Genomic DNA, 55532 nt, shown 5'->3' with positions numbered 1-55532 from the left:
CGGTGCTTGAGTGGCATAATGCATGTGATAGCCACGCTTGACGAAGGTCGGGAAGCGGTAGCCCAAGCCCTTGAGCCACTCGCCTGACCAGGGTCCCAGCGCCATTACGACATCGTCTGCGACCACCTCTCCATCACTGGTGGTCACACACCATTGTGCTTCACGCTGGGTGACCGACTGAACATCACTTTGCACAATCTGACCGCCATTGGCGACGAATGATGCCGCATACGCGGCCACTAACGCGCCAGGGTCAGCGACTGTCCAGGGATCAAGCCAGTGAATGGCCCCCATGATGTCATCGCCAAGGTCGGGCTGTTTGTCTAGCAACGCCTGTCGATCCAACACCTGAAATTGCACATCATAGAGGTCCCGCATTTCTTCGGCCTCTTTCGCGCGCTTGGCCAGCTTCTCAGGCGTTCGATATATCTCCAGCCAGCCTTGGCGACGCACCAGGTCCTCGGCACCCGCGGCCTCGATCATCGGTCCATGGGTTTTAAGACACAGCTGAATCAAGGAGGCATATTCCGGCACGATCTTGCGGTAGCGACGCGGCGAGGAATGATGCCAATAGCTCAATAACGGCGACGCCGCCTCCAGCATACCGCCAGTACGATAGCGAATATCCACGCGTCGATTGGGCAGCACGCTCAGGATGGTTTTAAAATCGCGAGGAAAGGGGTAGGGCTTTACCGCTTCACGCTGGATAATACCGGCATTGCCAAAGGAGGTTTCCCGGCCTGGCTGGCGTCGGTCCATCAAAGTGACCTGAATCCCCCGCTGCTGCAGATGCCATGCAATGCTGACACCTACCATACCTGCCCCTAACACCACCGCATGACGCGACATTGAAACACCCTCTCATCGACAAATTGCACGACACGCAGGTCAGTCACACCGCACGCCTAGTTACCTAAAAAATAGCACTGATAAAGAAGCATTAATACAGTCTAAAAAACTGTTTTTAATAAAAAAATCAGAAATTAATATCGCCAAAAACAAAAAAACCGAAAGCGTTCGGTATTACGGCACAGCAATTGCTTTGCCTTATTACCGCGAGGACCATCATTAGGGCAAAAGGCGCTAATTCAGCGCCGCCTTAACCACGCTTCGCCGTGCGCCATGCACCCAAATAGAGCTTGCAGCGCACCAAAAAAGAACAAGGATGCCACCATGCCACTTACCCCCATCATCGATACAGAACTGCTCGATACACTATGGGTATTATGGGCAGCCGCACTGGTCTTTGTCATGCAGGCGGGTTTTTTATGCCTGGAAGCGGGCACAACCCGCAGCAAAAACGCCATCAATGTCGCAATGAAAAATATTGCGGATTTTGCCATTGCACTGAGCGTCTTCTGGCTGGTGGGCTTCGGGTTGATGTTCGGCGTCTCGGAAAGCGGCTGGCTGGGCACAAGCCTGTTCGGGTGGCAACTCAACTCAGCATCCAGTTGGGTAATCACGCTATTCATCTTTCAGGCCATGTTCTGCGCTACCGCGGCGACCATTGTGGCAGGCGCCGTCGCCGAGAGAATGCCGTTTTTTGCCTACCTCTGGACCGCCCTCTGGATAGCGCTGCTCATCTACCCCGCATTCGGGCACTGGGCATGGGGCGGCCTACTGGGAGGGGAAAGCGGCTGGCTCGCTTCGCTGGGGTTTGTGGATTTTGCCGGTTCCACCGTCGTTCACAGCGTGGGGGGCTGGGTCGCGCTTGCGGCCGTTCTCGCCATCGGCCCTCGCCAGGGACGCTTCAACCAAAACCAACCCCCCACCGCCTTCCCGGCGGGCAACCTGCCCCTCGCCATGCTGGGGGCGCTGTTCATGATACTCGGCTGGTTTGGCTTCAACGGCGGCAGCACGCTGGCCATCAACGGCCAGGTACCTGGCATTCTCGCCAATACGGTCCTGGGCGCCGCCGGGGGCATTCTATCCGCCATGCTGATGGGCTGGCGAACCCGCCGCTATGCCGACGTCATGTATGCCATCAACGGCGCCATTGCCGGATTGGTCGCTGTTACCGCAGGAGCCCATGCAGTGTCGATGTCAGGGGCACTGGGCCTCGGGGCTGTCAGCGGCGTTCTGATGGTGGTCACCAGCGAATGGCTGCTCAACCACCGCATCGATGACGCCGTAGGCGCTATTCCGGCGCATTTGATTCCCGGCATTTGGGGCACGCTCGCTCTGCCCTGGATAGCCGACCCCGAGGCGCTGGGGACTGGGCTGGGCACGGTGGAACAGGCCGGTGTGCAGCTGCTGGGCGTCGTTATCTGCGGACTCTGGAGCTTTGGTATTGCGTGGCTGCTGTTTCGTATCTCCGGGCGCTATTTTCCGCTTCGGGTTAGCCCTGAAGATGAAAAAAAGGGCTTAAACCTCGCCGAACACGGCACCCATAACGAACTGACCCAATTGCTGGAACACATGCGCCGCCATGAACAACAGGGCGACATGCGCCAGCGCATCGAGGCAGACCCTTTTTCTGAAGTGGGCGAGATTGCCGCAGGCTACAACCGTGTCGCGGCGGCCCTGGAAAGCGCTATCGACCATACCCGGGTGATGCTTCACAACCTGCGTGACGGCGTGCTTACCTGGCAGGCCAACGGGATACTCACCAGCCTCAACCCGGGTGCGGAGCAGCTGTTTGGCGTTCAAGCCGAGCAGATGATAGGCACCCCTGTCAGCCGCTTACTGGAGCGCACCAACCTGGCGCCGGGTGAACGCCATGAAATCAAGCTGCGCTCCGCCACTCAGGAAGTCCGCTATCTGGAAGTCCAGATCAGCGAAGGAGCCAGCGGTTCGGACTCGGAACGTTCCGGCATGGTGCGCGACATTACCGAACGCAAGCGCCTGCAGGAACAGTTAAACCGCGAGCGGGATCTGGCCAGAACGACCCTGGCCTCGATTGGCGATGGCGTCATCACCTGCGATGCCAGCGGCCTGATCACCTTCATGAATAGCGAAGCCCAGCGGCTGACCGGCTGGCACCTTCGCGAGGCTCGTGAAAAACCGATCCAGTCGATTTATCGCCTCATTGACGACAAAACCGGCAGTCTACTCAGCAACCCGGCACGCCAGGTACTCACCCAGCATCGCGCCATTCATTCCACCGAGGACGGCTGGCTTGAGCACTGCGACGGACAGCGAACGCCCATTCAACACAGTGCCGCCCCGATTCGCTCGCGCAGCGGCATTACGTTGGGCGCAGTGGCGGTCTTCCAGGACGTCAGCATCACTCGCCAACTTGCCGACCAGCTTAACTACCAGGCCAGCCACGACAACCTGACAGGGCTAATCAACCGTCGAGCATTTGAAACAACGCTGAGCCAGTTGCTCGATGGCCAGGAAGGCAGTCACGTTTTATGCTATCTGGATCTTGACCAGTTCAAGATCGTCAACGATACCTGCGGCCACATCGCCGGTGATGAGCTTCTCCGCCAGGTGGCCACAAAACTGCAGGCTTATGTCCGCAGCAGCGATACCGTCGCCCGCCTTGGTGGCGACGAGTTTGCCCTGTTGCTACCCAACTGCCCCATGGATCAGGCCAGACAAATTGCCGATGCCATCCGCTGCGATATCGAAAACTATCGCTTTGCCTGGCAGGAGCACACCTTTGGTATTGGCGTCAGCATCGGGCTGGTCGTTCTGAGTGATGCCCACATGCAGTTAACCGATGCCCTGCACGCTGCCGATGCCGCCTGCTACACCGCCAAGGAGGCAGGACGCAACCGCCTACACTGTTACCAGGCCAATGACCATTCGGTACTCGAACGCGACGGTGAGCTTCGCTGGGTACAGCGCTTGCAGAACGCGCTCGACAATGATCATTTCCGACTCTTCTCGCAACCTATCGAAGCTGTCTGCGCCAAACGCCCCGCTTACCAGGAAATACTTTTACGCCTGGAGGAAGACGGCAACCTGATCACACCGGGCAGTTTTCTACCCGCTGCCGAGCGCTACCACTTTATGCCGCGCATTGACCGCTGGGTGGTCCGCAACACCCTTGCATGGCTGTCCGATATTACCCGCTCAGCCCCCGACACTGCCTGGGGCTGCTGGGGGGTCAACCTCTCGGGCGCGTCGCTGTCCGATGGCGAATTCTGCCGGGACCTGATCACCCAGGTGCAAAATGCCCGGTTGCCCAAGGGCAGCCTGTGCTTTGAAATCACCGAAAGCGCGGCCATTGCACAACTTTCCAGCGTGATCGAGCTCATCCACACGCTGAAACAACTGGGCTGCCGGTTTGCGCTGGATGATTTTGGCACGGGGCTGTCTTCCTTTAGCTACTTGAAACAGCTGCCCGTTGATTATTTAAAAATCGACGGGCATTTCATTCGCCATGTCCATGAAGACCCGATTGATCGAGCGATGGTGGAAGCCATTCACGCCGTGGGCAAAGCGCTCAGTATAGAAACCATTGCTGAATTCGTCGAAACGCAGCAAACCCTGGATACGCTAAAGGCCCTTGGCATTGACTATGCGCAAGGCTATTTACTCGGACACCCCGGCCCACTCACCCAGGTAGGCGGACAGCCCATCAAGGTGATGCCACGCTGACCAACAAGTGACGCCCTGAAAATTCCCGAATGGGAGAAGTCATTGGGAAGTTCAAAACGGAAGAGAAGATAAAGATGAATGAAGATAAGCGGGTAAAACAGAAAAGAGGTTAATGGGGTGGATGATGGGGATCGAACCCACGACCACCGGAGCCACAATCCGGGGCTCTACCACTGAGCTACATCCACCATAACCTGTAGAAGGGAACTGCTGATTGCTTTGCTGTCACTGGGGTGGATGATGGGGATCGAACCCACGACCACCGGAGCCACAATCCGGGGCTCTACCACTGAGCTACATCCACCATTGACAACTGCAACTGACGAGATTTCAAGGCTAATCGCTACTGGTACAAATGGCGCGCCCAGCAGGATTCGAACCTGCAACCTACGGCTTAGAAGGCCGTTGCTCTATCCGGTTGAGCTATGAGCGCACATGTAATATCTGTGAACAAAGACATTGATGAGCACTTGACCACAACCATCGCCTGGAAAAGCAAAACTACCTTTCGCGTTAGACGTGGTCGGGGTGGAGGGATTCGAACCCCCGACATCCTGCTCCCAAAGCAGGCGCGCTACCAGACTGCGCTACACCCCGATTTCATTGCCTAAACGCTGCCGCCTGGCCCGTCTCAAGCGAGGCATATATTACTGTTTTTAATTTTAAAGTCAACCATCAAGCTGACAACTTACCCTGGCACTTTGCCTGACTGCCCCATCATGCGAAAATTGGCAACGGCAGACCTTTGGTTAACACTCGTGTCTTTAGTTCGCCCTTCAACCTCTACGGGGATTTCTTTACATGACCGCCCAACTCATCGATGGCAAAGCTATCGCCGCCAATGTCCGTCAGCATGTTGCTCAACAGGTAGCTGCCCGCCAGCAGGCAGGTAAAAGAGCACCCGGACTTGCGGTTGTGGTGGTAGGAGACGACCCCGCCTCACAAGTCTATGTGAACAATAAGCACCGCGCCTGTGAACAGGCAGGCATTCTTTCCTTTCAGCACGCCCTGCCCAGCGATACTTCCCAGCAGACACTTGAAGCGCTGGTTGACCAGTTAAATGACGATCCTACCGTCGACGGCATTCTTGTCCAGCTCCCCTTGCCCGACGCGCTCGACGCCGAACCGATACTCGAACGGATTCGACCCGACAAGGACGTCGATGGCTTTCATCCCTTCAATATTGGCCGGCTGGCCCAGCGCATGCCGGCCCTTCGCCCCTGTACGCCAAAAGGCATCATGACGCTGCTCGAACAGAGTGGCGTCAAGGTCCGCGGTCTCGATGCCACCGTCGTCGGCGCCTCTAACATCGTCGGGCGGCCCATGGCACTGGAGCTGATGCTTGCCGGCGCCACCACCACGGTATGCCACCGGTTTACCAGGGATCTGGAAGCACATGTCCGACGTGCCGACCTTGTCGTGGTTGCCGTCGGCAAGCCCGGCATCGTGCAGGGTGACTGGATCAAACCCGGTGCCGTGGTGATTGACGTGGGGATCAATCGCCAGGAAGACGGCAAGCTGAAGGGGGATGTCGGCTTCACCGCTGCCGCCGAACGCGCCAGCCTGATCACCCCCGTCCCTGGCGGCGTAGGACCGATGACCGTCGCCACCCTGCTGGAAAACACCCTGGCGGCCGCTGAACAGCACGATCAATCTGACAGCTAACCGCGCTGTTTATCTTCTTCTGACGGACAGGAAACCAACATAGTGAAGCGTATCGGTATCATTGGCGCCATGGCGCAGGAAGTCAGCATCCTGGCGTCCCAGCTCGACAACCCGGAGCGTTATGAGCACGCGGGGTTTATCTTTCATCGTGGCACACGCCACGGCCTCGACGTGACCATCCTGCAATCGGGTATTGGCAAAGTGAACGCAGCGGTCGGCACGGCGCTACTGCTGGAGCGCCATCAACCTGACGCGGTGATCAACACCGGTTCAGCCGGCGGGTTCGCCAGCGACCTGCATATCGGCGATATCATCATTTCCGACGAAGTCCGCCACCATGACGTAGACGCCATGGTCTTCGGCTACGAAATGGGCCAGGTCCCCGGCATGCCCGCGGCTTACCTGGCCGATGCAGCGCTCCGCAAAGTGGCCCAGGGCGCCATCAAGACACTGGGCGAGGTCAAGGTGCGTGAAGGCTTGATCGCCACTGGCGATGCCTTCATGGCTGACCCGGCCAGGGTCGATGCCACCCGCGCCTTGTTCCCCGACATGCTGGCGGTGGAAATGGAAGCCGCCGCCATTGCCCAGACATGCCATTTGTACCAATGCCCCTTCGTGGTGATCCGCGCCCTATCCGACATCCCCGGCAACGGCGATAACCATCTGTCCTTTGAGCAATTTCTGGATATGGCTGCCGACCATTCCTCGCGCATGGTCGACCAGATGCTCCTCACCTTGAGCGCTAGCTGATCGACCAGTCGAGCGCTTCCCCCGCCAGCAGCGGAATGATCGCTTCCCCCTCGGCGTAGGGGTAGCTGGCGGGGACGTTTTGCGGGCGCCGAGACAGGGTAATCGTGTCGCCATTGGGCGGCAGGCCATAAAAGCGCGGCCCGTTGAGGCTGGCAAACCCCTCCAGCGCCGATAGCGCCCCGACTTCGTCAAACGCCGTCGCATAAAGCTCTATCGCCGTGGATGCCGTGTAGGCACCCGCACAGCCACAGCTGGACTCTTTGGCGGTTTGCGCATGGGGGGCGCTGTCGGTACCCAGGAAAAACTTCCCGCTGCCGCTGGTCGCCGCTTTCAGCAACGCCTGGCGGTGCCTTTCGCGCTTGAGAATGGGCAGGCAGTAATAGTGCGGCCGAATACCCCCGACCAGCATTTTATTGCGATTGAATAACAGGTGGTGCGCGGTAATCGTAGCGGCCACCGTATCGGGTGCCTGGGCAACGAACTCGGCGGCTTGCTGTGTCGTGATATGTTCGAACACCACTTTCAACCCTGGGTGGCGCGCTAAAAGCGGTGTCAGCACGCGCTCGATAAACACCGCCTCGCGATCAAAGATATCAATGGCCGCGTCGGTGACTTCACCATGCATCAACAACGGCATGCCTGCTTCGGCAAGCGCGGCAATGGTCGCATCGCAGCGCGTCAGATCCGTCACCCCGGAGGCAGAGTTGGTGGTCGCGCCCGCCGGGTAAAGCTTGACGGCGTGGACGATGCCGCTACTGGCCGCCCGCGCGATCTCTTCCGGCGGCGTGGTGTCTGTCAGGTACAATGTCATGAGCGGTTCAAAGCGACTACCGGCAGGCAGCGCATCCAGAATCCGCTCACGGTAAGCGACAGCTTGTTCGGTCGTGGTGATCGGCGGCGTCAAGTTCGGCATAATGATTGCGCGCCCCATCTGGGCCGCGGAATGGCCCACGACCGCTTTCAGTGCTTCGCCATCGCGCAGGTGGAGGTGCCAGTCGTCTGGCCGGGTCAAAGTAATAGCGTCCACGGAAGATCCTGTACGTCGTCAGTTATCGCAGTCAATGAAATGGGCGCCCAGCGCCTCGAACAGCAGTATACCGGATACGCCATCAGGTTGAATCGAGTGCCATTCATCCACAGCCGACTCGATGTGGCGTATGATAATGATCACTGGTTGGTCAAAGGATACACGTTATGCAGAAGGTCCGGCGAAACGCCGACATTATTGCCAGCCTCGAAGGCTTGCTGTGGCTCGCACTCGCGTGGTCGGTGTCGTTTTCTACGTATTACGGCAGTACCGAAGCGACCGTCACCATGCTGCTGATCATCGCCACACTGGCATTTTTCAGCTGGGCGCACCGGCCGCTTCGCTTCCTCCTGCGGCGTTATCACGTGCGCAAACGACGGACTGATATGTGGATTCACCTGCTGGCGCTGCCGGTGCTTATCGCGATGTTTTTCCACATCATGATTGAGGGCCTGCTGGGCAGCGCCTGGCTGCCCCCCAAGATGCTGGTATTCAATATTGTGGCCACGGCGGGATGGTTAACCTACGTCATGACGCTGTTTATTAAATTCCTGATCCATCGCTTTAAATCCACCGCCAGGTGAGCCAGATGCCAACCGAGCTCCCGCTACCGTTATCGACCCCGAACCGTAACCTGGTCCGATTGACCATAGTGCGAGGCATCACCTGGACGGGGTTTTTAATTGCCATCATCGTGGGCGTCAAGTTCCTCTCGTTTGAGCTGCCCGTGCCTGAGGTGATCAGCGTCGTTCTGGCGATGGGACTGCTCAACATTGCCACCTGGTGGCGGCTGGGACGGCCACGCGCCGTCCAGCACCTTGAGTACTTGCTACACCTGCTCGCCGATGTAGTGGGCTTGACGCTGCTGTTCTATTTTTCCGGGGGGTCCACCAATCCCTTTATCACCTATTACCTGGTACCGATTACCATTGCGGCCGCTACCCTGCCCTGGCGTCATGCCTGGATCATTGCCGGCTGCGCCATGGCCGCCTATAGCTTCTTGATGATTGACTACCATCCTATTCCCCAATTGGGGCATATCAACAGCAGCAGCCCGCTGAGCCTCCATGTCTTGGGCATGTGGGTGAATTTCGGCATGTCCGCAGGACTGGTCACTTTTTTCATCTATAAGATGGCCCATGCCTTGAGGCATCGTGACCAGGCGCTTTCGCGCACCCGCGAAGCGGCATTGCGCAACGAGCAAGTGCTGGCCGTTGCCACCCAGGCGGCAGGCACCGCGCATGAGTTGGGCACGCCGCTATCCACCATGGCGGTACTGCTCAAGGACATGCAGCAAGAAGCCAAGGATGACCCGGAGCGCCAGGAAGATATCGAATTGCTGCGTCAGCAGGTGGATATTTGCAAATCCCGCCTGCAGCACCTCGTCAGTCAGGCAGATCGGCGGCGCATGGCAGAACCGGAAGTGCTCGACGCCGAAACCTGGCTAGGCGGTGTTGTCCAACGCTGGCTGGTATTACGGCCCGATGTCAGTCACCGACTGGACATCGCTGGCCGCCGTGGACGGCCCTGGCTGGCCGTTGACGCCACCCTCGATCAGGCGCTCACCAATCTGCTGAATAACGCCGCGGATGCCAACCCCGAAGGCGTCGCCATTGGACTGGATTGGTACTCTGACCGCGTCGTGATCGATATTCGTGATCACGGCCCTGGCGTTGCCATGTCGATTGCCGATCAGTTGGGCGACACGTTCGTTTCCACAAAAAGCAAGGGAATGGGCATTGGCTTGTTTTTAACTCACGCCACTATCAATCGTTTTGGCGGGGGCGTGAGTCTTTATAACCATCCCGAAGGCGGCACCTTAACCGAAGTCACGCTACCTCGTGCAGATGCTGACTAGGCGCTGTGACGCCTCTCGTTACTGATTCATTGAGGTCATCATGCAAACACCCAACCAGCGATTATTGATTGTCGACGACGACGAGATGTTTTGCCATGTGCTAAGTCGCTCGCTCACCCGGCGTGGGCTTGAGGTCGTCGTGGCCAATGATGCGGACCAGGCCCTGGCGCTTGCGGCCCAACATATGCCCACCATGGCCACCCTCGACTTGAAGCTGGAAAATTCTTCGGGGCTCAAGTTATTGCCCGAACTGCTGGCGGTCGTTCCGCACTGTCATGTGGTCGTATTGACCGGCTACTCGAGTATTGCGACCGCCGTGGAAGCCATCAAGCTGGGAGCCGTCAATTATCTATGCAAACCGGTCGACGCTGACGATGTACTGACCGCGTTCGAACGGTCCCAGGGCGACCCCAATATTGAAGTGGCTGATAACCCACCTTCCATCAATCGCATTACCTGGGAACACATCCAGAAGGTCTTGCAGGAGCACGATGGCAATATCTCGGCCACTGCCAGGGCGCTCGGCATGCACCGCCGAACCCTGCAGCGCAAACTGCAAAAGCGCCCTGTGCGCCACTAACTCGCTGTCTGTCTACACCTGTGGGCTAATGCAGCGCGAATTAATGGGCGGTCCAGCCCAGGTCGATATTCCAGCTCGCCCCGGTCACCGCCCCTGCTGCATCCGAGGCCATGTAGGCGACCAGTTGCGCCACTTCACCCGGCTCGATCAGACGTTTTACAGCGGCATTCTTGAGCATGATATTTTCAATCACTTCCTGCTCGCCCATGCCATGCAGCTTGGCCTGATCCGCAATCTGGTTATCGACCAGCGGCGTCTTCACGTAGGCCGGGCATATCGCGTTCGCCGTAATCCCCTGTTCACCGCCTTCCAACGCGGCCGTTTTGGTCAGCCCGATCATGCCGTGCTTGGCACTGATATAAGCCGCCTTGCCCGGCGAAGCCACCTGGGCATGAATCGACGCAATATTGACGATCCGCCCCCAGCCCTTTTCACGCATGTACGGCCAGGCGGCCTGGGTCAGCAGGAAAGGGGCCGTCAGCATCAGGTCGATAATGTGACGCCATTTGGCTTCAGGAAAGTCTTCAATGGCCGCCACATGCTGAATCCCGGCATTGTTGACCAGGATATCCACGCCGCCGAAGCGTTTGACCGCCTCCGCAACGGCACCGCGACAGGCTTCCGGGTCGGTTAAATCCGCCTGGTAGAATGCAGCCCCTGCTGCCTCGGCAATCGCTCTGCCGTCGGGATTGAAATCCACCGCCAATACCTGATGGCCCAATTCACAAAAGTGTTTGACCACTGCCTCGCCAATACCGCTGCTGGTGCCGGTAACCAAGGCAACACGAGGGGTCACTGCTGTTGTCGTCATGGCAAATCCTGTTGATCAAGTGAATGTACTTACTGGGTCAGTCTAGCTGATTGCTTACCGTTTCACTGCTCCCCTTCGGTAGCAGACGCAGATGATAACGTGACTCAATAACCTTTTTAGCGTCCCCCTATTGGATAACGCTGGCCGGTTGATTCACAATGCGTCATCGTTCTAACACTGACACAAAGGAGTCATGTATGTTTGTGGTCATTTTTGGGCGCCTGTCCTGCCCGTTCTGTGTTCGCGCCAAGCAGCTTGCTGAGCAGTTGGAACAGGCGGGCAGTATCGAAGGCTACCGCTACGTCGACATGCCGTCTGAGGGCGTCAGTAAAGACGATATTGCCAAAACCGCAGGCAAGCCGATTCATACGGTGCCCCAGGTCTTTGTCGATCAGCAGCATGTCGGTGGCTTCAGCGAGTTCGACCAGTTCGTCCGCGACCGCCAGCTACTGAGCACCTCCTCGACTGCCTGACCCATCGTTAGCCTGCCGTTTAGCTGCGTTGAACTTATCGTTTGTCACTTGCCTATACTGGGGTCGATAGCAACCCATAAGTTAGTGGGCCGACACCCTGGCAAGGAAGGCAGCATGCATCGCGAGGAGTTCATCCAGCAGTTATGGCTGGATTATATTCATACCCATCCTGATATCGGGGCACTTCGCCTCTGGCCCCTTTCAACGCCAGCGGATTACCTCACGCTGGTAACGCTCAATCATGGTGGTTTTTCCTCACAGGCACTGTCACCAGCGCTTGCCCATATGGGGTATCGCCATATCGGGCATTATGCGATGGCCGACAAAGGGCTGCTCATCCACCTGTTGGCGCCAGCGGACAGCGGAAGCTGGCTGGTTCTCGCCGAATTACAGACGGGCACCCTGTCAAGACCCTCACGCGAAGCGCTACTCGGCCTCGTCCAGCAGGCACATCCGCAAGACAGCAAGGGCCAAAACCTGCTTTGCAGGGGGCGCCCCTGGCCAATGCCTACCTGGGCACTCTATCAGCAGCTTTACACCGAACACCCACTCGCCGCCTGGTTAGCCGTAATGGGGCCCAGGCTGCACCATGTCGGCTTTGACTGCGAACAGCTTGGCCTGTCAATGGAAACCATTGACCGGCAACTGACAGAAAGCGGCCTGCCCCACATGGAAGGCCAGCAGAATGGGGTGTTCAGCGTTTCCAATCTGCTCATCCACCGTTTCTATCCGACCACGCCGCAAAAAAAGATATTCGACCAGGGTGATGAACATCGCCTCTGCCTGGGCGGCCTGGCCATTGTCCAGAAGCACCTGGACAGCAATCACGAGCGGGTCGCCGAGCTGTTGCTGCCTCTTCATGCACGCTGCGAGATGGCGTAAGCGCGGCGACGCTTACGCCCTGACTTACAACAGGCACTCGCGGGTCGGCTAGCCTTCAACAAAGGTCATTTCGGGGACGTGGTCGGGTACCACCAGTTTACCAGCGGTCTTTTCGACGATTTCCTCAACACTCACGCCCGGCGCACGCTCTTTCAGAATGAAAGTGCCGTCCTTGATTTCCAGGTAAGCCAGGTCAGTCAATACACGGTTGATACAGCCTGCACCGGTCAGTGGTAGATTGCATTTTTCGAGCAGCTTGGATTCCCCGTGTTTCGACGCATGGGTCATGGTGCAAATGATATTTTCCGCACCGGCCACCAGATCCATGGCGCCCCCCATCCCCTTGATCAGCTTGCCGGGAATCATCCAGGAGGCAATATTGCCGTTCTGGTCGACCTCAAACGCCCCCAGAACCGTCAGGTCCACATGGCCGCCGCGAATCATTGCGAAGGACTCTGCCGATGAGAAAATCGCCGCGCCGGGCCTCGCCGTTACGGTTTGCTTGCCGGCGTTGATCATGTCGGGATCAACTTCTTCTTCCGTGGGATAACGGCCCATGCCCAGCAAACCATTTTCCGACTGAAGCATTACGTCCATATCCTCGGGGATATAGTTGGCCACCAGGGTCGGAATGCCAATTCCTAAATTAACGTAAAAGCCGTCTTCCAGTTCACGCGCCACGCGCTGAGCCATTTGTTCACGTGTCAATGCCATGGTCAGTTCCTCATAGTGAATCGATTAAAAGCCAAAAAACCGGGTGGTTCGATAACGCCGCACTCTTAGCTGTGCACCGTGCGTTTTTCGATGCGCTTCTCAAACGTGCCCTGAATGATTCGGTCTACATAGATGCCCGGTGTATGGATCTGACCGGGCTCCAGTTCGCCGGGCTCAACGATCTCTTCGACTTCAACGACGGTAATCCTGCCCGCCGTTGCGACCATGGGATTAAAGTTCTGCGCCGTATGGCGGTACATCACATTACCGTAGCGGTCGGCCTTCCAGCCCTTCACAATGGCAAAATCACCGGTAATGGCCTCTTCCAGAATATGCGGACGACCATTGAATTCACGGACTTCCTTGCCTTCGCCAATGGGGGTGCCGTAGCCGGTGGCGGTGTAAAACGCCGGGATACCGGCCCCGCCCGCGCGCATCTTTTCCGCGAGTGTCCCTTGGGGGGTGAGCACCACCTCGATCTCGTCATTGAGCATCTGCTGCTCAAAGAGCGCATTTTCGCCTACATAAGACGCCAGAATCTTGCGTATCTGACGATCTTCGAGCAAGAGGCCGAGGCCAAAACCATCGACGCCACAGTTGTTCGATACAACGGTCAGGTCCTTGACCCCACGCCGCTTTATTTCAGCAATCAAATTCTCAGGAATGCCGCACAGGCCAAAGCCACCGGCCAATACGGTCATGCCGCTTTCAATGCCTTCCATTGCTTCTTCGTAGGAAGCAACACGCTTATCGAATCCTGCCATTGTTATACCTCGCCTTGTTGTCGATGACGGTTGTCGATGACGGTTGTCAGTGATACCCCAATGTCGCTGAGCCCACGAGATGCAAGGTGTGACGGCTATCGCGACGCAGGCTTAGGGTTGCAGTGTTGTGCCAGACAATATATTTGTTAAGTTTGTTTTTCTTATCGATTTATTTTCATAACTTATAAAGAGACAGCCATGACCGTCAAACAGTTACGCGCCTTTCTGGCTGTTGCCCAGACCCTGAGCTTTACCCAGGCCTGCGAACGGCTGCATTTGTCCCAGCCCGCCCTTAGTCTAGCCATAAAAGGGCTCGAAGATGCGCTGGGCGGCAAATTATTGCTACGCAGCACTCGCAGCGTCCGCTTGACGCCCGAGGGCGAGTCGCTGCTACCGCTGGCCAAGCACTTGCTCGCCCAGTGGGACAATACGGAAGAACGCCTGCGTCAACGCTTTACCCTGCAGTTGGGACGCCTCAGCGTCGCGGCAATGCCCGCCTTTGCCTGCAACCTGCTGCCCAGGGCATTGGTTCGATTCCGTCAACAGTACCCCAAAATCAACGTGACCGTGCACGATGTCATCAACGAAGACGTTAACGACATGGTGCGTTCGCGTCAGGTGGAATTGGGCATTGCGTTCGCACCGGAGGGTACCGGCAGCCTGTCATTCACGCCCTTGTTCGAGGACCATTTTGTCGCGGTCGTTGCCAAAGGCTCACGGTTGGATCAGCGAGCATCGCTGTCATGGGAAGACTTGCTTGGCGAAGACTTTATCACCTTGCAGCGTCCCTCAATGGTTCGCAGACTGCTGGAACAGGCCCTTTCCCGACAGCAAATGGATTTGCCGGTCGCCTTCGAGAGCCATCAGTTATCGACCGTCGGCCGAATGGTGGCGGAAGGCCTGGGGGTCAGCGCCGTGCCGTCAATGTGCATTCCCCAGATGCAGGCGCTGGGCGCACACTACCTGCCACTGACCTCGCCAAGCATCGCCTGTCGCGTGGGGATCCTGACGCAACAGGAGCTATCAGTGGCCGCGCATGCACTTCGCACGGTCTTGCTGGAAACCGTTCAAGCGCCCTACTTACCCGAGCATGAGGCTGGGCAGGCTGGGTAATATCCTTTAGCATTCAACATTACGCACCAGTAAGGAAGCGCGGAATGCCGATGTTTAAAGGGGTGATTAGCGTCGTCTTGCTAGTCCTCAATACGCTTTTTTGGGGAATCCCCCTGACAGCGCTATCGCTGCTCAAACTGATAGCCCCCAATGGGCGCATTCAAAAGGCAGTACAGGCAGGTATTGGTCACGTCACCATGAACTGGATAGGCGTTAACCTGTGGTGGATGCGCCACTGGATACAACCTCGGCTGGAGGCGTCCGTTCCCGACAACCTGCGCCCGGATCAGTGGTGGCTGGTGATATCCAACCATCGTAGCTGGACCGATATCTTTATGCTGCTGATGGTTCTTCACCGGCGCATTCCCATGCCGCGTTTCTTTGTAAAGCGGCAGTTATTGTGGATACCGATCGTCGGTCTTGCCTTCTGGGCGCTCGATTTCCCTATCATGCGCCGCATTACACGAGAGCAAATTGCCCGCAATCCGGGCCTGGCAAAGCTGGACCGGGAGGCGACAGAACGCATGTGCGCTCGCGCCCGCCAGTCGCCCATTGCTATCTACAATTTTGTTGAAGGCACCCGCTTCACGCCGCATAAACATGCCTTGCAACAGAGCCCCTACCGCCATCTGCTTCGGCCCAAGGCGGGCGGGGTTGCTCAAGTCCTCCACTTGCTTGGCGACAAGCTCGACGGCATCCTTGACGTGACGCTGAGCTACACCAATCCGAATCCCACTTTTTGGGGCTTTCTTTGCGGCCAGGAAGCACCGATCACCCTGAAGGCACGCATCCTTGACGTGCCTGCATGGATGTTGACCGCTGACTATCACGCCGAATCGCAGCACAAGGAACATTTCCACTCATGGATCAATGCACTCTGGCAGGAAAAAGACTGTCAGCTGGATGGCCAGATCGATCACGCGTGAGCAAGTGGCTCGGGGCTCTCATGGTCGCCAGCACACTGGCCGGCTGCGCCAGCACGCCCTCTGCCCCTCAGCGAGTCGCCGCCCCGGCGGCGGCCCAGATCAGCGGTAGCTGGGTGGCAGTCAAACGTGGCGATACGCTGGGCCAGTTAGCCAAACGCGCCAACGTGCCGCTCGAAAGGCTGCAGCGCTTCAATCCGGGCGTCAGAGCACGCCACCTGGCCGTTGGTCAACGCTTGCTGATTCCCACGCAGCAGGAACGCGCGCCAGCCAGCGGCCCATACCGCTACCAAATCCGCCCGGGCGATACGTTTTCCAGCCTTGCTCGCCATTTCGGCACCACCCCATCGCGGCTGGAAAGTGCCAATACTGGCATCTCGGCGACCGAGTTGCGCGTTGGCCAAATGATCAATATTCCCGTCGGTTCGAGCAGTGGTACCTCGACCGCAAGCTCGACAACGTCAAGCCGCAGCCAACCGGCCGCGCAAACGTCCAGCCCGGGCAGCTCATCGCTCCCGGCGTCGGCCAAACGCTGGCCCTGGCCGCTGGATGATTACCGTGTGGTTCGCCGCTACGGCCCCGATAGCCGTGGCACGCTTCAGCCCATGCTGCTGGCCACCCAGGCCAATGCAAGTGCGAAGGCAGTCGCCAGGGGCGAGGTTCGTTTTGCGGGCAGTATGCGACAGCTTGAGAAGGTGGTGATTGTTCACCATGCGGATAACCTGCAAAGCGTCTATGCCCTGTGTGAGCAGTTAACCGTCGAAGAAGGTCAGCAGGTGGCCGCAGGTGACCCGCTTTGCCAGGTAGGCAAAAGTCGGGCCACAGGCCGTCATGATTTGTTGTTTGACTTACGTCAGGGCGGCAAACCGATCGACCCCCGGCGGGTGCTGAAATAAAACCGTCCCCGTGGCTGAAACCGGAGCGGGGGCGGTTTAACAGCCCTTAACCACGATAATAGTGGGCGGTGACAAAGGGTGTTTTGGTGACCGTCATGGGCAACCGTTTGCCGCGCACTTCGGCATAGACGGTCGTGCCCGGTGCTTCTAGGTCCCGGGAAACATAGCCCATTGCCACCGGCTTGCCCACACTGGGCCCGAATCCACCGGAGGTCACCGTCCCCACCTCACTGCCATTTTCATCTACCAGCGAGGCGCCCTCACGCACCGGCGCGCGCCCCTCGGCCACCAGCCCCACGCGTTTACGGGTATGGTCTTTGGCATCGACCTGGTGAAGGATCAAATCGGCACCGGGAAAGCCGCCAGGGCGGGCACCACCGTGGCGACGGGGCTTGCTGATCGCCCAGATCAAACCGGCTTCTACCGGCGTGGTCGTGGTATCCATGTCGTGCCCGTAGAGACACAGACCCGCTTCCAGACGTAAGGAGTCCCGCGCCCCAAGACCAATGGCTTCTACTTCTGGTTCTGACAGCAGACGCTCGGCGAAAGCCTCCGTGGCGTCAGCCGCCACCGATATCTCGAAGCCATCCTCGCCGGTGTAGCCACTGCGGCTGATCCATATTTCCTGGTCATCCACCTGAAAGCGACCGTGCTGCATGAATACCAGCCCGCAGGCTGCCGGGCACACCCGCTGCATGACCTGGTGCGCGCTGGGACCCTGCAGGGCGAGCAACCCACGGTCCAGGGGCGCTATGCTCAGACGGTCACCTAAACGGGCCTGCAGATGGGCGATATCCTGTTCCTTGCAGGCAGCATTGACCACCAGATAGAAATGTTCGCCCGCATTGACGACCATCAGGTCGTCAAGAATCCCGCCTTCATTGCTGGTCAGCAGCCCATAGCGCTGGGCACCTTCGGCCAACCCAACCAGATCGGCAGGAATCAGGGTTTCCAGTTCCTCGGCGACGTTATCACCGGACACCACTACCTGCCCCATATGCGAGACATCAAACAAGCCGCACTGCTGGCGTGTGTGCTCGTGCTCCTTTTTAACGCCCAACGGAAACTGGACAGGCATCTCGTAACCGGCAAAAGGCACCATCTTCGCCCCCAGTCGGCCATGCAGCGCATGCAACGGGGTCTGTTTAAACTCAGTCATCAATCACTCCTCTACAAACAAGAGCGGGAAGCCACATGAGTGCCTTCCCGACTCTTCATAAGCATTGCAAAGGCGCACGAGCGCCTGGCAACGATTAGTTATCGTGGTCTAACGCTTCCCCTGGCAAGACGTCTTTGCCATCGAAATAGTCTTTGGTCAGTTTAAACACGACAGGCGACAGCAGTGCCAGTGCAATCAGGTTGGGAATCGCCATCATGGCGTTGAAGGTATCTGCCATCAGCCAGATGAAACCAAGCTGCGCCATGGCACCAAGCGGAATCGCCAGAACGAAGAGTACCCGATACAACATGATAGAGCGCGTGCCGAACAGGAACTGGAAGCATTTTTCACCGTAGAACGACCAGCCAAGGATGGTGGTAAACGCAAATACCGCCAGTGCAACGGCAACAATCTGATTGCCGAACCCGGGTAACGCCGCATCGAAGGAAAGTGCCGTGAGCGACGCCCCTTCTTCGCCATCGATCCATACGGTTGAGGTCAAGATCACCAGCGCAGTGATGGTACACACCACAATGGTATCGATGAAGGTGCCCAGCATGGCAATCAGACCCTGGCGAACCGGGTTCTTGGTCTGTGCCGCCGCATGGGCAATTGGCGCACTACCCAAGCCTGCCTCGTTGGAGAAAATCCCCCGGGCCACACCAAAGCGAATCGCTGCCATGACGGCCGCGCCTGCAAAACCGCCCGCAGCGGCGATGGGATTGAAGGCGTAGTAGAAAATCAGGCTGAAGGCTTCACCGATCTGGCCTGCATTAATAATCAGCACGAGAATACCCGCGACGATATAGGCAATGCCCATGACCGGCACCAGCTTGCCGGCGACCTTGGCAATCCGCTTGATGCCGCCGAGGATGACCGCACCAGCCAGCACCATGATCACCACACCGGTCAACCATGTCGGCACGCCAAAGGTGGCATCCATGGCATCCGCGACCGAATTGGACTGAACCGTGTTACCGATACCGAAGGCCGCAACAGCCCCGAAGAACGCGAACAGTACACCAAGCCACATCCACTTCTTGCCGAGACCGTTCTTGATATAGAACATCGGTCCGCCAACATGGTAGCCAGTACTGTCGGTTTCACGAAAACGGACCGCCAACAGGGCCTCGGCAAATTTTGTGGCCATCCCCACCAGCGCCGTGATCCACATCCAGAACACCGCGCCCGGCCCGCCTAACGCAATCGCGGTGGCCACCCCGGCGATATTACCGGTACCGATGGTCGCCGATAACGACGTCATCAGCGCGTTAAAGGGGGAAATTTCGCCATCTTTTTCAGCACTTTCGCCCTTGGCTTCCCGCCCCTGCCACATGAGCTTGAAGCCAATACCCAGCTTCCTGATGGGCATCAGTTTCAGGCCAAGCTGGAGGTAGATCCCCACACCTAGCAGCAAGATGAGCATCAACGGGCCCCATACCACCCCGTTAATGGCTCCGAAGAGACTGTTTAATGTTTCCACCTGCTACCTCCTTACCCTTTTCATGGTTTGATTTATTCGATGTAGACCAGATGTAACGCTTGGCGACGCGTCGCTTGATTCTGGCCATCAAACGTTCTGGTGTCACGAGCCGATCGCTGGCGGCACCCGACGTAAGATCGCCATGTTTTACACCATAACTTTGGTCACTTGCCATGGCATTGTCGAGTTTACATAGCAAATATCGCTAAATTGGCAATTCATCACCACGTAATCGCCATTGACGTTTTAGGTAGGGGGGTCGTTATAAAGCGGCAACGGGGAACTTGTTTCCTATTGGAAACACGTTACCATGCGTCGCTAAACGCTCGCCGTGCACAGCGCCCATCGCCAAGGTGAACAACAAGCGCTAAGATGGCGGCTCCACATCCGTTTCGTATAGGGAATCACCATGAGCAACCTTCCTGCCAACCTTCGTTACGCTGAGAGCCACGAGTGGGTGCTTGATCATCAAGACGGTACGGTCACCATCGGCATTACCGACCATGCTCAAGCCGCGCTCGGTGATGTCGTGTTCGTCGAACTGCCCGATGTTGGCACCACGCTGACCAAGGGTGATGAGTTTGGTGTCATTGAGTCGGTCAAAGCCGCTTCCGACCTTTATTCGCCCGTCGATGGCGAAGTCATCGAGGTCAATGAAGCGCTGGAAGATGCCCCCGAAACGGTCAATGATGCCCCTTATGAAGGCGGCTGGATCATGAAGGTGCGTTTAAGCGATGAAAACCTTGAGGAGCTCATGGATGCAGACGCTTATCAAGCGACCTTGAGCGACGACTGATCAATAACGCCTGCCCATTGGCAGGCGCAGCCCCCTGCCCGGTTTTCTCATCACGTTCGGAATTCTCTCCATGCCTTTTGAAACTCGCCGATTAGCCGAACTGGCTGACCACGATGCTTTTATCAAACGTCATAATGGCCCTGACGCCGACGACGTCTCCACCATGCTAAAAGCGCTCGACATGCAGCGCATGGAAGACCTGATCGAGCAAACTGTCCCCGGCGATATTCGCCTCGGCCGCGAGCTGTCGCTCGACGATCCCAGAAGCGAAGCCGAAGCCCTCGATTACCTGAGCCAGCTGGCACGTCAGAACCGGGTCGCCAAAAGTTATATTGGCCAGGGCTACTATGGGACCCACATGCCCGCGGTGATTCAGCGCAACGTACTGGAAAACCCGGGCTGGTATACGGCCTATACGCCTTACCAGCCGGAAATATCCCAGGGGCGCCTGGAGGGCCTGCTGAACTTCCAGCAGGTGGTCATGGATTTAACCGGCATGGAGCTTGCCAACGCCTCTCTGCTGGATGAAGCAACCGCGGCGGCTGAAGCCATGGCGTTGTGCAAGCGCGCCAACAAGAAAAACAAGTCCAATGCCTTTTTTGTCGCTGACGATGTGTTTGTCCAAACCCTGGACGTGGTCAAAACCCGCGCCGATTTTTTCGGGTTTGAACTCATCGTCGGACCGGCGTCATCTGTCGCCGAGCATGACGTTTTTGGGGCCTTGTTCCAGTACCCCACGGCCAACGGCGACATTAGCGACCTGGCGTCGTTGATCAGCTCCGCCGAAAAACATTCAATCATGACCTGTGTCGCCACTGACCTGCTGAGCCTGGTTCTGCTCAAAGAGCCGGGTGCTCTGGGTGCCGATATCGTGGTGGGTAACTCTCAGCGCTTTGGGGTGCCCATGGGCTTCGGTGGGCCTCACGCCGCCTTTTTTGCCACATCAGACAAACTCAAGCGATCCATTCCCGGGCGGATTATTGGCGTCTCCAAGGACAGCCGTGGCCAAACGGCGCTGCGCATGGCGATGCAAACCCGTGAGCAGCATATTCGCCGCGAAAAAGCCACGTCCAACATCTGTACTGCCCAGGCGCTACTGGCCAACATTGCCGGTTTTTACGCCACTTACCACGGTGCCGACGGGCTGCGCAAAATTGCCGGCCGCGTGCATCGCTTGACGACAGTGCTCGCCCACGGCCTTCAGCAGGCAGGTATCCGGCTGGCACATGACACCTGGTTCGATACGCTGCGCCTGACCCAGGTGGATGCAGGCAAGATCCATGGTCGCGCGATGACCCACGACATCAACCTGCATTATTTTGCCAACGGCGATGTGGGCATCAGCCTGGATGAAACCACCACGGCCCACGACGTGGCCCTGCTGTTCGACGTGCTGCTCGGTGATGAGCACGGACTCTCTGTCGCCGCTCTTGACGAGCAGATTGTCACTGACCGTGTTTCCGGGATTCCCCGCGCCTACCAGCGGGAAAGCGATTTTCTGACCCACCCTACCTTTAAGCGCTATCGCAGCGAAACCGAGATGCTGCGCTATCTGAAGCGGCTGGAAAATAAGGATTTATCGCTTGCCCATGCGATGATTCCCCTCGGCTCGTGCACCATGAAACTCAACGCTACCAGCGAGATGATTCCGGTTTCCTGGCCGGCGTTTGCCCATATCCACCCCTTCGCCCCCCGCGAGCAGGCGGCTGGCTACCACCAGATGATCGACGAACTGGCCGACTTCCTGGTTGAGGTAACCGGCTATGAGCATATTTCCATGCAGCCCAACTCGGGCGCCCAGGGTGAATACGCCGGGCTGGCGGCCATCAGGCGTTACCAGAATGCCCAGGGCGAAGGCCACCGCAATGTCTGCTTGATCCCAAGCTCGGCCCACGGCACCAACCCGGCGTCTGCGGCCATGGTGCAAATGCAAGTAGTGGTGGTCGAGTGCGACGCCAACGGCAACATTGACCTGGACGACCTGCGCACCAAGGCAGAAAAGCACCGGGATCAGCTCTCCGCCATCATGCTCACTTATCCGTCGACCCACGGCGTTTTTGAAACCAGCGTGCGCGAAGCCTGCCAGATCGTTCACGACAACGGTGGCCAGGTATATATCGACGGCGCCAACATGAACGCCCAGGTGGGGTTAACCCGCCCCGGGGATTTTGGCGGCGACGTGTCGCACCTGAATCTGCATAAAACGTTCTGCATCCCCCACGGCGGCGGCGGCCCAGGTATGGGGCCTATCGGCGTCAAAGCCCACCTGGCGCCCTACGTGTCCAACCACGTGGTCACGCCCATTAACGGTGTCAATCCAGAGTGCGGCGCGGTATCCGCCGCGGCGTTTGGCAGTGCTTCCATCCTGCCGATTTCCTGGGCCTACATTAAAATGATGGGCGCGCAGGGGCTGCGCGAAGCCACTGAACTGGCCATTCTCAATGCCAACTATATTGCCAAGCGGCTTGAAGCGGCCTACCCGATTCTCTATCGCGGCCAGAACGGTACAGTGGCCCACGAGTGCATCATCGACATTCGCCCGCTCAAGGCGGCCTCAGGCATCAGCGAAGAAGATATCGCCAAACGCCTGATGGATTACGGTTTCCATGCGCCCACCATGTCCTTCCCCGTGCCTGGCACGCTGATGATCGAGCCAACCGAGTCGGAATCATTGTATGAAATTGACCGTTTCTGTGATGCGATGATTGCCATTCGGGAGGAGATTACGCGTGTCGAGCAGGGGGAGTGGCCGCTGGATAACAACCCTCTGGTCAATGCGCCGCATACGCAGGCGGATATCATCGACACCGAATGGCAGCGTCCTTACGACCGCGAACTGGGGGCCTTCCCTACCGCCGCCGTCAAGGCATCGAAATACTGGCCAGCCGTCAATCGCGTGGATAACGTCTTTGGTGACCGTCAGTTGATTTGTTCTTGCCCGACCATCGACGAGTACCGCGACGCATAACGGCCAGCTCAATCAGCAGCCAAGCGCCTTGAGACCGACGCCTGTAAAGCGAGCCTCAAGGCGTTATTTCCTGCATCCGCTCCTGATGAAAGCCGTCAAGCAGCTTTTCATAGCGCTTGGGCAGCACGGAATCCCGACGACGCAGTAAATACAGCACTTCATTCACCGTATTGGGCAGGTTGAGTGCCTTCACCTGGCGTTGCCAGGGCGAGGTCTCGAGAACCAGACGCGACACCACCGTAAAACCCAGCCCCCGGGCGACAGCATCGAGCACCATGCTGACTTCATTGGTGAAGCCCTGGTGACGAAAATGTGTCATCGAGCGAAACTCATCCGGAAAGTTGGCACGCAACAACGCATTGGCGTGGTTGATGCCGTCGTAATAGTTGAGAAAACCAATTCCCATCAGATCCGCAAGCGTCCCCTCGACAAAGTCTGCCGGTACCACCAGACACAACGGCTCCTGGTGCCATACGTGGCACTCCAGGTCGGGATGATTGACCGTGTCGGTCACGATCCCGATGTCATAGCGCCCCTCCAGCAGGTCATTGACGATCTCGTGATTGAAGGCAAAGCTGTAGCTGACGGTCAGACTGGGGTGTCGTTGCTGCTGACCCAGAATGTACGGATAGAACATCAGCCCCACGCTTCCCGGTGACGCTATCCGGCATTCGCCGCTATCCAGCAAATCGTCGTCCAGCGCATGACGAAACTGCTCATGTTCAGCAAACAGCTTCAACGCATAGTCGTAAGCCCGGCGCCCCGACTCGGTTAACGTAAAACCTCGACCGCGCCGCTCCAACAAGGTTTTATTTAAATAACGCTCCAACTTGCGAATATGCTGGCTCACTCCGGGCTGCGTCATATCCAGTCGCTGCGCGGTACGTGTAAAACTGCCCGTTTCCACTAAAGTGATGTAGGTTCGAAAGTATTGCGCATTAAACATGTTGAGCATCATCGGGTTAGCAATGGTGGCTATCATAGCATACTGCTCGTCGGGCAATGTCGGTGTACCCATTCAGGGAGCATGATAGTATGCGTTGAGACTCCACACCGTCAGGAAAAGCAACACTAATGACCCCAAACGCTCAATCGCGCGACACCATTTCCAGCATCATATCGCCGGAAGGAAGCCTTGAAGTCCTTTCCCAACACGAAGTCAACCGACTGCATCGCACGTCACAGAGTGGCTTGCATGATTTGCTGAGGCGCTGCGCCCTGGCCGTGCTTAACTGCGGCAGCCCGACCGACGATAGCCTGGCAATTCTGGAAGCTTATAAAGACTTTGAAATCGAAGTGCTTCAGCAGGATCGTGGCATCCGTTTAAAACTGACCAATGCGCCTGCCGAAGCCTTTGTGGATGGGCGCATGATTCGCGGTATTCGGGAACACCTTTCATCGGTCATCCGCGACATTGTGTATATCTACAATGAAATCCAGCGCCATGACCGTTTCGACCTGACCACTGCCGAGGGCACCACCAACGCGGTGTTTCATATTCTGCGTAAGGCGGGCACGCTCATACCCGGCCGCGACCCTAGCCTGGTAGTGTGCTGGGGCGGTCACTCCATTTCCCGGGAAGAGTACGAGTACACCAAGGACGTTGGCTACCACCTTGGTCTGCGCGATCTGGACATTTGCACAGGCTGCGGCCCCGGCGCCATGAAAGGCCCGATGAAAGGTGCCAACGTCGCCCACGCCAAGCAGCGTCGCCGCGACGGCCGCTATCTGGGGATTTCTGAGCCGGGCATCATCGCCGCCGAGGCGCCTAACCCGATCGTCAATGAACTCGTTGTCATGCCCGATATCGAAAAGCGCCTTGAAGCGTTCGTGCGCCTGGGGCACGGCATCATCGTCTTTCCTGGCGGCGTGGGCACCGCGGAAGAAATCCTCTACTTGCTGGGCATTCTGCTACACCCCTCGAATCAGGATATGCCATTTCCGCTCATATTGACCGGCCCGGCCGATTCAACGGCCTACTTTGAAAAGATCGATGAGTTTCTGGTCTACACGCTGGGCGAGGACATCCGGCGTTTTTATACCATCATTACCGGCGATCCCGTCGCGGTTGCCCGGCTGATGCGCCAGAGTGTCGATGAGGTTACCGAGTTCAGGCGCACTCATCAGGATGCCTTCTACTATAACTGGCGCCTGACGGTTGCCCGCGACTTCCAGGCACCTTTTGACCCTACTCACGATGCCATGCGAGCCTTGGCGCTTCACCGCCAGCAGCCGACCCATGAGCTGGCCGCCAACCTGCGCCGGGCGTTCTCGGGCATTGTCGCGGGCAACGTCAAAGAGCAGGGCATCCGCGCCATTGAAGCCCATGGCCCTTATGAGCTCAATGCCGAGCCTGAGCTAATGCGTCGCCTGGATGAGCTGCTGAGTTCATTTGTGGCACAGGGCCGCATGAAACTTGATGGACAGGCCTACACCCCGTGTTATGTGCTGACATGATCAATCAGTTGAGTGGCGGCAAGACCAAGGCGTTTGCCAAGCATTGCTTTGCAAGGCAGGCCTGACCCCGCTGCCCTCGCCGACCACCAGGCCCCCAGCTAACCCGTCATCAATCTGACTTCCAATTCATACAAAACGCCGCCGGAGAATAACATCCGGCGGCGTTTTTGTAGGCATCTTCATGATGATACTGGATTAACAATCTCATCACTTGCGATGAAATAGATCCTGTTACATTGCTCCTGGTAGATGTCATTGAGAGAATGGCAACACCCGTACGACATTCAAGCCAAACGCAACAGTGGGGTGGCCATATGAAGACCTTGTCCAACATGGGGTTTGCCTTCTTTGGCGCTGCCCTGGTGGCCATCAGTTACGGGCTCGCACGCTTCGCGTTTGGCTTGTTTGTACCCTCCATCAGCAATGAACTGGATCTGTCAGCCTATATCGTCGGCATTATCGGCGCATTGCCCTTTGTCAGTTTCGTGCTTGCCACCATGGTGGCGCCACTTGCCGCCAACCGTCTCGGGGCACGCAACCTGGCAGTCCTCTCAGGGTGTTTTGGTGTTGGTGGTCTGGCCCTGATCAGCCAATCTTCAGACGCTCTATCGTTGGGTATTGGTGTGTTTACCTGCGGTGTCTGCACGGGGTTGATGATGCCAGCACTGACCTCCGCCATGCAGGTATTGGTCAGCCGTTCGATGCACGGCCGCGTCAGTTCCATCATGAACGCCGGTACCAGTATCGGCATCATCGTGGCGGTACCGACCGTCGTATTTCTGGCAGATGCCTGGCGTTTTACTTATACGTCTTTTGCCATACTGGCAGGCATCGGAGTCGTGGCCGCCTGGTTTTTTATCCCCTCGGTCTCACGGGTCATTCCCGCCAACGCCGCGCCACCTCCCCCGGTGACGCGACAGCAGTGGTCGCGCCTTGTCCGGCTTTCACTGTTTGCGTTCGCCATGGGGTTTGTCTCTGCCCCGTACTGGATCTTCGCACCGGACCTGGTGGTCAGGCTGGGTGAACTCCCCCCCGCTCTCACCGGCTGGCTGTGGTTCGCCGCTGGCATTGCCGGCCTGGGAGGTGCGGTGGTGAGCGATGTCGCCGATCGCAACAACCCGCCCATTACCCAGGCGTTAATGCTGATGATGCTGGCGGCAAGCCTCGTGCTCCTCGCCGCCAGCCCCGACCAGTTGGCCCTGACGATGTTTTCCGCATTGGTATTCGGTCTCGCCTACATGAGCCTGACAGGTTTATACCTGATGACCGGCATCCGCCTGTTGCCCGGACGCCCATCCATGGGCCCGGTATTACCTTTCATGGCCTGCGCGCTGGGTCAGGCCGCGGGCTCACCGGTGGTCGGCATGCTGGTCGGCGAATTCGGCTATGCTGACGCTTTTTCCATATTCTGCGTGATCGGTATTCTTGTCTCGGTGCTCTCCCCGCTGTATCCGGGCCATATCGACTACCTGACCGACGATGACGAGCAGCCCCAGGAAGTTGAAGCTGAAGAGACAGGCCTTCAAGCGGCTTACGATCACCAATTCCTGGACGAGGATGGCAACCCTATTGAACCGGTCGGGGAGGAAGAAGAAACAGAAGAAACGAATAAGTGACACTGTCAGTGATCACTCATACAGAGTGCCACAAACGCACAGATCAATATGACACCAGATGGTAGCCGCTGTCGGTCAATTGCCTGGCCAACTCAGCAATATGCGCAGGACCCACTTCACAGCAGCCACCGACCACCCTGGCGCCCAGTTCGGCCCATGCCAGGGCATGTGCGGCATAGCCGATGGGATCAAGATCAGCACGCGATGTGAGCGCGTCTACAGTTCCGCCAGGTTGCAGCGGTGCCACGGATGTAAAACCATTGGCATACCCACCAAAGGACACGTTAAGGGTAGCAAGTTCGTGCATGGCGGCTGTAACGGCTTCGGGCACTGAACAATTGACCACTATCTTCTCTGCGCCAATAGACGCAACCTCATTAACTGCTTCGGACAGCCGCTCCCCAGAGCGCAAACGGGTACCATCGCTATCATCTACAGTGAATGCCACCCATACCGAGCGTTCGGCTTCCACCGCCGCGATCGTCGCCGCTCGCGCCTCACGTATCAGCGACATGGTTTCACAGAGGAAAAGGTCTACACCTTCTGCTTGCTGCTGCACAAGACGCCGGTAATCACGCTGGCAAACGGTGTCGTCCGGCACGCTATCGGCATGATAACTTGCCACCAACGGCGGCAGGCAACCTGCGATGCGAACTTCCCTGCCGCTCTCTTCGCGCGCCTGACGTGCAGCATTGAGTGCCGCCGTATGCAAGGGCTCAAACATGGCGGAACTGCCATCCCGCGCCAGACGATGTGGGGTGGCACTGTAATTATTGAGCTTAATGACTTGCGCTCCAGCCGCGATGAAATCGCGATGTGCATCCACGACCAAATGGGGCTCGTCGAGCATGACCTGAGCAGACCATAGCGGGGACACCGGTTGGCTGCTGCGCTTCCTGAGCTCCTGTCCCATACCTCCGTCCAGCAACACTATGTTTCTGCTTTCAGCAGCTTTTTCCAACATCAGAAATCTACCCCTGCCTCAGTTTCTCGGCGTTCAGTGTCGCATACCCATTGAAAATTTCTCACAGCGTCAAGTCAGCCGATGGGATTCATACGTTTTTCAGACTGTATAGCACTAGTGAACGGCGACTGGACCAATCCCCCCGTGCTAACTGGGCCCACTATCAAGCCAAGACCAAAGGACACAATCGCGGTCGACTGACCTCATGCTTTTGATACAGGCAGCACCTCTGGTAGTGATACAACGGCGTCTAGTGGCATGGGCCTCGCGAAAAGAAAGCCTTGCAGCAGATCGCAGTCGCGGCGTATCAAGTCATGCTGTTGATCGCGATCCTCAATGCCTTCAGCGACAACGATCAAATCCAGATGATGTGCCATGGTAATAATACCTTGCACGATTGCGGCGTTACGTATGTCGGTTGTAATGTCCTTGATGAAAGCTCGATCTAGCTTGACCTTATGTATCGGTAGGTCACGCAAATAACTCAAACTGGAAAAACCGGTACCAAAGTCATCGAGTGCGACCTTGATACCTACCGCCTTGAGTTGATTGATCAGGTCGATTGCCTGTTCGGCACCGTCCAACAAGACGCTCTCTGTTACTTCGATTTCCAGACAGTTACTGGGTATCCCGGATGTCTCCAAAGCTTGCTTCACATCATCCATGAATCCTTCCCGTCGGAACTGCAACGAAGAGATGTTGACAGCAACCGGCATTCTGAGACCGCGGATGTGCATATGAGCAATGTCCTGGCAAACACGCTCCAAGATCCAACGGCCTAATGGAATGATTTGGCCTGTCTGCTCAGCCAATGGAATAAACAGCCCCGGCGACACCAAGCCTCTCTCAGGATGATGCCAACGAATCAACGCTTCCAGACCTCGAAGGCGACCGCTAACGGCTTCTACGATAGGCTGGTAGAAGAGTTCAAACTGGTCGTCACGCAGTGCCGTATGTAAATCACGCCGTAAAAGTACTGACTCTCTGGTTATCCGCTGCACATCTCCTTGGTACCACTGCCAGGTATTACGGCCCTGTTGTTTTGCCTCGCCCATTGCAATATCCGCTCGTTGCATGAGCTCATGGGCATGTTCTACCACTTCGCTATTACAGGCGATGCCAATGCTCGCGCTAATATGAATCAACTCGCCTTCTACTTGAAAAGACTCCAATAAGTAATCAAGCAATTTTTCAGCCATACTGACCGCTGGCTCTACATCATCGAGCTCCGTAAACAGCAGCGCAAATTCATCACCGGTGAGTCGCATCAACGTATCGTATTGCCCTGTCACTCGTTGAAGCCTATCTGCTACCGCCACCAGCAGTTGGTCACCCACATGGTGACCTAATCCATCATTGATGGTTTTAAACCCATCCAGATCTAGATGCATCACCACCAGCAACCCACCCTGCTTTTTCGCTTCTATAAAAGCCGCATTCAGTCGGTCATCAAAAGCAGCTTGGTTGGGTAGCCCAGTCAACAAGTCATGGGTAGTCTGATAGGCCAACTGGGCTTCTTGCTCTTGCTGATGGGTTATATCTTTTGCGATGCCAAAGACACCTTGTGTAGCACCGCCGACAATGATCGGCATGGTGGTCAAGTCCAGAGACTTTAAATGCCCATCTTGGTGTCTGATCTGGAGCTCCACACGATTTGGCTTGCCGTCCAGGGTCGCGTCATAAATTGCCTGAATGCGCTCTACATCCTGGGATTGGAGCAGCATCGAAAAATGTCTGCCTTCTACCTCGTCACTGGTAAGACCTGTAATTTCATTACAAGCTTGATTAGCAGTCACCACACGGCCTTCACGATCAATCGATAAAACACCATCGGGGTGGTAAAGGTAGAGCGAGCGATAACGTTGCTCAAGGTCGTACTGTGCTTCTAGACGTTGTCGAGCCACCATCAACTCATGTGAACGCAGGAGTACCAGCCTTACCAAGCCCAAGCTCAGGGCCAAAAGGTAGCTGAGCGTCAGACCTGCAATTGCAAAACCTGCCGGCATGATACTGGCACGCAACATGCCTGAAACAGAATCCATATGGACGTTAAACGTTAGCCGAGTACCGCCAGGTAGACCAACACGGCGCTCTTCCAGATGCGGTAACGGGCGGATGGGGGTATCGTCGATGGCCCTCCCAGACTGTCTTAAGGTTAAGTAGGGTGTGCCTTCACCGACGTTGAGCATAAACAGACCAAGGGGCACACTAAGTTCGCGCTTGAGCAAGTCTCGTAAGTCGAGCTCTGCAACCAGCTTCCCGTCAGCATTGTCACCTAGTGAGGAAACCAGCAACACTGCACTGGGTTGATGTGCCACCCTGAGTGCCCATGTATCTGACCGCCCCGTTAAGAGCTCATCACGAAGATTTGGATAATTCTTCTCGGTAAGAAGGCGACGCTCATAGGGCTGAGGAGAAACCCGCAGCTCTTCAAGTTCACCGTCGGAACCAATCAAAGCAACCGTCTTTAAGTATGGCGCGTGCTGAAAGTAGGTATGAACATCGTGCTCCCAGCGAGCTGACGAATTCAAAGTGCTATTTAGCCCTTTTCGCCAAGCAAGACGTTGAATGAAATCCCGTTCTTCCTGCATGGCATGACGAGCATTGTGCGTGGCGTTATCCAACAAGGTACTCGCCTGGCGCTGCATATTTGCCTGAGCGCTCCAACTTAAGGTGTACCAAGCAACGCAGCTCATCAACACACCGGCTACGGCGGCGAACTGCGTAAGCCTGCCCAGCGGCAGTAACTGGCGGCTCCCCCGCCAGGCAGCGCCGACAAAAGCGACCCCACCCAGCAAAGCATAAAGCGTGGCCAGGAGGGGGGCGGATACAAATCCGTCTGCCCAGCCAATGCGGCTGGCGGGAAGCAATAACAGCAGAATAGAAAAGCCACCCGCGCCCAGTGCAAGCAAACCGCTAACGGCCCATAGCAGTCGACACCAGGCTTTTTTCATCCCCAACGTCGTACAAACAGCGACAAGTAAAAGCAGAAACGCTGCCGCCGAAAGAATTCTCGGACCACCTGATACCCAGGATGCCTCCTCCCAGGGGCTGCCTGAAACACCATTGTGGATGAGCGTATAGCAAGTGATCAGCGCCAATGGCGCAGCCGCCAGAAAAACTAGCCAACGCCAATGCACGAGCCAACCCAACAAGCACAGACCCGCTAAACAACCAGTCAGCGCCGCATCGGCCACCATTAACCCGCTCAAGGGATAAACAATACCCGTGAGATGCCCAATGAGCCCTGTCCCACCCAGCAGAATGAAGACCGATGCAGCCATGAGCAAACCGACATCCATCGCGACATCGCGTATCCGGTAGGGCAAGTCAGCAACCTCCCGAGAGTTTAAATCAGCCATATTGACTTGACCTTTTTCATCCGTTGACAAGGCGATTTCGCCCCTCCCGCTTAGCGGTATAAAGCGCTCTATCCGCTCGCGCCAGAAGGGTCTCAGATGTGTCTTCAGGCAAATAGCTTGTTACCCCCAAGCTGACCGTAATCGGCACGGGCTGCCAATGATAAACCTCAATGGCCTGTCGCAACCGCTCCAGAGCGTTGCTGGCCTCGTCAATGGCGGTTTTCGGCATCAGCAAGGCGAACTCTTCGCCGCCAATGCGCGCAGCAAAATCTTGGCCTCTTAGCTTCGATGAGAGTAGTTTTGCAAGTTGTTGCAATACCTGATCACCAACCGCGTGACCATATTCATCATTGACGGGTTTAAAATGATCAATGTCCAGCAGGGCCATGCAAAAACCTTCAGAAAGGAAACCTTCAGCCCGGGATAGTAACTCCTTAAGCGCAACATCAAGATGACGACGGTTAGGCAAGCCAGTTAGCGGATCACTTTTTGCTTCATGCCCCAGCCTCATGGTCAGACGTTGTAACTCTTCGTTATGGGATTTCAGGGTCGTGCGCATTGACTCCAGTTCGGTGATGACGGCTTCTTTTTCCTCCAGGGCGGTCTGAGCTGCTTGGCGAGCCTCCAGAAGCTCTCGCTCTAACTGGTCCTTACGGACGATCGGCTGCATGGAGATCAGTATCTGTGGGTCTTTCTGATCCCCCAACCGGCGCGCACTGCATAGAACAGGAAGGGTGTCACCGTTCGAAAGATTTAGACTAAGATGAACTTCACTGACCGACCCCACATCCGCCACTCGGTAAGCCAAAACCCCTTGGTAAACCATACGTGATTCACAGGTGAACAGTTCACTTGCAAGTCGATTGACAAGTTGCTCTGAAGGGAAGCCCAGCCAGTCACTAAGTGTGTGATTCACCAGCACCGTATACCCTTTACCATCAACGACAACTTGGCCTGATGGCGCAAATTGCCACCAGCGTGCGATATCGGCAGGTCTTGGATTCATTGGCGTTTCCCCCCTTTCAACCCAAGTTGCTTCTGAAGTCCTGAGGCGAGAATGTCTGGTGCTGTCAGTTGGGGGTAATGGCCACTGGCATCTAACACAAGGAGCTGGCTATTAGGGAGGTGCTGTTGAAGGTATTGAGCTGCTTCAATAGGCACTATGGCATCCCGAGCGGTTTGAACAATCAAGCTGGGTACCGTGACATTCTGCAGATGGTGGCGGGTATCCCCCAGAAAGATATTCCTGGCAAATGGGCGAAGCACCTCGGGCGGTACCGCAAGAAAGCGTTGTTGCAAATTTTTTTGCTGGGTATCGGTGGCTGTGTCACCTATAGCGATTTGTGAAACGGTACCGGCCCAATCTAGGTAGTTTTGCTCCATAAGCTGCATCAAGCCATTGAGCTGGTCACGAGTGTAACCACCCCGATAGTCAGGCGGGTCGTCCAGGTATCGAGCCGAACTGCATATCATGACCAAGCGGCGGAAGGCGTTGGGTCGTTCAATGGATGCAAGCATACCAACGGTGCCGCCAATGGAGTGGCCAAGCATCATGGCGCCTTCCAGCGCCAGTTCATCACACAACGCCACAATATCTTCGGCATGTCCGAATGGCGAGTCATGCCGCACTACATCGTAAGCTTCCGGGGCGGCACAGCCGAACCCCGCCAGATCGACAAGGATTAGGCGATAGTCTTGCTCAAGCGCAGGAATCAAGCGACGCCATACCGTCTGATCACATCCAAAGCCATGAATCATTAATAGCGGTGTCGAACCATGCCCAAGCTCATTGACATTAAGAAGATGGCGAATTGATGACATAGGACGCTCAAATTTATTATTGTGAAAGGTCCATCAGACAGTATCACCATGTGTGAGGTCAGGCGTAGGTCGGCATTTCAACGCCGAAAGAAGGCTTAAAAATCACGACCTCTTGATGATCTCTTAGTGCCAAATAAAGAGGTTCTGATCTGAAACTGAGATGCGATAAGGCGTCGTACTGTTGCCAGTTACTTTTTTATTTTCGGCGCCTGCTACCGATTCGCCACCTGGAACCTAGGCAAAAAAAGGCCACTTGCTGGGTTAGCGAAGTGGCCTTTTCTGATAATTTCTTTGGTCGGAGCGACAGGATTCGAACCTGCGACCTTTGCAACCCCATTGCAACGCGCTACCAAGCTGCGCCACGCTCCGATTGATTGAGGCGTTAATTTCTTGCCTCAAGACGGTGCGTATACTAGCGGTTTAGCGGGCAAATGAAAAGCTCTTTTTGCGCTTTCTTTTCAAGTGCTTGTCTATCATACCGATTCATGGTTTCAGCCTATGCGGCGCTATCGGCATCGCGTAGTAACCTGACCATCGCAGAGTGAACGGCGGGCGTACTCACAAGCAAATGCTGGGAGTATAAATCTTCGGGCACGTCAGTCGGCACATCGTAAAGATGCCCCACACTGGCACCTGCCTCGCGGGCAATGACCCAACCGGCGACGAAATCCCAGGGCGAGACACTCTCGTAATAAGCATCCAGCCGCCCACAGGCAACATCGCAAATATCCAGAGCAGCCGCGCCGTTACGACGTATATCGCGGCAGTTGGCCAATACGGCAGCCAGGCGAGGCATGAGAGCTTCCCGGGCCTCTCGCTGGTAGGGAAACCCGGTTGCCACAAGACTGCGCGCCAGTTCGTTGGCACCGCTTGGCCGGATGGGCTGGTCATTGCAAAAGGCCCCAGCGCCCTCAGCAGCAGTGAAGGTTTCTTCCAGGAACGGCGCGTGGACAACCCCCATCTTTGCCACACCGTCTTCCATCCAGCCAATCGAGACCGCCACATGGCGAAGCCCCTGGGCAAAGTTGACCGTGCCGTCAATCGGGTCGACGACCCATAGTTGGGGGGCACTTTCGCTGAATGCCTGATCAGGTGAGAGTTCTTCGCTTAAACGGGTCTCGCCGGGGAAATGTGATGCCAGTTGATCACTGATAAAGCGATCAACCGCGACGTCGGCGTCCGTCACCAACTCATCGCCCGCCTTGTAATGCCGACCAAAGGATTGCTCCTGGCGTGCCTGACGAATCATTTGCCCCGCCTGTTCGGCAATCACACGGGCGATGTCCAGGCGCTCTTTGAGGGTGTAGGCAGGCATTAGCAGCTCCGTTAATGGCAAGGCCCTAGCGTAGCGCATCCACCAGAATATCGACAACCACGCGGGTGGCCGCATCGATCAACACCACATCAGACCCTACACGCTGCCACTCATAACCGGGATAACGAGGCAGCTCGTTGGCGATCGGCCCGTCAAACCGCTTGGCGATGCCTGGCGGAAGTGGCTTCCCACGTGCCAGATTGCGCTCTATACCCGGTGGAAGCGACTCGGCCCTGGGAGCGCCATATTCACGCAGCAGACGCTTAAGCAACTGCTCTTCGATACGCGGGGGAGCATCTTGGTAATTCCTTGCGCTACGATCATCGTAAGACCGACTCTCACGCCCTGACGCCTGCCCCTGATGATGCCGCTTGTCACGCGCGCCATGAGCGGGGGCATGGTCGGGCTGGGCCATGGCCGGGCTGCTTAGCATAAGTGCTATGAGTGCGCTAGGAACCGCAATTTTGAAAAGATTCACTGTAAGCTCCACATATGGATTTAGTACTTACAGTGTAGTTAACCAATGCGCAGATATTGAGTAAATAACAAGCATATTGCGGACATTTAAAGTGCTGAAGACGCCATAAAACCGATATCTTTTTTGGGGGGCTAAAGTTCTTTCTGATCACGGCAGGAACCCGGCAAATATTTTTCGTCAAGCGCATTGCCTGCACCGGTAGTCGTGCGGCAAGACCACTGAATAGAACCATCTGTCGCTTCAGATTCCATCACCACCCATTTGCCTGCAATGGCGCTGTTGGCATTATCGCTCATTTCCATGACCACGCGAGCCCCATAGTTCTCTTCGCCAGGCCAGATGCCGATGTAAGCCACATAGCTATCGTCACTGCTTTCTCCGCCGTTACCGCTCCTATCCACCTCTTCAGGCAAACCAGCTTCATCATTGCTATCAGGGAAGCGGCCTCTCACCGCGTAAAACTCACTCATGGTCGTTTTATAGGCGGATGCCAGATTAAAAGCCTCGGACACCTGGGCGCGAGCAGTGTAGCTCTGGTATTGCGGAATGGCGATGGAGGCCAAAACACCGATGATAGCCACGACAATCATCAGCTCGATCAGCGTAAAGCCTTGCTGGGTTCCCTTCATTTTTATCCCTCTGAGAATACCAAGCCGTTACTATCTAACTAAATGGGGGCCTAAGGCCCCCATCAATTAGCTAATTTTTAAGTTAGTCTTCGCGGCAGCCAGCAGGCAACCAATTCACTTGAGCATCGCTGCCATCGGCCCAAGAACATGTCCATCCGTTACCTGGGTTTTGGTCATCACCCTCACCGATAGCGGTGATTAGCATTGTCGACCCGTTAAGAGCGCTATTATTATTAAAAGAAACTTGAATCGCAGAAGTGTCATCGGAGTAATCAACTCCCGATACATAGCGTCCAGATATTTCGTCATTGTCTGAACCGAATGTATCATCGCCCCCAAGGTCTCCACGATCTGGCATACTTCCTCTTAGCGAGTACTGCTCAGCAATGTCCGCGCGAAGCCCAGCGGTAACCGACAGCCCTTCGCTGGCCTGGGCGCGGGCGGTGTAGTTCTGATACTGCGGTACGGCAATGGATGCCAATACGCCGATAATTGCCACCACGATCATTAGCTCGATCAGGGTGAAACCGCCCTGCTTCTGTGGGTTAGCAGTAGATATGGCACAGCGGATCAATGTGGGACTATAGATAACAAACAGGGATAACCTGGGATCAAGCGGCGAAATTTAGAGCCACAGATTCAGAAGGTTACGAACACGAAGCCAGTATATAGCGCCAGCAGATTAGACACCAACAGTGCCAAAGGCGCGCAAATTGATAAAAAGGCCGTTCCTACATGGAGCGGCCTTTTTTGTTGGATGTTTGGCACAGCCTCAAAGCCACCCCGCCGACCACACGGCCCGCCCGATGATATCCAGTTCGTGCAAGCGGTCACGCGGCACGACCACTTCGCGGTATTCCTTGTTGGTGCTGATGATGCTCACACCGTCGAAGTTGCGCTGCAGGCGCTTGGCGTAGAGGTGTCCATCCAGGCGGAGGATATAGATACCCTCGCCCTCAATCGTGGTGCGCGTGTGGTCGATCAGCACGGTGTCGCCGCTGTGCAGTATCGGCTCCATGCTGTCGCCGTCTATGCGGATCGCTGACAGGTGCTCTGGCGTTAGCCCCTGCTTACGCAGTGAGTAGCGCGTGAAGCTGATGTGCGTTAGCACCCGACAGTTCTCGTTCCAGGCTCCATCGCCCGCGCTGCACTGAGCATCATAGAGCGGAACAAAAGCATAGTCCTCCATGCCAAGCGCCTGGACCGCCTCTTCATGCTCACTTCCAAAAGCGAGCCATTGCATGTCTTTCCCTAGCGCGTTTGCAATTAGCTCTAATCGATCAAGTGTTGGAAAGGTATCCCCGCTCATATAACTGCGTATTGCACCTTCAGACAATCCGCATCGGCGCGAAAATACGCGCGCACTCTCACCACCTAAAGCATCTTTAAGGCGGGAGGGGAAGCGTCCGATTCCATCACTAGGAATCGGATGCTCCCCACCATTCAGTTGATTATCATCCCTTTCTTCGTAACCCACTGTTTTAAAACCTCTTGCACAAAAATAAGAGCACATTGCGCAATAAAAAGAATCGGATGCTCATTTATCCGCTTGATATACGCATTTATCCGCGCTATGTTTATGGGGAAATACAGGTTAGACACCCCAAAAAAACGCCACCGAGGTGACGCCATGAAACAAGATATTCCTATCAATCCAGCCCAGCGCTGGGAGTGGCTGAAGTACCAACTCCGCAGCCAGGGTTCTAGCTTTCGCAAGCTTAGCGATGAGCTGGGCGTCACCGGCAACGCCGTACAAATGGCGAAGTACACCCCTTACCCACGCATGGAACGCGCTATCGCCAAAAAGCTTGGGTTGACCCCACAAGTTATTTGGCCAGAGCGCTGGAACCCAAACGGTACGCCATGCCGTGAACGCCCCAATCGTGCTGAGTTATGTCAGAAGTCAACACGCGACAACACCAATACTAGCGCTTCTAACGCGTCTACGCATCGTCAAATGGCACAGGGAGCATAGCCATGAGGCGCGTCAAAGATACCCAAACGCTAGACATCTTCGAAGTGCCTGCCCCCGTGGTGCCCTTGCCGGGCAGTGGCAACTACGCCAGCCAGGTCAGCGAGTTGGTGGGGATAGTGCTGAAAGACTGCCCCGTCGACCGTTACGAAGTCGCTGCGCAGATGAGCCGCCTTTCCGGCGATGACGTCTCAAAGCACATGCTTGATGCCTGGAGTTCGCCTGCCCGCAGCGATCACAACATCCCTTTCTATCGCATTCCGCTTCTTGAGGAAGTCTGCCAGAGCCACGTGTTCACCGACTGGATCGTCCACCTCCGTGGCGGGCGTGTCGCATACGGCCGTGAGGCGCTGGCCGCCGAGTACGGCAAACGCCAACAGATGCTCGAAAAGCTCAAAACGGACATGAAAGAGCTGAAGCGTTTGATGGGGGATGATCAATGAACTGGTACACCGCCAAAGAACTGGCCGGGCTGCCAGGACTGCCCGGCACTGAACGCAACGTTCGTGAATATGCCAAGCGTCATGGCTGGGAAGGTCAACAGCGACTGGGCAGCAAGGCTGTCGAATACGCCTTTGCCGTGCTGCCCACTGAAACCCAGAACGCCCTGTTACTGGCCCAGGCAGAACAGGCCGATCCCACGCCTGCCAGTACCGTTGCCGCTCAACCGGAAGATCCGCGCCCAGGCCAGCAGCAGCTAACCGATGCCCAGCGCCAGGTGATGAGCGCCCGCGTTGCCTTCGTGCGCGAGATAGAACGCATGAGCCGCATGGTCAGCCAGCAGCGCGCCATCGAAACGTTAGTTGCTCACGCTAAAGCGGACGACCTAACGCCGTACCTTAAACAGCGTGTGGTGATGGCCAACGATCGCAAGACCGCCACCCGCAACCTGAGCGAACGCACGCTAAAGCGCTGGATCGCCGACTTTAAAAAGCACGGTGAGCGTGGCCTGGCCCCAAAACGCCGCCAAGCCGATATGAGCATGCCGCCCTGGGCCGGTGATTTTCTCAAGCGCTACCAGAAGCCGCAGAAGCCCTCGGTCGAAGCGGCCTATCAGCTCCTGGTCGAACAAACAGAACCACCGCACCCCTCTATCCACCAGGTGCGCCGCTGGCTAGCCAAGCTTTCACCGGAAGCGCGTGAGCGTGGCCGCATGGGCGCCCATGAACTGAAAGCGCTTCAGCCCTTCAAGCGCCGCACCAGTAAAGAGCTATGGCCCAACGATGTATGGGTCGCGGATGGCCACACCTTCGACGCCGAGGTCATCAACCCGCTGACCGGCCAAGCGTTCCGCCCCGAAGTCACGCTGATCATCGACTGGGCCACGCGCCGCATCGTCGGCTTTGCCTTGAACCTTGCCGAATCAACCCTAGCCACGCTGGATGCCCTGCGCGATGCCGTAAGCCGTGCGGGCATGTTCAACCTGTTTTACGTCGACAACGGCAGCGGCTTCGACAACGCCAATGTCTATGAAGTCGTCGACCGCCTGGGCGGCACCATTACCCACTCGCTGCCTTACAACTCCCAGGCACGCGGCGTGATCGAGCGCGCCCACCAAAGCACCTTGGTGAAGCTTGCCAAAACCATGGACAGCTACATCGGCGCGGACATGGACAAAGAGGCGTCGACCAAAGCGCACAAGCTCAGCCGCCGCGACATCAAGAACGGGCTAAAGCCCAGGTTGATTCCGACCTTTCAGGAGTTCTTCGACCGGCTCAACGACGCCCTGGACGTCTATAACCACCGCCCCCACTCGGGCCTGACCAAAATTCGCGACCTGGACAGCGGCAGGCTACGCCACCAAAGCCCCATGGAAGCCTGGAAGAACGCCGAGGCTGAAGGCTTCGAAGCGCTCACCGCGCCTGCTGATGTGGTCGCCTCCCTCATGCGCCCGCAAGAGGTACGCAAAACCAACCGTGGCGAGGTTCGCATCAACGGCGGCCTGTACTTCCTGGATGCCCTACGCGACTTCCACGGCGAAGAGATCCGCGTCGCGTGGGACTACCGCGATACCGCAAGCGTCGGCGTCTACACCCTGGAAGGCGAACACCTGGGCGATGCCATTCTCGACGGCAACGCCACCCCCGCCATGCCAGCAACGATGATCCAGCGCGCCGCCGAGAAGCGCGAAAAAGGCCAGCTCAACCGCCTGGCGCAGAAAGCCAAAACCATCACTGGCAGCGACGTCGAGATCCGCGCGATTACCCCAGCCGCCAGCTATTCAGACGAAAAGCAGGCGGCCGCAGGCCGCGCCTACGCCAAGCAACTGGCGGATGAAGGCACTCGCTTTCAGATACCTGACAGCAAGATGGATCGGTACCGGCTTTGGAAAAAGCTGGATGGACAGTTGCAGCAAGGTGAGGAAGTGCCTGAAGCCGCCCGTGAATGGCATGAACGTTATCAGCACCACAGAGATTTGAAAGCCATCGCCAAAGTGATGGATGCAGAAGTGGATGCGGGTGGGCGGCAACCCACCCGCAACCGCCGGGCCGTCTGAACCACGGCCCATGACACCCCAACCTTGAATAAGGAAGCACTATGAGCGTCAACACCATTGTACCACTCACCAACGTCGGCTTACTCGCTGCAGCGGTCGAAAGCGCCGCCAACCGGCCGCCGGAACTGCCAGGCCTTGTGGTCATGTACGGCCCCAGCGGCTACGGCAAGAGCCTGGCAGCGGCCTACGCGGCAAACATGCACCGCGCCTACTACGTCGAGTGCCGCGAAAGCTGGACCAAGAAAGCGTTCGTGGTCGCCGTGCTACGCGAGATGGGCATCATCCCCATGAAAACGCTCTCGGAGATGGTCGACCAGATCGCCGAGCAGCTCAGCAGAAGTGGTCGCCCGCTGATCATCGATGACGTCCAGTACGTGATCGACAAGGCAGCGGCCAACGTCCTCACCGACATCTACAACGCCAGCCAAGGCACGTTGATCCTGATCGGCGAGGAGCGCGTGCCCGCTTCAATGGCACGGCTGGAGCGCCTGCATAACCGCGTACTGGAATGGGTGCCCGCCCAGGCAGCAAGCCTGGATGACGTTCGCGCCCTGGCTGACAAAAGCTACCCCGATATCGAGATCGAAGACGACCTGCTGGAAACCGTCAACGACCGCGTTAAAGGCTGCCTGCGTCGCGTCGCGGTCAACCTCTACCAGATCCACAGCGAGGCTACCGCCAACGGCTGGACGATGGTCGGCATGCGTGAATGGGGCGAGCGTGAGATCCACACCGGCCAGCCACCGGCGCGGAGGGGTTAAGGCATGGCAAAACGTAAACCCCAACTCAACGCCCAAGGCCCGCGCATCGACCGCCAGGCCATCTGGGAAACCCTGCGCGATATGCACGCCAAAGGGTTAGCCATCGCCACGGTCGACGTATCGCTACTGATGCCGGATGCGGTCAGCCAGGGCCGCGTGCGTGACTACCTAAACGGCCTCGAAAAAGGCGGCTACCTCGCCCGTCTCGATGTGCCGCGCAAAAGCGGCGAGCCGGTGCAGTTCAAGCTGGAAAAAGACGTCGGCGTGGAAGCCCCGCGCGTGCGCAAAGACGGCTCCACGCCCACCGGTGGCCTCGGTCGTGAACAGATGTGGCGCACGCTCAAGATCATCGGCGACTGCACCTCCCGAGAACTGGCGGACGCCGCCACGACGCCCAAGGTAGAGATCGCCGAAACAACGGCCAACGAATACCTGCGCTTCCTGGCCGCTGCCGAGTACGTCGCCATCGTTCGCCCTGGTTCTCCCGGCGTGCTGACCCGCTACCGGCTGGTCAGTACCCGCTGGACCGGCCCGCGCGCGCCGATGATCCAGCGCACCAAGCAACTCTATGACCCCAACACCGGCCAGGTGGTGTATGTCCGCGTGACCAAGACCGAAGGGGGTGAGCCATGAGTGACGTCATCCGCCGTACCCGCACCGTCGACATCTCCAACTGGGGTGACGACGTACCGCGCTGGATCGTGCTGCTCGCCGACGAGGTGCGCGCCACAAACCGCAAGGTAGCCGCCGAGCGTATTGGCGTCTCGCGCAGCGCGGTGTCATTGGCACTGGCCAACCGCTACCCCAGCCCCTCAACCGCAAGCATCGAAAAGAAGGTACTGGAAGCGCTAGACGGCCTCGACTGCCCGGCGCTCGCGATCAACATCAGCGCCGAGCAGTGCCGCGACTACCGCGCTCGCCCCGCGCCCACCCACAACCCCATGGCCATGCGCATGTGGCAACACTGCCAGCGCTGCCCCCACAACCCCGACAACCAGGACGGAGGCGACCAATGACCCTTAAAGCGACGTGCCCCGAGTGCGGCATGACGGCCGACATGGCCGCCTTCGTCACCCAGGGCGAACACAACCAGGCATTAGCGGCGGCTCTGGATATGCCCGCGCTGCTGAGTAGCCGCATCGTGCGCTACTTAGGCTTTTTCCGTCCTGCCAGCCGAGCGCTGGCCAGCGCCAAGAGCGCCCGCCTGCTGACGGAGCTGAAAGACGTGATCACCAGCGGCGTGATCGAGCGAAAAGGCATCAAGCGGGAGGCACCGCTAAAGGTGTGGGTGATGGCCCTAGACCAGATGCTGGAAAGCCCACCCAGTGGCCTACCGCTAAGCGGCCACGGCTACTTGTACGAAGTCGTCGCCCGCTGCGCCGACCGCCATGCCGGTGAGCAGGAAAAGCAGCGCGAGGAAGCGGCACGCAGCGGTGCCAAAACGCCTGCAAATCGCTTACCGGCGGCCGCGTTTCAGGAGCGCTCGACCGATGACGTACTGGCCGAACACCGCCGCATGGCCGAACGCCAATCCACGGTGGCCACCACCCCAAAGGGTCAGCGCCACAACGCCAAGGCGACTGAGCAAGCCAACGCCCCCAAGCGCCTATCGGAGCTGTTGAAAGGGGCTGCCAGCAAGGGAGACGACCAATGACCACTTACAGCGATGAGCACCTGGAAGAATACGCCGACCGCTTCGTGCAGCTGCGCCTGGCCCGCCACGGCGTCAACCTGGCGCAGTACCTGGCCAACCCCGTGCAGTTTGAACGCCTGGCGTTAGAGCCGGAACCGCTGCTACCGGCCCAGCAAGCTGCCGTTTTACGTATCTGGCAGCGCTGGGATACCGGCCTGGCCGAGCAGCCAGCCGCTGCACAGGAAAGCTCGGTACCGGACTGGGACTGGCGTGACCTGCTCGACCGCTGGCGTTGTGAAACCGAACAGGCCGAGCGAGCCGTGGCGCGCATGCAGCAGCGCAACGGCGCGTATGTCGAGCCGCTTCATCACCACCGGCACAACGCCCGTAACCGCAGTGCCAACTTTGCCAAGCGAGGTGCCTGAAATGAGCCATCTGATCCTATCCCATTTACAGGCAAACGACGGTGCCACGCTGGATGAGCTATGCACCTCCACCGGTCTGAACGCCGACGCAGTGCGCCATATCCTCACCGGCCTGGTGAATAGCCGCTTCGTGATCTGCCTCGTCGACCGCTACAACCGCACCCCGAAGTGTTACGCCGTCACAAGCCAAGGGCATTGCGAGTGGTGCGGCCTCTACGAGCACCGACGCGTCGCCGCTATGTGCCCGCGCTGCATCGACAAAAGCAGCGGCCTTGAGTCGCTTCCCAACACGCCCATGGCCGCGCTACCGGCAGGCCTAAACACACCCGAAAGGAGCCAAGCATGAACCCCCCAGCAACCGAAAATCAGCAAGTGCCCGACGGCTTCCGCATGGACGCCAAGAGCCGACTGGTGCCCGAAGAGCAGATCAAAGAGATCGACAAGCTACGCGATGAGCTGGTGCTCTCGATTATTGACCGCGCCTGTGAGCTGCGCGACCAGCTCCGCGACTTCAAAAGCGACGTGTTCAGCGAGATCGAAGCCTTCGTTCAAACCTCCGCCCAGGAGTACGACGTCCAGATCGGCGGCAAGAAAGGCAACATCCAGCTGGTCAGCTTCTGCGGCAAGTACAAGGTGCTGCGCGCTATCTCCGAAAACATCACCTTCGATGAGCGACTGCAGGCGGCCAAAGGGTTGATTGAAGAGTGCCTGCGGGACTGGACAACCGACGCCCGCCCCGAGGTGGCCACCATCGTGCAAGACGCCTTCCGCGTCGACCAGGCGGGCAACATCCGCACCGGCCAGGTGCTCGGCCTACGCCGCCTGAACATCCAGGACAAACGCTGGCTGCGCGCCATGGACGCCATCAGTGACGCCATTCAGGTCACCGGCTCCAAGAGCTACATCCGCATCTATGAGCGGGTCGGCAGCAGCGACCAGTACCGTCCCATCAGCCTAGATATCGCGGGGGTGTGAGATGAAAGATCTATTCAGCGCGTACTGCTTTGCTAGTGGAGAGATTCAGGTAAGCAAGCGTGTTCCAGGCGGCGCAGTCGTTCTTGCTACTGGCCCTGATGAGGAGGTGTGACATGGACGACGTCAAACAGCGCTGGAGTTCACGCAAGTTCTGGGCGGCGATGTTCTGGCAGCTCGTGATGGTCGGTCTGCTGATCGCCGGTCTGCTGCCGGTCGAGGTATTCGAGGCACTGACCTGGTTGCTGCTCGGCGGGTACTTCGTCGGCAACGTCGCTCAGAAATGGCTGCTTAAGGAGGCTTCATGACCGCTATCACCAACGCTTCATCCATCCGCGTTAGCCCCGCCATGGGCGGGTTTGTCGCCACTTTGCGCGGCCAGCGTGCCACCGGTGCCACCCATCTCGAGGCGGCACTGGCCGTCGCGCGGCGGGTGTACGGCCCGCGCGTCAACGTCCGCACCGATTACCTGCGCGACTCAGACCCCATGGCGGGCATCCAGTACCGCTATCACATCACCCACCAGCGAGGTGCCGCATGAGCGATTCGATGGAGCACTTCCCTCATCTTGAAGACCTGGTTCGCGATGCTGATCGTGCCGTCATCGAGGAGCAAACCATGCGCGTGGTGCTCAAGGCCGAGCAGCATCACCAGCATGTCCGCGACCAGCTACAGCAGGTTGTGACTCTGGGTGATCAGGGTAAACGCATATCCCTCGGAGATGATGGCCCAGTTCTGGAGCCAGGCACGCCCATGCACAAGGGGTTCGTGACCGGCATTAAGGTGGCGCTGCACATGGTGGGCGACTTCCCGCTGAAGGTTGTGCATTCCAGCGAGGACGATGACTGAAGCGAAACGCCCCCGCGTGGGGCGTCTGCCGGGCGTGGTGGCCCAGCACTGATGAGCAGCCATGAGGTGAACAATGGATAAATGGAAAACGATCAAAGAGCGCCTAAAGCACCTGGGTGGTTCCGTAAAACTGCTGGCCGATGGCTACGAGCTGACGCTGACCAAGGCGCATGACGGCAAGAGGATCTTCGTTGTGGTGTACGTGAACGGCGTTGTGCAAGGCAAGTGGACGGAAACCAAGGATGAAAAGCCCGTGTATCCCGAAGGACGGTTCTGGCGACCAGTGAAGCGGGCGGCATATCGCAAAAAAGTGTATGCGCATGCGAAGCGGGCGTTTGGCAAGAAAGAGGCCGATCGCATGGTCACACCTCGGGTCGTCGGCGTAGCACCCACCTTTGGCACCGAAGGCGCGGCGGTGGCTCACCTCAAGAAGCACTTCCCTGATCTTGAGATCAAGTCGGATGAGCAAGCGTCATGAGCAAGTGGACTCAGATCACCGAGCTTGGCCAAGAGCGCCTGTGCAGCAAGTGCAACGACTGGTGGCCCGATGATCCCGAGTTCTTTTATCAAAGCAACGGTAAGAGCCGACAGCCGTGCAAGGCCTGCTACGAACAGCTGCCATCGGTTATTCGAAAGCGAGCTAAGCAACGAAAGCCAGATAGCGCCAAGAGGTGGATTTATGAACACTGAACGCATTCCTTTCAAGCCGCTAGGCGAGGAATGGCAGGAATCCTTCGACATGCTGTGCGGCATGTGCCGTCACCTTGGCCAGTGCGAAATCATCGAAGGCATGATCGAGATGAAAGACGGCACGCCGTGGCCCCAGGGCGGCTGGGTGACTGACCCCGGTGCGGGCATTACCTGCCTGAGCTACAAGCCCAAGCCGGTGCGCATCTTGGAAGGCCAGGAACTGGAAGACGCCCTGAACAGCGCTGTGCCCATGTGCGGCGGCTGTGCCGCGCGCAAGGGTAGCGATGCCTCCAAGAGCCTGCACACCCAGCGCGACTTCAACGCCGCTGTGAAGCGCCAGGGCGTGTTTGCCTGCCACGAAGGTGCGAACCACGGTAAGCCTTGCGGTGGCTGGTGCAACGCGGTACGCCGCCAAAGGGGAGCTACCTTATGATCAGCAAAGGCAAGCTGGCTCAAATCCACATCGCTAAAGCCCAATTGGGCCTAAGCGACGAAGACTACCGCGCAATCCTCGCCCGCAAAGCGGGCGTAAGGAGTGCCAAAGAACTCACGAATAAGACCGTTGGCGGTGTGATGCACGAGTTCCGGCGGCTGGGCTTTGAGCCGAAGCCCGCAAAGAAAGCGGGCCGGAAGGCACCGCGCCCGCCGCGCTCACGCCAACGGGAAATGAACAAGGTCGAGGCGCTACTTACAGACGCGGGCCGCGCCTGGGCCTACGCCGATGGCATGGCCAGGCACATGTTCAAGGTGGACCGCGTGGACTTTCTCGACGATAACCAACTGCACAAGCTGCTCCAGGCGTTGATCATCGACGCCAAGCGGCAAGGACGGTACCCCGATGACCTCGCATAAAGCCGACAACCTAGACCTGGGCTTTGGCATCCCTAATGATGCCCTGGACTACCTCGACCCGGAGATCCTCAAGAAGTGGCCGCAGGGTTTAAGCGATATGCTCACGGTGGTCGAGAACGCCCACATCCGCGCCGGTGATGACCAAAAGGTCGCCCGCCGCCGTGCCTTCGCTGCCGTCAGAGCGATCAGCTCTTTTGCCGGTGGGCGAAGCCTCTACGTGCCCCAGGGCCGCCAGCTCGACCGCGCCCTGCGCGACCGCGAAATATGGGAGCGCCACACCGGCGACAACATCCAGCAATTGGTGGCTGACTACGGGATCTCCGAGGCGCAGGTTTACAGCATCCTAGCCGAGCAGCGTAAGCTTGCCCGCGCCCGCCTGCAGTCGGATCTGTTCGCTGAACATGATAAAGGCTAAGCTCTAAATACGATTATAAAAAAGGAGACTGCCTATGGGCTGGTTGAAAAAGATACATGAATGGCTTTTAAAAAAACCAAAGGACACCCAGCCTAGAAAGGCAATGAATGTAAACGTGGCTGTGAAACCTCCAACGGCCCAAGATGAAACCATAAGCTTTCTGCACAAAGAGGCCACCGCCGCCATTAATGAAAAAGATTTTGAAGGGGCTGTAGAGCACCTTCAAAAAGCCTATGCAATGATGGTGGAAACTCGAACCGATTACTCAATTGAGCGATATCTGCGCCTGCCCAACTACCTACAACAAGCAGGCCGAATGGAGGAAGCCGAAGCCACCTTTCAAGAGATGTTATCCACGTGGCAACAAGGCAATGAGAAAGCGAGTATTCATAACCAAATGCGCATTGCTTACGGTCGTGAAAAGCGTTTTGATATTGCTTCCGTGCACGGCATGCATAGCATCCTCTGGCGCTGTATCTCCTACACTGAGCACAGAACACCATTGCCGAAGGAAGAGTGGGCGACCTTAGAGCATTGGCAGCCAGAAGTAGAGAAGTTGCTGAAGCGCACGAAGCAAACAGAATTACTGGATCAGGTGCTAGATAAGGTGCAAGTTTTTCTGGCCAATCCTGACCGCGACCAACTGAAAAAGACGGCTGATGAAATCGAAACGATCATCCAAGCGCGCTGAATATAAAAAGAACCCACAACCCGCCACGGCGGGTTGTTTGCATTCTGGCCCATCAAAACTCTTAAAGCGCTTGATTCCCGCCGCCTATCCTACCCCCTCTAGCCTGAACCTCACTGCAACGTGCTTTCGCCACCCATGCAATGAGGCTCACTCCCATGCCCCGCAACGATCTTTCCAACCATTTTCAGCGCCGCGAGTTCGCGTGTAAATGCGGCTGCGGCTTCGATACCGTAGACCTTGAAACCCTGGTGCTGCTGGAAGACATCCGCACCCACTTTGACGTACCCGTCACCATTAACAGCGGCTGCCGCTGCGCTGACTACAACCGCCAGGTAGGCGGTGCCACCGCAAGCCAGCACCTGCTAGGCCGCGCAGCGGACATCCGCGTTCAGGGCGTTGACCCCGCAGAGGTCGCCGAATACATCGAAACCCAACACCCTGACGCCAGCGTTGGCCGCTACAACACCTTCACCCACGTGGATACACGCACAAGCGGCCCTGCCCGCTGGGGCGGGTGAGCAATGAGCCTGAAAGGTCTACTCGGCAATATCGACACCGAAGCGCTAAGTGGCGCGGTCTCAAAGGGTGCGCCGTTGCTTGGTTCGTTGATCGGCACCCCGGCCACTGGAGCTGCCATCGGCATGATTGCTAAAGCGCTAGGCACCGATGCCAATCCCGAATCGATTACCCAGATGCTCGAACGCGATCCCGAGGCTAACGCCAAGCTTCAAAAGCTTGAAAACGAACACCAGCAAACACTCACCCGCATGGTGCTGGAAGCGGAAGCCGTGCGCCTAGGCGAAGTGAACAAGACCATGCGCGCCGAAGCCGCCAGCAACGATGCCTATGTACGCCGCTGGCGGCCTACGTATGGGTACCTGACCGCTGCCGCCTGGTTTATCCAGATGACCGGTTTCACCGTCATTCTGGGCGTGGTGGCGTTCCGCACCCCTGGCGAGTTGGCCGCGGTAGTGGGGGCGCTGGGTGCCGTGCTGTCAGCGCTGCTCGGGTTATGGAGCATCGCCCTGGCCGTACTCGGCATTAACGTGCATAAGCGCAGCCAGGATAAACAAGTGGCAGCAGGCCAAGCGCCCAAGGCGGGCTTTATGGATGCCATCGTCAAGCGCGTTGGCGGGTAACCAACCAAAGGGAACGTCATGGAGTTAATCAACTGGGCGGCCGCCAAGCTGTTCTTCGACATTGCCCAGGCAGTCTTAATGGGCGGTGTCGCGGTATATGTGTGGTGGACCAATCGAACACGCGCCACTGGCACTGCCATTACGCAGGTCAACAAGCGGATTGATGAAGTGGACAAACACGTCTCAAGCCTGGAGCAAACGCTGGAAAACCGACCCGGCTACACCGAGATCGAAGCACTGCGCAGCGAACTGGCCGAGATGAACCGAGGCATGGCCCAGATTAGCGCCCAGATGCAGAGCACCACGGCACTGCTCAACCGCCTGCATGAGTACCTGCTGACGGAAAAAGGGAAACGATAAATGAGCTATCACGACTTTGAAACCGAGGGCCGTCGCCTGACGATCCTGCGCATCCTGGCCCGCCGCAACCAGTTCACGACTAACGAGTATTCGCTCAACGATGAGCTGAAAGGCGCGTATGCCCATATCGTCAGCCGCGACAAGCTGCATGGCGACCTGGCGTGGCTGGAAGAACAAGACCTGGTGATTGTTCAACAGCCCCGCGCCGGTTGGCTGATCACACTGACCGGTCGCGGTGCCGACTGCGCTGAAGGCTTGGCCAACGTACCCGGCGTAGCCAAACCACGCCCAGGAGCGTAACCCATGCCGCCTCGCAACAAGGTGTTTGAACTGCCCCAGGACGTGCGCGAGCAGCTTAATGAGCGGCTAGTAAGCAGCGGATTCCAGGGCTATGAAGCGTTAGCCGGATGGCTCAGCGAGCGCGGTTATAACGTTTCCAAAAGTTCGGTGCATCGCTATGGCCAGGATCTTCAAGAGGAGTTTGAAGAGGCCATGGGCGACGTGCGTAAAACCACCGAGCTGGCCCGTGCGATGTCTAGCGAGGGCGAGGATGAAAGCGGACACCTGATCGACGCGACCGCAAGGATCTTGCAAGACCAACTGCTGCGAATCTCTATTGCCATGCGCAAAGCCGAGGAAGACCCGGCCAAAGCCGCCAAGCAACTGGGCAGCGTGACCAAGGCGCTGGCCGATATTGGCCGCGTCTCGCTCAGCCAGAAAAAATGGGCTAAAGAGCTGCGCGTGGAAGTCGCCAAAGAGGCGGCGGAAAAGGCCGAGACCAGCATGGCCACCCAAGGCATGAGCCGAGACGCCATCGACGCTATCAAGCGCGACATTCTGGGGATTGCCTAATGGATGAACTTACCATCGCAGAAGCCATCATGAAGGCTGGTGATAGCCTAGGCTGGGCGATTGTTGTGGCCGCTCTAGTTCGGGGGTTATTAAACAAATGACCGCCACACCTTCTACAGTGCCTGCATCCGCGCTCCCTGAATCCGTTCTGCTGCCCTATCAGCAAGCCTGGATCGAAGACGACTCCGAGCTAAAGCTCGGTGAGAAGAGTCGCCGTACCGGCTTGACCTGGGCTGAAGCGGCGGACGCCGTGCTAACAGCCAGTAGGTCCAAGGTCGCCGGTGGCACCAATCACTTCTATGTGGGCTCCAACAAGGACATGGCCATCGAGTTTATCGATGCCTGTGCCATGTGGGCCAAGGCTTTCAACCGCGCCGCCTCGCACATCCAGGAAGAACTTTACGAAGATGAGGATAAAAACATCCTCACCTTCACTATCCACTTTTCCAGCGGCTTCAAGATCCAGGCGCTCAGCTCACGCCCCAGCAACATGCGGGGCCGCCAGGGCAACGTCACCATTGACGAAGCCGCCCACCACGATCAGTTGGCCGAGGTCCTCAAGGCCGCGCTCGCCCTCACCATGTGGGGCTCAAAGGTGCGTCTCATCAGTACGCACAACGGCGTCGAGAACCTGTTCAATGAGTTGATTCAGGACAGCCGCGCCGGTAAAAAGCGCTATAGCATTCACCGCATCACCCTGGATGACGCTTGCGAGCAAGGGCTGTATCAGCGTATTTGCCAAGTGCGTGGCAAGCCCTGGAGCCTGGAAGCCGAAGAGCAGTGGAAAGCCAACCTGCTGGCCGATACGGCCACACGGGAAGATGCACTGGAGGAATATTACTGTGTGCCCAAAGCGGGCGGTGGTGCCTACCTTTCCCGCGCCATGATCGAAGCGCGCATGGTCGATGCCCCCGTGGTTCGCTTTGAAGGCAGTGCCGAGTTCAACGCGGTACCGGAGCACTACCGCGCCCTAGAGATCAACGCCTGGTGCATTGAACACCTGCTACCAGTACTGGAAAAACTCGACTCTAAGTTGGCTCATTGCTTTGGTGAAGACTTTGGGCGCAGCGGTGACTTAACCGTCATCGCGCCGATGGCCATCACTCAACAGCTAGTACGCCAGGTGCCGTTCCTGGTTGAACTGCGCAACGTACCGTACAAGCAGCAAGAGCAAGTGCTGTTCTTTATTGCCGATCGCCTACCACGGCTACAAGGCGGCGCGCTGGATGGGCGTGGCAACGGTAACTACCTGGCCGAGCAGGCGGCCGAGCGCTACGGCAGCATTGTCGACGTCGTCATGCTCTCCCAGAGCTGGTACCTCAACAACATGCCGCCCTTCAAGGCTGCGTTTGAAGATGAGCTGATCAGCATTCCCCGCGACAGCAACGTGGTCGATGACCTTCGTGCCCTTCAGGTCATCAAGGGCGTGCCCAAGCTACCCGATGCCAAAACCGGCGATAGCAAAGACCGCCACGGCGATGCGGCTATTGCGTTAGCGCTGGCCTACTACGCCAGCATGATGGACGTAGCGCCCATCGACTTCACCCCCGCGCCCCTGCCTGGCGTTTCCCGCCAGGATGACGACAGCGACGACATTGAACACACCGGATTCGGCATAGGAGGCGGCGCATGGTAAGCCCAAAAGCACTGATCAAAAAACTGTTTGGCAATGAAAGCAGTCAGGCACTCGACGAAGAGCAAACCAACGATTCCCGCGTTGGCCAGCTCAAGCGGGAGTTTGCCGAGCACCCCACCAAGGGGCTGAACCCGCACAAGCTCTACCAGATTCTGGAAAGCGCCGAGCAAGGCGACCTGAAGGCTCAAAGCGAGCTGTTCGACGACATGGAGGAGAAAGACCCACAGATCGGGGCCGACCTAGGCAAGCGCCGCCAGTTAAGCGCAGAGCGTGAATGGCAGATCGTCCCGCCGGACGGCGCGGATGCACGCGAGAAGAAAGCCGCCGAGCAAGCGGCCGAGGTGTTCAGTGGCATTGAGGTGGAAGACTTGATCCTGGACTTGGGCACTGGCATTGGCCACGGCTGGGCCAACCTGGAGCTGGCATGGGGCCGCGATGGCGCGATGCGCTTTATCGAGCAGCCGACGCTGCGGCCGCACTCCTGGTTCCGCCTGCATCCGGAGGATCAGAACTGCATCACGCTGCGCGACATGAGCGCCACGGGTGCAGAGCTATGGCCGCTAGGCTGGATTCAGCACCGCCACCGCGCCAAGGCCGGGTACGTGGCCCGCATGGGCCTACACCGCATGCTTGCTTGGCCATACCTGTTCCAGAACTACGCCCTGGGCGACCTGGCCCAACTGCTGGAAATCTACGGCATGCCCGCGCGCATCGGTAAGTACCCCAAGAACGCGACTGAAAAAGAGAAAGCCACACTGCTGCGCGCCGTCGTTAGCTTGGGCCAGAACGCGGCGGGCATCATCCCAGACGGTATGTCGCTGGATTTCCTGGAAGCCGCTAGCGGCCGCGCCGATGTGTACAAAGCCATGATGGACTGGTGTGAGCGCGCCAAAGCCAAGGCAATCCTGGGCGGCACGCTCACCAGCGGCACCGGCGAAGGCACTAACACCAACGCCCTGGGCAATGTGCATGAGCGTGGGCAAATGAGCCTGATCCGTTCCGATGCACGCCAGTACGCGGGCAGCATCGGCAAGCACATCCTGTGGCCGATGGCCGCGCTGAACTTCGGCATTGAGAAGCCCAGCCGCGCGCCGCGTTTCTACCTGGACACCGGCGAAACCGAAGACCTGGAACGCCTCTCCAAGAGCCTTCCGACCATCGTCGACATGGGCGCGAAGATCCCCATGTGGTGGTTCCACGAGAAAAGCGGCATCCCGAAAGCCGCCGAAGGCGAAGAGGTACTGATGCCAAAGGCAGCGCCAAAACCCGTTGGCGCGCTACGTTTGGCACAGCCTCAAGGCCAGAGAATTGCGGCCCTGCGCTTGGGCGACAGCGAAGAACCCGACGCTCCCGACTTGCAGCTGGAGCGACTACAGCGTGAAGGCGATACCGCCATTGAGCCATGGGTTGAGCAAATCCAGGCGCTGGTGGAGGAAGTCGAAAGCCTCGAAGAGCTGCGCGATCGGCTGGTCGAGCTGGCTCCCGAGCTGGGCGTGGAAGACTTCGCCGAGGTGATGACCGAAGCCCTGGCCGCTGCCCACCTCGCCGGGCGCTATGACATTGTCGAGGGGGTCTAATGCCCGCTGCTGAGTTTGGCTCCCTGCCGTTTGCCGAACAGATCGAGGCCATGCGCGAAAAGGTGGCCATCCCTACCAACACCTGGTCGGATGTGTACGGCGCAGAAAACGACCAGGCGTTTATGGTCGCCGGTGCCAGCCGCCAGGCCATCGTTGAGGACTTCCAGCGCTCGGTGCAGTTGATGATTGAGGAAGGCAAGACACTGGCCGACTTCCGCAAAGACTTCGACCAGATCGTCGAGCGCCACGGCTGGGCCTACAAGGGCAACCGAGGCTGGCGTTCGCGCGTCATCTACGACACCAACCTGCGCCAGAGCTACGCCGCCGGGCGTGAGCGCCAGATGGAAGACCCGGAGCTGCGCCGCCTTCGGCCCTTTGGGCTTTACCGGCATGGAGGCAGCGAGAACCCGCGTTCAGCGCACCTGGCCAACGATGGCCGCGTGGTACCGCTGGATGATCCCTGGTGGGATTTCTGGACACCACAGAACGGCTACGGCTGTAGCTGCAAGAAGTACATGGTGAGCCGTCGGCAGGCGGAGCGCGAGGGCTACACCGTGTCGGAGCGAGGCCCCGACATCGAGTACGTCGAGCGCACCATTGGCGAGAATGGCCCTAACCCGCGCACCGTGCGCGTTGCGAAGGGCATCGACCCCGGCTTTGACCACCGCCCCGGTAGCGGCCGCGCCAGGGGTATTACCCCACGCCCCAATCAATCCGGCGCACGTTCCGGCACAACAATGCCTAACCGCCAGGCGCAAGACGCCATGCCCGACTACGCCGAAGAGGCGGAGGAACTGCTGGAAGCCGACCAACCCGAAGAGCGCTACGTGGATGCGTTCCTGGAACGCTTCGGCACCCAGCGCGGTGGCGACGTGCGGCGCTTTACCGATGCCGCTGGGGAGTCGCTGCCCATCAGCGAGGATCTGTTCCGTGATGGACGTGGCGGCTGGTTACTGCCGGGGGATGGCCAGAACCTCGGCGCGTTAGCCCGCACACTACGCGAGCCGGACGAAATCTGGACGGCCCTGGAAACCATCGAAGGCGAACGCCCGCGCCTGCGGCGTCGCTACCTCTCCCGCTTTGTACTGGAAGGCGGCGAGGAAGGTTTGTTCATGGTCGACTGGGGCCGCGACGGCTGGTCCGGCCAGCGCCTGGAAAACGCCGCCGAGCTGGAAGCCTGGCGGCGCGGGGTTCGCCTGTACCGCCGTGATGAGGAGACAGACTAATGGCAGGTATCAAGCTCGACTTCCGCATTGACGATGACAAGGTCATGCGCGCCCTGGGCGAGCTCAACAAACGCGGCCGTGACGCCCAGCCCGCCATGGCAGCAATTGGCGAAGACCTGGACCGCGCTACCCGAGAACGCTTTGATCAGCAGGTCTCGCCCAGCGGCGACCCATGGGAGCCGCTGTCCGAGGAGTACCGCAAGCGCAAGCCCCGGCGTCAGGATGAGATACTGGTACTCAACACCTACCTGCGCGATACCAACCGCTACGACGCCGGGCCGGACTACCTCGAATACGGCACAGACCGTATCTACGGTGCCAGCATGCACTTTGGCGATGAGGAACGCGGCATACCTGAGCGTAACTGGCTGGGCTTCTCAAGCGACGATGAAACCAACGCGATAGAGACCCTTCTGGACTACCTGGGCGAGCCGCTAGGCGAATAATCAACGCGGCCCTGTGAGCGCCGCTAAGACGTTACCCGCTACGTTGGCCCGACTTTTCCCCGCAAGGCGCGTTAGACCCGCGTTAGATTTTGATTTAGCTTGATATAGACGAAGTAGCTGCCGTTATGTAAGTGTGGTTCAAATCAAAAATCCAGGGAACGTTTCATGGCACGTCGACCAGCCTATAAGAAAATTCATTATGTAAGAGCAGTGTATAGCCCCAATTCTCAGCCTGGCACTTCGTTCGATTGCTTGGTGCGTGAAGCTCTTACGCGCTTACAATCAGTAGCTGACACGGCAGTCACCATGGCTACTCTCGGAATAGTAGGCGTTAGGGCGCGTCATAGTGAGTGGAACAATCCTCGGGCTCCACTAAAATTAGCGTTAGGTGCAGGCACTCCAGATGAATCTATGGGTACTTTTGGCACTTCAGAGCCAGCACGAGAAGATGCAGATGCCCCTCATCACCCGCCAGAAGAACGAG

60 protein-coding genes, 5 tRNA genes, 1 other RNA gene and 1 pseudogene (1 of these 67 running past the window's edge) are annotated in these 55532 nt (G+C 57.8%); 43 read left to right on the top strand and 24 right to left on the bottom strand.

The window, feature by feature from the left end; genetic code table 11:
- On the bottom strand, window positions 1-849 hold the 5' portion of the coding sequence (locus tag BMX75_RS12415; protein WP_092828391.1) for an NAD(P)/FAD-dependent oxidoreductase. 393 nt of this gene lie to the left of the window's left edge; the window shows 849 of its 1242 coding nt (coding positions 1-849); it begins with the start codon at window positions 847-849; its stop codon lies off the left edge, out of view.
- A 324-nt stretch (window positions 850-1173) separates the two neighbouring features.
- Here BMX75_RS12415 and amt point away from each other — a divergent pair, with 324 nt between their 5' ends.
- Window positions 1174-4551: an ammonium transporter gene (gene amt / locus BMX75_RS12410; RefSeq protein ID WP_092828389.1), complete on the top strand. Its 3378-nt coding sequence runs from the start codon at window positions 1174-1176 to the stop codon at window positions 4549-4551.
- 113 nt (window positions 4552-4664) lie between these two features.
- Here the strand turns inward: amt and BMX75_RS12405 are convergent.
- The 4 genes from BMX75_RS12405 to BMX75_RS12390 form a co-directional block, all read right to left on the bottom strand.
- Window positions 4665-4739, bottom strand: a tRNA-His gene (locus BMX75_RS12405).
- Between the two features lie 41 nt (window positions 4740-4780).
- Window positions 4781-4855 (bottom strand) — tRNA-His (locus BMX75_RS12400).
- 52 nt (window positions 4856-4907) lie between these two features.
- A tRNA-Arg gene (locus BMX75_RS12395) sits at window positions 4908-4984 on the bottom strand.
- Between the two features lie 87 nt (window positions 4985-5071).
- Window positions 5072-5148 (bottom strand) — tRNA-Pro (locus BMX75_RS12390).
- A gap of 204 nt (window positions 5149-5352) precedes the next feature.
- Here BMX75_RS12390 and folD point away from each other — a divergent pair.
- Both folD and mtnN read left to right on the top strand, forming a co-directional pair.
- The gene (gene folD, locus BMX75_RS12385; protein ID WP_092828387.1) at window positions 5353-6216 is read left to right on the top strand and encodes a bifunctional methylenetetrahydrofolate dehydrogenase/methenyltetrahydrofolate cyclohydrolase FolD; all 864 of its coding nucleotides are present in this window, start codon (window positions 5353-5355) and stop codon (window positions 6214-6216) included.
- A gap of 42 nt (window positions 6217-6258) precedes the next feature.
- Window positions 6259-6966 (top strand): 5'-methylthioadenosine/S-adenosylhomocysteine nucleosidase, encoded by a 708-nt coding sequence (mtnN, locus tag BMX75_RS12380; protein ID WP_092828385.1) that lies wholly within the window; start codon window positions 6259-6261, stop codon window positions 6964-6966.
- Here mtnN and pyrC read toward each other — a convergent pair.
- Together pyrC and BMX75_RS18345 are read right to left on the bottom strand one after the other, a co-directional pair.
- A complete protein-coding gene (gene pyrC / locus BMX75_RS12375; protein WP_092828383.1) occupies window positions 6959-7993 on the bottom strand; it encodes a dihydroorotase in 1035 nt (344 codons plus the stop codon). The two genes, mtnN and pyrC, sit on opposite strands and share 8 nt — an antisense overlap.
- A gap of 18 nt (window positions 7994-8011) precedes the next feature.
- On the bottom strand, window positions 8012-8137 hold the full coding sequence (locus tag BMX75_RS18345) for a hypothetical protein (RefSeq protein ID WP_281244563.1): 126 nt from the start codon (window positions 8135-8137) through the stop codon (window positions 8012-8014).
- A 23-nt stretch (window positions 8138-8160) separates the two neighbouring features.
- On the opposite strand from BMX75_RS18345, the gene BMX75_RS12370 reads away from it, so the two are divergent.
- Genes BMX75_RS12370 through BMX75_RS12360 form a run of 3 tightly spaced genes read left to right on the top strand, consistent with a single transcriptional unit; the run spans window position 8161 to window position 10431 of the window.
- Complete coding sequence (locus BMX75_RS12370) at window positions 8161-8577, top strand: hypothetical protein (RefSeq protein ID WP_092828381.1); 417 nt, start codon at window positions 8161-8163, stop codon at window positions 8575-8577.
- Window positions 8578-8582: 5 nt separating this feature from the next.
- Window positions 8583-9851, top strand: a complete 1269-nt coding sequence (locus BMX75_RS12365) for an ATP-binding protein (RefSeq protein ID WP_092828379.1) — start codon at window positions 8583-8585, stop codon at window positions 9849-9851.
- A 40-nt stretch (window positions 9852-9891) separates the two neighbouring features.
- Window positions 9892-10431, top strand: coding sequence for a response regulator transcription factor (locus BMX75_RS12360; protein ID WP_092828377.1), 540 nt, complete (start codon window positions 9892-9894; stop codon window positions 10429-10431).
- Window positions 10432-10471: 40 nt separating this feature from the next.
- Here BMX75_RS12360 and BMX75_RS12355 read toward each other — a convergent pair whose 3' ends face one another.
- Window positions 10472-11242: a 3-hydroxybutyrate dehydrogenase gene (locus tag BMX75_RS12355; protein WP_092828375.1), complete on the bottom strand. Its 771-nt coding sequence runs from the start codon at window positions 11240-11242 to the stop codon at window positions 10472-10474.
- Between the two features lie 197 nt (window positions 11243-11439).
- Here BMX75_RS12355 and BMX75_RS12350 point away from each other — a divergent pair, with 197 nt between their 5' ends.
- Window positions 11440-11715: a GrxA family glutaredoxin gene (locus tag BMX75_RS12350; protein WP_066320490.1), complete on the top strand. Its 276-nt coding sequence runs from the start codon at window positions 11440-11442 to the stop codon at window positions 11713-11715.
- A 114-nt stretch (window positions 11716-11829) separates the two neighbouring features.
- Window positions 11830-12597, top strand: coding sequence for a VOC family protein (locus BMX75_RS12345; protein ID WP_092828373.1), 768 nt, complete (start codon window positions 11830-11832; stop codon window positions 12595-12597).
- A 48-nt stretch (window positions 12598-12645) separates the two neighbouring features.
- On the opposite strand, the gene BMX75_RS12340 is transcribed toward BMX75_RS12345, so the two are convergent.
- Window positions 12646-13311, bottom strand: coding sequence for a CoA transferase subunit B (locus BMX75_RS12340; protein ID WP_092828371.1), 666 nt, complete (start codon window positions 13309-13311; stop codon window positions 12646-12648).
- A gap of 65 nt (window positions 13312-13376) precedes the next feature.
- Window positions 13377-14075 (bottom strand): CoA transferase subunit A, encoded by a 699-nt coding sequence (locus BMX75_RS12335; RefSeq protein WP_092828369.1) that lies wholly within the window; start codon window positions 14073-14075, stop codon window positions 13377-13379.
- A gap of 198 nt (window positions 14076-14273) precedes the next feature.
- Here BMX75_RS12335 and BMX75_RS12330 point away from each other — a divergent pair, with 198 nt between their 5' ends.
- The 3 genes from BMX75_RS12330 to BMX75_RS12320 are packed head-to-tail and all read left to right on the top strand — an operon-like array spanning window position 14274 to window position 17007.
- A complete protein-coding gene (locus BMX75_RS12330; RefSeq protein ID WP_092828367.1) occupies window positions 14274-15188 on the top strand; it encodes a LysR family transcriptional regulator in 915 nt (304 codons plus the stop codon).
- A 44-nt stretch (window positions 15189-15232) separates the two neighbouring features.
- Window positions 15233-16114 carry an acyltransferase gene (locus tag BMX75_RS12325; protein WP_092828365.1) on the top strand — a complete coding sequence of 294 codons (882 nt, stop codon included), beginning with the start codon at window positions 15233-15235 and terminating at the stop codon, window positions 16112-16114.
- A 20-nt stretch (window positions 16115-16134) separates the two neighbouring features.
- On the top strand, window positions 16135-17007 hold the full coding sequence (locus BMX75_RS12320) for a LysM peptidoglycan-binding domain-containing protein (RefSeq protein WP_092828363.1): 873 nt from the start codon (window positions 16135-16137) through the stop codon (window positions 17005-17007).
- Window positions 17008-17053: 46 nt separating this feature from the next.
- Here BMX75_RS12320 and gcvT read toward each other — a convergent pair whose 3' ends face one another.
- Together gcvT and BMX75_RS12310 are read right to left on the bottom strand one after the other, a co-directional pair.
- The gene (gene gcvT / locus BMX75_RS12315) at window positions 17054-18166 is read right to left on the bottom strand and encodes a glycine cleavage system aminomethyltransferase GcvT (RefSeq protein WP_092828361.1); all 1113 of its coding nucleotides are present in this window, start codon (window positions 18164-18166) and stop codon (window positions 17054-17056) included.
- A 94-nt stretch (window positions 18167-18260) separates the two neighbouring features.
- Window positions 18261-19649 (bottom strand): alanine/glycine:cation symporter family protein, encoded by a 1389-nt coding sequence (locus tag BMX75_RS12310; RefSeq protein ID WP_092828359.1) that lies wholly within the window; start codon window positions 19647-19649, stop codon window positions 18261-18263.
- 409 nt (window positions 19650-20058) lie between these two features.
- Between BMX75_RS12310 and gcvH the strand changes: the two genes are divergently transcribed.
- Together gcvH and gcvP are read left to right on the top strand one after the other, a co-directional pair.
- Entirely contained in the window at window positions 20059-20445 is a 387-nt protein-coding gene (gene gcvH, locus BMX75_RS12305) for a glycine cleavage system protein GcvH (protein ID WP_092828357.1), read from the top strand.
- A gap of 70 nt (window positions 20446-20515) precedes the next feature.
- Window positions 20516-23413, top strand: a complete 2898-nt coding sequence (gcvP, locus tag BMX75_RS12300; RefSeq protein ID WP_092828355.1) for an aminomethyl-transferring glycine dehydrogenase — start codon at window positions 20516-20518, stop codon at window positions 23411-23413.
- Between the two features lie 55 nt (window positions 23414-23468).
- Here the strand turns inward: gcvP and BMX75_RS12295 are convergent, their stop codons facing one another.
- Window positions 23469-24359: a LysR family transcriptional regulator gene (locus BMX75_RS12295; protein ID WP_092828636.1), complete on the bottom strand. Its 891-nt coding sequence runs from the start codon at window positions 24357-24359 to the stop codon at window positions 23469-23471.
- A 128-nt stretch (window positions 24360-24487) separates the two neighbouring features.
- Between BMX75_RS12295 and ppnN the strand changes: the two genes are divergently transcribed.
- Both ppnN and BMX75_RS12285 read left to right on the top strand, forming a co-directional pair.
- A complete protein-coding gene (gene ppnN, locus BMX75_RS12290) occupies window positions 24488-25870 on the top strand; it encodes a nucleotide 5'-monophosphate nucleosidase PpnN (protein ID WP_092828353.1) in 1383 nt (460 codons plus the stop codon).
- 314 nt (window positions 25871-26184) lie between these two features.
- A complete protein-coding gene (locus tag BMX75_RS12285) occupies window positions 26185-27486 on the top strand; it encodes an MFS transporter (protein ID WP_092828351.1) in 1302 nt (433 codons plus the stop codon).
- 43 nt (window positions 27487-27529) lie between these two features.
- Here BMX75_RS12285 and BMX75_RS12280 read toward each other — a convergent pair whose 3' ends face one another.
- The 11 genes and pseudogenes from BMX75_RS12280 to BMX75_RS18410 all read right to left on the bottom strand — a co-directional run.
- Window positions 27530-28450: a homocysteine S-methyltransferase family protein gene (locus tag BMX75_RS12280; protein WP_092828349.1), complete on the bottom strand. Its 921-nt coding sequence runs from the start codon at window positions 28448-28450 to the stop codon at window positions 27530-27532.
- 203 nt (window positions 28451-28653) lie between these two features.
- Window positions 28654-31842: an EAL domain-containing protein gene (locus BMX75_RS12275; RefSeq protein ID WP_245748535.1), complete on the bottom strand. Its 3189-nt coding sequence runs from the start codon at window positions 31840-31842 to the stop codon at window positions 28654-28656.
- A complete protein-coding gene (locus BMX75_RS12270) occupies window positions 31829-32818 on the bottom strand; it encodes a GGDEF domain-containing protein (protein ID WP_092828347.1) in 990 nt (329 codons plus the stop codon). Before BMX75_RS12270 ends, BMX75_RS12275 begins: the two co-directional genes overlap by 14 nt.
- On the bottom strand, window positions 32815-33633 hold the full coding sequence (locus BMX75_RS12265; RefSeq protein WP_092828345.1) for an alpha/beta fold hydrolase: 819 nt from the start codon (window positions 33631-33633) through the stop codon (window positions 32815-32817). The genes BMX75_RS12270 and BMX75_RS12265 overlap by 4 nt, the downstream gene beginning before the upstream one ends.
- 292 nt (window positions 33634-33925) lie before the next feature.
- Window positions 33926-34002: transfer RNA gene (locus BMX75_RS12260), tRNA-Pro, on the bottom strand.
- Window positions 34003-34129: 127 nt separating this feature from the next.
- A complete protein-coding gene (locus tag BMX75_RS12255; protein WP_092828343.1) occupies window positions 34130-34948 on the bottom strand; it encodes an inositol monophosphatase family protein in 819 nt (272 codons plus the stop codon).
- Window positions 34949-34973: 25 nt separating this feature from the next.
- Window positions 34974-35363, bottom strand: a complete 390-nt coding sequence (locus tag BMX75_RS12250; RefSeq protein ID WP_245748533.1) for an anti-virulence regulator CigR family protein — start codon at window positions 35361-35363, stop codon at window positions 34974-34976.
- Window positions 35364-35557: 194 nt separating this feature from the next.
- The gene (locus tag BMX75_RS12245; protein WP_092828341.1) at window positions 35558-36055 is read right to left on the bottom strand and encodes a pilin; all 498 of its coding nucleotides are present in this window, start codon (window positions 36053-36055) and stop codon (window positions 35558-35560) included.
- 82 nt (window positions 36056-36137) lie between these two features.
- Window positions 36138-36563 (bottom strand): pilin, encoded by a 426-nt coding sequence (locus BMX75_RS18340; protein ID WP_092828339.1) that lies wholly within the window; start codon window positions 36561-36563, stop codon window positions 36138-36140.
- Window positions 36564-36827: 264 nt separating this feature from the next.
- Window positions 36828-37298 (bottom strand): S24 family peptidase, encoded by a 471-nt coding sequence (locus BMX75_RS12235; protein ID WP_245748531.1) that lies wholly within the window; start codon window positions 37296-37298, stop codon window positions 36828-36830.
- Window positions 37299-37568 (bottom strand): annotated as a pseudogene (locus BMX75_RS18410) (helix-turn-helix domain-containing protein); the annotation flags it as partial. It abuts the gene before it with no gap.
- A 117-nt stretch (window positions 37569-37685) separates the two neighbouring features.
- Here BMX75_RS18410 and BMX75_RS18080 point away from each other — a divergent pair.
- From BMX75_RS18080 to BMX75_RS12090, 28 genes are all read left to right on the top strand, one after another.
- Complete coding sequence (locus tag BMX75_RS18080; RefSeq protein WP_175474735.1) at window positions 37686-38030, top strand: helix-turn-helix domain-containing protein; 345 nt, start codon at window positions 37686-37688, stop codon at window positions 38028-38030.
- 2 nt (window positions 38031-38032) lie between these two features.
- Window positions 38033-38470, top strand: coding sequence for a hypothetical protein (locus BMX75_RS12225; RefSeq protein ID WP_092828335.1), 438 nt, complete (start codon window positions 38033-38035; stop codon window positions 38468-38470).
- The gene (locus BMX75_RS12220) at window positions 38467-40524 is read left to right on the top strand and encodes a DNA-binding protein (protein WP_092828333.1); all 2058 of its coding nucleotides are present in this window, start codon (window positions 38467-38469) and stop codon (window positions 40522-40524) included. The genes BMX75_RS12225 and BMX75_RS12220 overlap by 4 nt, the downstream gene beginning before the upstream one ends.
- Window positions 40525-40565: 41 nt before the next feature.
- Complete coding sequence (locus tag BMX75_RS12215) at window positions 40566-41285, top strand: AAA family ATPase (RefSeq protein ID WP_092828331.1); 720 nt, start codon at window positions 40566-40568, stop codon at window positions 41283-41285.
- A 3-nt stretch (window positions 41286-41288) separates the two neighbouring features.
- Window positions 41289-41918 carry a hypothetical protein gene (locus BMX75_RS12210; protein ID WP_092828329.1) on the top strand — a complete coding sequence of 210 codons (630 nt, stop codon included), beginning with the start codon at window positions 41289-41291 and terminating at the stop codon, window positions 41916-41918.
- A complete protein-coding gene (locus BMX75_RS12205) occupies window positions 41915-42301 on the top strand; it encodes a hypothetical protein (protein ID WP_092828327.1) in 387 nt (128 codons plus the stop codon). The genes BMX75_RS12210 and BMX75_RS12205 overlap by 4 nt, the downstream gene beginning before the upstream one ends.
- Window positions 42298-42939 (top strand): hypothetical protein, encoded by a 642-nt coding sequence (locus BMX75_RS12200; RefSeq protein WP_092828325.1) that lies wholly within the window; start codon window positions 42298-42300, stop codon window positions 42937-42939. The genes BMX75_RS12205 and BMX75_RS12200 overlap by 4 nt, the downstream gene beginning before the upstream one ends.
- Window positions 42936-43343 (top strand): hypothetical protein, encoded by a 408-nt coding sequence (locus BMX75_RS12195; protein WP_092828323.1) that lies wholly within the window; start codon window positions 42936-42938, stop codon window positions 43341-43343. The genes BMX75_RS12200 and BMX75_RS12195 overlap by 4 nt, the downstream gene beginning before the upstream one ends.
- A 1-nt stretch (window position 43344) precedes the next feature.
- Complete coding sequence (locus BMX75_RS12190) at window positions 43345-43689, top strand: hypothetical protein (RefSeq protein ID WP_092828321.1); 345 nt, start codon at window positions 43345-43347, stop codon at window positions 43687-43689.
- Window positions 43686-44318 carry a DUF3164 family protein gene (locus tag BMX75_RS12185; RefSeq protein WP_092828319.1) on the top strand — a complete coding sequence of 211 codons (633 nt, stop codon included), beginning with the start codon at window positions 43686-43688 and terminating at the stop codon, window positions 44316-44318. Before BMX75_RS12190 ends, BMX75_RS12185 begins: the two co-directional genes overlap by 4 nt.
- A 113-nt stretch (window positions 44319-44431) precedes the next feature.
- Window positions 44432-44623, top strand: coding sequence for a hypothetical protein (locus tag BMX75_RS12180; protein ID WP_092828317.1), 192 nt, complete (start codon window positions 44432-44434; stop codon window positions 44621-44623).
- A complete protein-coding gene (locus tag BMX75_RS12175) occupies window positions 44620-44856 on the top strand; it encodes a hypothetical protein (RefSeq protein WP_092828315.1) in 237 nt (78 codons plus the stop codon). The genes BMX75_RS12180 and BMX75_RS12175 overlap by 4 nt, the downstream gene beginning before the upstream one ends.
- Window positions 44853-45164: a hypothetical protein gene (locus BMX75_RS12170; protein ID WP_139197166.1), complete on the top strand. Its 312-nt coding sequence runs from the start codon at window positions 44853-44855 to the stop codon at window positions 45162-45164. Before BMX75_RS12175 ends, BMX75_RS12170 begins: the two co-directional genes overlap by 4 nt.
- Window positions 45164-45229, top strand: an RNA gene (locus tag BMX75_RS12165) — hammerhead ribozyme type II. Before BMX75_RS12170 ends, BMX75_RS12165 begins: the two co-directional genes overlap by 1 nt.
- Window positions 45230-45237: 8 nt before the next feature.
- The gene (locus BMX75_RS12160) at window positions 45238-45642 is read left to right on the top strand and encodes a hypothetical protein (protein WP_092828311.1); all 405 of its coding nucleotides are present in this window, start codon (window positions 45238-45240) and stop codon (window positions 45640-45642) included.
- 201 nt (window positions 45643-45843) lie between these two features.
- On the top strand, window positions 45844-46287 hold the full coding sequence (locus BMX75_RS12150) for a hypothetical protein (RefSeq protein ID WP_092828307.1): 444 nt from the start codon (window positions 45844-45846) through the stop codon (window positions 46285-46287).
- Window positions 46284-46706, top strand: a complete 423-nt coding sequence (locus tag BMX75_RS12145; RefSeq protein ID WP_092828305.1) for a gp16 family protein — start codon at window positions 46284-46286, stop codon at window positions 46704-46706. Before BMX75_RS12150 ends, BMX75_RS12145 begins: the two co-directional genes overlap by 4 nt.
- Complete coding sequence (locus BMX75_RS12140) at window positions 46693-47121, top strand: Mor transcription activator family protein (protein WP_092828303.1); 429 nt, start codon at window positions 46693-46695, stop codon at window positions 47119-47121. Before BMX75_RS12145 ends, BMX75_RS12140 begins: the two co-directional genes overlap by 14 nt.
- Before the next feature lie 34 nt (window positions 47122-47155).
- Window positions 47156-47812, top strand: a complete 657-nt coding sequence (gene fliS, locus BMX75_RS12135; protein ID WP_092828301.1) for a flagellar export chaperone FliS — start codon at window positions 47156-47158, stop codon at window positions 47810-47812.
- 155 nt (window positions 47813-47967) lie between these two features.
- On the top strand, window positions 47968-48330 hold the full coding sequence (locus BMX75_RS12130; RefSeq protein WP_092828299.1) for a D-Ala-D-Ala carboxypeptidase family metallohydrolase: 363 nt from the start codon (window positions 47968-47970) through the stop codon (window positions 48328-48330).
- Between the two features lie 3 nt (window positions 48331-48333).
- Window positions 48334-48951 (top strand): 3TM-type holin, encoded by a 618-nt coding sequence (locus BMX75_RS12125; protein ID WP_092828297.1) that lies wholly within the window; start codon window positions 48334-48336, stop codon window positions 48949-48951.
- 18 nt (window positions 48952-48969) lie between these two features.
- A complete protein-coding gene (locus tag BMX75_RS12120; protein ID WP_092828295.1) occupies window positions 48970-49311 on the top strand; it encodes a DUF2730 family protein in 342 nt (113 codons plus the stop codon).
- Window positions 49312-49611, top strand: a complete 300-nt coding sequence (locus BMX75_RS12115) for a VpaChn25_0724 family phage protein (protein ID WP_092828293.1) — start codon at window positions 49312-49314, stop codon at window positions 49609-49611. It abuts the gene before it with no gap.
- Window positions 49612-49614: 3 nt separating this feature from the next.
- Window positions 49615-50163, top strand: a complete 549-nt coding sequence (locus BMX75_RS12110) for a DUF3486 family protein (RefSeq protein ID WP_092828291.1) — start codon at window positions 49615-49617, stop codon at window positions 50161-50163.
- A 97-nt stretch (window positions 50164-50260) separates the two neighbouring features.
- Complete coding sequence (locus BMX75_RS12105; protein WP_092828289.1) at window positions 50261-51799, top strand: terminase large subunit domain-containing protein; 1539 nt, start codon at window positions 50261-50263, stop codon at window positions 51797-51799.
- Complete coding sequence (locus BMX75_RS12100; protein ID WP_092828287.1) at window positions 51793-53376, top strand: DUF935 domain-containing protein; 1584 nt, start codon at window positions 51793-51795, stop codon at window positions 53374-53376. Before BMX75_RS12105 ends, BMX75_RS12100 begins: the two co-directional genes overlap by 7 nt.
- Window positions 53376-54602 carry a PBECR2 nuclease fold domain-containing protein gene (locus tag BMX75_RS12095; protein ID WP_092828285.1) on the top strand — a complete coding sequence of 409 codons (1227 nt, stop codon included), beginning with the start codon at window positions 53376-53378 and terminating at the stop codon, window positions 54600-54602. The genes BMX75_RS12100 and BMX75_RS12095 overlap by 1 nt, the downstream gene beginning before the upstream one ends.
- Window positions 54602-55048 carry a phage virion morphogenesis protein gene (locus tag BMX75_RS12090; protein ID WP_092828283.1) on the top strand — a complete coding sequence of 149 codons (447 nt, stop codon included), beginning with the start codon at window positions 54602-54604 and terminating at the stop codon, window positions 55046-55048. Before BMX75_RS12095 ends, BMX75_RS12090 begins: the two co-directional genes overlap by 1 nt.
- The last annotated feature ends 484 nt before the right edge of the window (window positions 55049-55532 follow it).

The organism is Vreelandella subterranea (assembly GCF_900111305.1).
Taxonomy (GTDB): Bacteria; Pseudomonadota; Gammaproteobacteria; order Pseudomonadales; family Halomonadaceae; genus Vreelandella; species Vreelandella subterranea.
The sequence above is the reverse complement of the archived record's forward strand: the minus strand, read 5'-3'. Positions and strand labels throughout refer to the sequence as shown.

Bases quoted from the DNA above. Each gene is read 5' to 3' on its own strand.
- BMX75_RS12095 (WP_092828285.1), top strand. From the start codon at position 53,376: ATGCCCGCTGCTGAGTTTGGCTCCCTGCCGTTTGCCGAACAGATCGAG.
- ppnN (WP_092828353.1), top strand. From the start codon at position 24,488: ATGACCCCAAACGCTCAATCGCGCGACACCATTTCCAGCATCATATCG.
- BMX75_RS12145 (WP_092828305.1), top strand. From the start codon at position 46,284: ATGATCAGCAAAGGCAAGCTGGCTCAAATCCACATCGCTAAAGCCCAA.
- BMX75_RS18340 (WP_092828339.1), bottom strand. From the start codon at position 36,563: ATGATCGTGGTGGCAATTATCGGCGTATTGGCATCCATTGCCGTACCG.
- BMX75_RS18080 (WP_175474735.1), top strand. From the start codon at position 37,686: ATGAAACAAGATATTCCTATCAATCCAGCCCAGCGCTGGGAGTGGCTG.
- BMX75_RS12160 (WP_092828311.1), top strand. From the start codon at position 45,238: ATGGATAAATGGAAAACGATCAAAGAGCGCCTAAAGCACCTGGGTGGT.
- BMX75_RS12235 (WP_245748531.1), bottom strand. From the start codon at position 37,298: ATGCAATGGCTCGCTTTTGGAAGTGAGCATGAAGAGGCGGTCCAGGCG.
- BMX75_RS12215 (WP_092828331.1), top strand. From the start codon at position 40,566: ATGAGCGTCAACACCATTGTACCACTCACCAACGTCGGCTTACTCGCT.
- BMX75_RS12265 (WP_092828345.1), bottom strand. From the start codon at position 33,633: ATGTCATCAATTCGCCATCTTCTTAATGTCAATGAGCTTGGGCATGGT.
- BMX75_RS12365 (WP_092828379.1), top strand. From the start codon at position 8,583: ATGCCAACCGAGCTCCCGCTACCGTTATCGACCCCGAACCGTAACCTG.
- BMX75_RS12205 (WP_092828327.1), top strand. From the start codon at position 41,915: ATGAGTGACGTCATCCGCCGTACCCGCACCGTCGACATCTCCAACTGG.
- gcvP (WP_092828355.1), top strand. From the start codon at position 20,516: ATGCCTTTTGAAACTCGCCGATTAGCCGAACTGGCTGACCACGATGCT.
- BMX75_RS12140 (WP_092828303.1), top strand. From the start codon at position 46,693: ATGACCTCGCATAAAGCCGACAACCTAGACCTGGGCTTTGGCATCCCT.
- BMX75_RS12355 (WP_092828375.1), bottom strand. From the start codon at position 11,242: ATGACGACAACAGCAGTGACCCCTCGTGTTGCCTTGGTTACCGGCACC.
- fliS (WP_092828301.1), top strand. From the start codon at position 47,156: ATGGGCTGGTTGAAAAAGATACATGAATGGCTTTTAAAAAAACCAAAG.
- BMX75_RS12360 (WP_092828377.1), top strand. From the start codon at position 9,892: ATGCAAACACCCAACCAGCGATTATTGATTGTCGACGACGACGAGATG.
- BMX75_RS12350 (WP_066320490.1), top strand. From the start codon at position 11,440: ATGTTTGTGGTCATTTTTGGGCGCCTGTCCTGCCCGTTCTGTGTTCGC.
- BMX75_RS12115 (WP_092828293.1), top strand. From the start codon at position 49,312: ATGAGCTATCACGACTTTGAAACCGAGGGCCGTCGCCTGACGATCCTG.
- BMX75_RS12345 (WP_092828373.1), top strand. From the start codon at position 11,830: ATGCATCGCGAGGAGTTCATCCAGCAGTTATGGCTGGATTATATTCAT.
- BMX75_RS12170 (WP_139197166.1), top strand. From the start codon at position 44,853: ATGAGCGATTCGATGGAGCACTTCCCTCATCTTGAAGACCTGGTTCGC.
- BMX75_RS12185 (WP_092828319.1), top strand. From the start codon at position 43,686: ATGAACCCCCCAGCAACCGAAAATCAGCAAGTGCCCGACGGCTTCCGC.
- gcvH (WP_092828357.1), top strand. From the start codon at position 20,059: ATGAGCAACCTTCCTGCCAACCTTCGTTACGCTGAGAGCCACGAGTGG.
- BMX75_RS12270 (WP_092828347.1), bottom strand. From the start codon at position 32,818: ATGAATCCAAGACCTGCCGATATCGCACGCTGGTGGCAATTTGCGCCA.
- BMX75_RS12175 (WP_092828315.1), top strand. From the start codon at position 44,620: ATGACCGCTATCACCAACGCTTCATCCATCCGCGTTAGCCCCGCCATG.
- BMX75_RS12250 (WP_245748533.1), bottom strand. From the start codon at position 35,363: ATGGCCCAGCCCGACCATGCCCCCGCTCATGGCGCGCGTGACAAGCGG.
- BMX75_RS12110 (WP_092828291.1), top strand. From the start codon at position 49,615: ATGCCGCCTCGCAACAAGGTGTTTGAACTGCCCCAGGACGTGCGCGAG.
- BMX75_RS12130 (WP_092828299.1), top strand. From the start codon at position 47,968: ATGCCCCGCAACGATCTTTCCAACCATTTTCAGCGCCGCGAGTTCGCG.
- BMX75_RS12125 (WP_092828297.1), top strand. From the start codon at position 48,334: ATGAGCCTGAAAGGTCTACTCGGCAATATCGACACCGAAGCGCTAAGT.
- BMX75_RS12225 (WP_092828335.1), top strand. From the start codon at position 38,033: ATGAGGCGCGTCAAAGATACCCAAACGCTAGACATCTTCGAAGTGCCT.
- BMX75_RS12200 (WP_092828325.1), top strand. From the start codon at position 42,298: ATGACCCTTAAAGCGACGTGCCCCGAGTGCGGCATGACGGCCGACATG.
- BMX75_RS12195 (WP_092828323.1), top strand. From the start codon at position 42,936: ATGACCACTTACAGCGATGAGCACCTGGAAGAATACGCCGACCGCTTC.
- BMX75_RS12090 (WP_092828283.1), top strand. From the start codon at position 54,602: ATGGCAGGTATCAAGCTCGACTTCCGCATTGACGATGACAAGGTCATG.
- amt (WP_092828389.1), top strand. From the start codon at position 1,174: ATGCCACTTACCCCCATCATCGATACAGAACTGCTCGATACACTATGG.
- BMX75_RS12320 (WP_092828363.1), top strand. From the start codon at position 16,135: ATGGTCGCCAGCACACTGGCCGGCTGCGCCAGCACGCCCTCTGCCCCT.
- BMX75_RS12330 (WP_092828367.1), top strand. From the start codon at position 14,274: ATGACCGTCAAACAGTTACGCGCCTTTCTGGCTGTTGCCCAGACCCTG.
- BMX75_RS12335 (WP_092828369.1), bottom strand. From the start codon at position 14,075: ATGGCAGGATTCGATAAGCGTGTTGCTTCCTACGAAGAAGCAATGGAA.
- BMX75_RS12105 (WP_092828289.1), top strand. From the start codon at position 50,261: ATGACCGCCACACCTTCTACAGTGCCTGCATCCGCGCTCCCTGAATCC.
- BMX75_RS12100 (WP_092828287.1), top strand. From the start codon at position 51,793: ATGGTAAGCCCAAAAGCACTGATCAAAAAACTGTTTGGCAATGAAAGC.
- BMX75_RS12370 (WP_092828381.1), top strand. From the start codon at position 8,161: ATGCAGAAGGTCCGGCGAAACGCCGACATTATTGCCAGCCTCGAAGGC.
- BMX75_RS12210 (WP_092828329.1), top strand. From the start codon at position 41,289: ATGGCAAAACGTAAACCCCAACTCAACGCCCAAGGCCCGCGCATCGAC.
- BMX75_RS12120 (WP_092828295.1), top strand. From the start codon at position 48,970: ATGGAGTTAATCAACTGGGCGGCCGCCAAGCTGTTCTTCGACATTGCC.
- BMX75_RS12255 (WP_092828343.1), bottom strand. From the start codon at position 34,948: ATGCCTGCCTACACCCTCAAAGAGCGCCTGGACATCGCCCGTGTGATT.
- BMX75_RS12285 (WP_092828351.1), top strand. From the start codon at position 26,185: ATGAAGACCTTGTCCAACATGGGGTTTGCCTTCTTTGGCGCTGCCCTG.
- BMX75_RS12150 (WP_092828307.1), top strand. From the start codon at position 45,844: ATGAACACTGAACGCATTCCTTTCAAGCCGCTAGGCGAGGAATGGCAG.
- gcvT (WP_092828361.1), bottom strand. From the start codon at position 18,166: ATGACTGAGTTTAAACAGACCCCGTTGCATGCGCTGCATGGCCGACTG.
- BMX75_RS12340 (WP_092828371.1), bottom strand. From the start codon at position 13,311: ATGGCATTGACACGTGAACAAATGGCTCAGCGCGTGGCGCGTGAACTG.
- BMX75_RS12220 (WP_092828333.1), top strand. From the start codon at position 38,467: ATGAACTGGTACACCGCCAAAGAACTGGCCGGGCTGCCAGGACTGCCC.
- BMX75_RS12190 (WP_092828321.1), top strand. From the start codon at position 43,345: ATGAGCCATCTGATCCTATCCCATTTACAGGCAAACGACGGTGCCACG.
- BMX75_RS12280 (WP_092828349.1), bottom strand. From the start codon at position 28,450: ATGTTGGAAAAAGCTGCTGAAAGCAGAAACATAGTGTTGCTGGACGGA.
- BMX75_RS12295 (WP_092828636.1), bottom strand. From the start codon at position 24,359: ATGTTTAATGCGCAATACTTTCGAACCTACATCACTTTAGTGGAAACG.
- BMX75_RS12180 (WP_092828317.1), top strand. From the start codon at position 44,432: ATGGACGACGTCAAACAGCGCTGGAGTTCACGCAAGTTCTGGGCGGCG.
- folD (WP_092828387.1), top strand. From the start codon at position 5,353: ATGACCGCCCAACTCATCGATGGCAAAGCTATCGCCGCCAATGTCCGT.
- BMX75_RS12245 (WP_092828341.1), bottom strand. From the start codon at position 36,055: ATGAAGGGAACCCAGCAAGGCTTTACGCTGATCGAGCTGATGATTGTC.
- BMX75_RS12325 (WP_092828365.1), top strand. From the start codon at position 15,233: ATGCCGATGTTTAAAGGGGTGATTAGCGTCGTCTTGCTAGTCCTCAAT.